Source organism: Pseudomonas sp. GW821-FHT09C09 (assembly GCF_059418105.1).
Genome location: NZ_JBWKPF010000003.1, coordinates 395446 through 451378, shown reverse-complemented (window position 1 = coordinate 451378; position 55933 = coordinate 395446). Strand labels below are relative to the sequence as shown.

Genomic DNA, 55933 nt, shown 5'->3' with positions numbered 1-55933 from the left:
GAGTTCGAACACTCCATCTCCGACCTTGAATACAACTGGTACCTGCACACCGTGTAAACGGTTGCCGTAAAAGAAAACGCCGCAGGCTTTAGAGCCTGCGGTTTTTTTTGCCTGGCATTTTCCGTTGAACATTGGCGCAACAAACAAGGATCAGTCCTACGGACCATTCCGATACGACCTACATAATGGCCCTGACCGCGCTCTCACACTCGGAAACGCCGCAATTTGGCCGGCTGACTTCCCTGAGTACTGAGAACCATGACACTGAAAAAACTGCTGTTAGGCGCGATGATCACGTTGATCATCGCCAGCGTGCACACCACGACCTGGGCGAGCCCGGGACATCTCCCCGCCTGGAGTTACACGGCGCCCACCGGTCCGGAAAACTGGGGCGATTTGCATGGGGAATATGCGCTTTGTACGTCAGGCAAAGTGCAGTCGCCTATTGATATCAGCGATGCCACCGTAACAGCGCTGACGCCACTGACCTTCTCCTATCAGCCAAGCGCCGCGACAGTCCTGAACAATGGCCACACAATCCAGCTCTCACCGACGGATGCAGGCAGTCTGACGCTGGCCTCCGGCAACTACGGCTTTGTGCAAATGCACTTCCACACCCCAAGTGAAGAATCCATTCAGGGCCGCACCTATCCAATGGACGCGCATCTGGTTCACCGCAACGCAGCAGGTGAACTCGCGGTGGTTGCGCTGTTGTTTGAAGAGGGCGCACACAATCCGGCGCTGGAAGTGATCCTGGCGGCCATGCCCAAGGTCGCAGGTGATGCCGTGAACCTGGAATCAATCGACATTGCAGCATTTCTGCCCGCATCGCATCACTACTACGCCTACATGGGATCTCTGACGACACCTCCATGTGCAGAAGGCGTGCGCTGGCAGGTGCTTTCCAGCGTGGTGCAACTCTCGTCAGCACAACTCAAGGCTTTCCAGGCTTTGTATCCGATGAATGCACGTCCGGTTCAGCCACTGAACGGCCGGAGCGTGCACGTCGGCAGCTAAACCGCAGTGGTGGGCGATCCGGGCAGCAGGCCTCGTACAGACAAGGCATCTGGCGCCTCGTACAATGCCCGCTGCCCTCGCAGGAGACTTTCATGACGCGTCCCGCCCCCGTCCGCAAACCCCGTGCCCGCAGTCAGGCGCGGATCGATTCGATACTCGACGCCGCGCGCACGCTGCTGGCCGCCGAGGGCGTGGCGAGCCTGTCGGTCTACAGCGTCGCCGAACGGGCGCAGATCCCGCCCTCCTCGGTCTACCACTTCTTCGCCAGCGTCCCGGCGTTGCTCGAAGGCCTGACGGCAGATGTCCACGCCGCCTTTCGCGCCTGCCTGCAAGCGCCGATCGATCACGACGCCCTGCGGGACTGGCGCGACCTGTCCCGGCTGGTCGAACAACGGATGCTGGAGATCTACGACGAAGACGCCGCCGCCCGGCAACTGATCCTCGCGCAACACGGCCTCACCGAAGTCACCCAGGCCGACCGTCAGCATGACCTCGAACTGGGCGACCTGATGCACAAGCTGTTCGATCATCACTTCGAACTGCCCAAGCTGCCGGATGACGTGGACGTGTTTGCGCTGGCAATGGAGCTGGGCGACCGCGTCTACGCCCGCTCGGTGCAGCAGTACGGGCAGATCACCCCGCGCATGGCCGAAGAAGGGATGCGGGTGTTCGATGCCTACATCGGGCTTTATCTGCCGCCCTACCTGCCCAAAAGAATTCTCTAGCGGCCTGATCGGCCTCTTCGCGAGCAAGCCCGCTCCCACATTTGGAATACCATCCCCTGTGGGAGCGGGCTTGCTCGCGAAGGCCGCACCGCCGGTTTCCAGTCAGACACAAAAAACCCCGAAGGGCTCACACCCTTCGGGGTTGTTTTTTACTCACAGGCTTACAACTTGGCGATGGACACCTCGGTGGATTTCACGAAGGCGATCACCTCGCTGCCGACCTCCAGTTCCAGCTCCTTGACCGAACGGGTGGTGATCACCGAAGTGACGATGCCGGAAGCGGTCTGCACGTCGATTTCCGACAGCACGTCACCGAGAACGATCTCCTTGATCGCGCCTTTGAACTGGTTGCGTACGTTGATGGCTTTGATAGTCATGGCATTGATTCCTGTCGTTTGCTTGAGTTATTGAGCCCAACGCAGTTGCGTAGGCAAGGGTGAAACGGGTTCCGGCGCCGGCGGTTCGCCGGGGAGGGACAACACACGGTTGAGTACTTCGGTTTCCAGCGCGGCCAGCCGATGGGAGCCACGGATCCGAGGACGCGGCAGCTCCACTTGCAGGTCGAGGCCGACCTCGCCGTCCTCGATCAGAATCACCCGGTCGGCAATCGCCACCGCTTCGCTGACGTCGTGGGTCACCAGCAACACGGTGAAACCATGCTGTTGCCAGAGACGTTCGATCAGTTGCTGCATCTCGATCCGGGTCAGGGCATCCAGTGCGCCCAGCGGCTCATCGAGCAACAGCAGACGCGGTTGATGGATCAAGGCCCGGGCCAGCGCCACACGCTGCTTCTGCCCGCCGGACAATGCCGCCGGCCACTCATTGGCGCGATCCGCCAGGCCGACGGCATCCAGCGCCTCCAGAGCTTGCGGACGCCAGTTGCCCTTGAGGCCAAGACCGACGTTGTCGATGATCTTTTTCCACGGCAGCAGCCGCGCTTCCTGGAACATCAGCCGGGTGTCTTCCCGGGCATCGCTGAGCGGCGCGGCACCCGCGAGCAGATCGCCGCCGGTGGGCTGATCGAGGCCGGCGAGGAGGCGCAGCAAAGTACTTTTGCCGCAACCGCTGCGCCCGACCACCGCGACGAATTGACCCGCCGGAATGTGCAGGTCGATGCCACGCAATACCTGCCGCGCGCCGAAGGTCTTCTGCAGGTTGCGCACCACCAGCGGAATCCCGCGCAGCAGGCGTGGAGGTTGTTGAGCCGTCATGCCGCACCTCCTTTCGCCACTTGATAGGCCGGATGCCAGCGCAACCACACACGTTCAAGTCCACGGGCCGCGAGGTCGGCCAGTTTGCCGAGCACCGCGTAAAGCAGAATCGCCAGCACCACCACGTCGGTCTGCAGGAACTCCCGGGCGTTCATCGCCAGATAACCGATGCCGGAGCTGGCGGAGATGGTTTCCGCCACGATCAGCGTCAGCCACATGAAGCCCAGCGCGAAGCGCACGCCGACCAGAATCGAAGGCAGCGCACCCGGCAGAATCACTTGCCAGAACAGGCTGAAACCGGACAGGCCATAACTGCGCGCCATCTCCACCAGCGCCGGGTCGACGTTACGGATGCCGTGATAAGTGTTGAGGTAGATCGGGAACAACGTGCCCAATGCCACCAGGAAAATCTTCGCCGACTCGTCGATGCCGAACCACAGGATCACCAGCGGAATCAGCGCCAGGTGCGGCACGTTACGGATCATCTGCACCGAGCTGTCGAGGAGGCGCTCGCCCCATTTCGACAGACCGGTGATGAAGCCCAGCGCCAGGCCGATGCTGCCACCGATGGTGAAGCCCAGCGCGGCGCGCCAGCCACTGATTGCCAGGTGCGTCCAGATTTCACCGCTGCGCACCAGGCTCACGCCGGCTTCGATCACCGCCACCGGTGCCGGCAGAATCCGCGTCGACAACCAGCCCGCCGACACCGACAACTGCCACACCGCCAGCAACAAAACCGGCAACGCCCAGGGCGCGAGACTGTGGATGAATTTCTTCATGGCGGCGCCTCAGCTCTGGGACGCGGCTTTGGGAAGAATGTCGTTGGCCACCATCTCGCCGAACGGGCTGACGTAACCCGCGCTTTTCGGCAGTTCCGGACGCTCGACGTCGAGGTGCGGGAACAGCAGCTCGGCCACGCGATACGACTCTTCGAGATGTGGATAACCGGAGAAGATGAAGGTATCGATGCCCAGCGCCGCGTACTCCTTCACGCGAGCGGCCACAGTCGGGCCGTCGCCAACCAGTGCCGTCCCGGCACCGCCGCGCACCAGACCGACGCCGGCCCAAAGGTTGGGGCTGACTTCGAGGTTATCGCGGCTGCCGCCGTGCAGCGCGGCCATGCGTTGCTGACCGACCGAATCGAACCGCGCCAGCGAAGCCTGTGCGCGTTTGATGGTGTCGTCGTCCAGATGCGAGATCAGGCGATCCGCCGCCTGCCAGGCTTCAGCGTTGGTTTCCCGCACGATCACATGCAAACGAATGCCGAAGCGTACGGTGCGGCCGAGCTTGGCCGCTTTGGCGCGAACCTGTTCGATCTTCTCGGCCACCGCTGCTGGCGGCTCGCCCCAGGTCAGGACCATTTCCACTTGTTCGGCGGCCAGATCCTGCGCGGCTTCCGACGAACCACCGAAGTACAGTGGCGGACGCGGTTGCTGGATCGGCGGGTAGAGCAATTTGGCGCCCTTCACGCTGATGTGCTCGCCGTCGTAATCCACGGTCTCGCCTTCCAGCACACGACGCCAGATCCGGGTGAATTCCACCGAGGCCTGATAGCGCGCTTCGTGATCAAGGAACAGACCATCGCCGGCCAACTCCTCCGGATCGCCGCCGGTCACCAGGTTGAACAGCGCACGACCGCCGGACAGTCGATCCAGCGTTGCCGCCTGACGCGCCGCCACCGTCGGGGAAATGATCCCGGGGCGCAGGGCGACCAGAAACTTCAGGCGCTGAGTCACCGGGATCAGCGATGCGGCCACCAGCCACGAGTCCTCGCAGGAGCGGCCGGTGGGAATCAGCACGCCGCCAAAGCCCAGGCGATCCGCTGCTTGCGCGACCTGTTGCAGATAGCCGTGGTCGACGGCGCGGGCGCCTTCGGCGGTGCCAAGGTAATGGCCGTCGCCGTGGGTAGGCAGGAACCAGAAGATGTTGAGGCTCATGGAGTGGTCTCCTTGGGGATTCGATTTACTGGGCTTGGGTGACCGAGCTTTGGGCCACAGCGGCCGGCGGGGTCCAGATCACGTCCTTGATGCTCAACGGCTTGGGAATCAGCTTCAGCTGGTAGAAGGTGTCGGCGATTTTCTGCTGTGCGGCGACCACTTCCGGGGTCAGGAACAGCGCGCCGTAGCCCTGGCGTTTCACCGAGGTCAGGGTGATGTCCGCCGGCAGGCCGAGCAGCGGCGCGACCTGTTGGGTCACGTCTTGCGGATTGGCCTTGGACCACTCACCGACGGCGCGCACTTCTTCCACGAGGGTCTTGATCACCTCGGGATTTTTCTGTGCGTAGGGTTTGGTTGCCAGGTAGAACTGGTGGTTGTCGACGATGCCTTTGCCGTCGCGCAGGGTGTGCGCTTGCAGCTGTTGCTCGGCGGCGGCCTGGTACGGGTCCCAGATGACCCAGGCGTCGACGCTGCCACGTTCGAACGCGGCACGGGCATCGGCCGGCGGCAGGAATACGGTTTGAATGTCGGTGTACTTGAGGCCGGCGTCTTCCAGCGCACGCACCAGCAGGTAGTGGACGTTGGAGCCTTTGTTCAGGGCGACTTTCTTGCCCTTGAGATCCGCCACCGATTTGATCGGCGAGTCTTTCGGCACAAGGATCGCTTCGCTGTTCGGTGCGGGCGGCTCGTAGGCCACGTAGAGCAGGTCGGCACCGGCCGCCTGAGCGAAGACCGGCGGGGTTTCGCCGGTGACGCCGAAGTCGATCGAGCCGACGTTCAGGCCTTCCAGCAGTTGCGGGCCGCCGGGGAATTCAGTCCATTGCACGTCGACGCCTTGGGCGGCGAGACGTTTTTCCAGGGTGCCCTTGGCCTTGAGCAGCACCAGAGTGCCGTACTTCTGATAACCGATCCTGAGCGTCTCGGCCTGAGCTTGAGTGATGGCGCCGAAGGTGACAGCCGCAGCAAACAGAGCGACCAGACCACGACGCAAAAATACAGTGCGCATAGCGCTCTCCTTTTTGCCGTTGGGTTTTGGCTGCACCTGCTTGCCCGTTGGCGGGCGAGTAAGGCCAGTACTTCAAGTTTCGATGTGGCTCAAATGCTCCAGCGAGCACTCAACAAACGTTCATTCAACAGCCCCGGCTCCAGCGGCTTCGGCCGGCGGGCCATGGCACTGACAAACTGGTCCAGCGCTTCATGCAGCCGCTGTTCCAGAGCCGGCGCCAGCTGCGCCTGGGCACTGCCTTCGCCGTAGGCGATCTGGCTGTCCTCGGCAAAAATCCCTTGCAGCATTTCCTGGGCCTTCAACGCCGACAGCACCGGTTTGAGGGCGTAATCGACCACCAGCATGTGGGCGATGCTGCCGCCGGTGGCCATCGGCAGGACAATCTTGTGGTTCAGTGCGCGTTCCGGCAGCAGATCCAGCAGGGTCTTCAGTGCGCCGGAGAACGACGCCTTGTAGACCGGCGTCGCGATCAGCAGGCCATCTGCGTTTTCAATCTGTTGCAGCAGGTCGAGCACCTTCGGGCTGTCGAAGCGGGCGTGGAGCAGGTCTTCGGCCGGGAAGTCCCGCACCTGATAACTCACCACTTCCACCCCTTGCTGCTGCAACCAGCGTTGCGAGCGCTCCAGCAACACCCCGGAACGGGAGCGTTGACTGGGACTGCCACCGAGTGAGACGACCAGCATTCAGACGATTCCTTGCGCGTTACCGGCGATTCGCGGGTTGCGATCTCGCTTCAATGAGAGTGACCTTATCAGCTGATTTATATATCCATAAATCATATTTATTCATTTGGTTATTCTTTATGGAGATATGCGTTTCACTTTTCTCCGGGCAAAAAAACAGGCCGTGAAAACGGCCTGAAACCCTGCATCGTGGTTTTTGCCGATCGCTCCTACGCAGAGCCTGGGAGCGATCCGAGAAAGGTTATTTGTTCGGCTGTGGCGTGAGGCGCAGGTACGGCTTCACCGCGCGGTAGCCTTTCGGAAAACGCTGTTTGATTTCGTCTTCATCCTTGAGCGACGGCACGATCACCACTTCGTCACCGTCCTGCCAGTTGGCCGGGGTGGCCACCTTGTAGTTATCGGTGAGTTGCAGCGAGTCGATTACCCGCAGGATCTCGTGGAAGTTGCGCCCGGTGCTCGCCGGGTAGGTGATGGTCAGGCGGATCTTCTTGTTCGGATCGATCACGAACAGCGAGCGCACGGTCAGCGTGTCGCTGGCGTTCGGGTGGATCAGGTCGTAGAGATCGGACACCTTGCGATCGGCATCGGCCAGGATCGGGAAATTGACGATGGTGTTCTGGGTTTCGTTGATGTCTTCGATCCACCTGTGGTGCGAATCCACCGGGTCGACCGACAGCGCGATGGCTTTCACGCCGCGTTTGGTGAACTCATCCTTGAGCTTGGCGGTGAAGCCCAGCTCCGTAGTGCACACCGGGGTGAAGTCCGCCGGATGGGAAAACAGCACGCCCCAGCTATTGCCCAGCCATTCGTGAAAACGAATCTTGCCGGCGCTGGAATCCTGTTCGAAATCGGGGGCGATATCGCCGAGTCTGAGGCTCATGGTGCTGCTCCTGATGAGTTGTTGGAGACCTCAACTGTAGCTCGGGATTTGCAATTCATAAAAAGAATAAATAACTAGATATCTAGATCATTTACGAATATTAAACTTCTGTTCACTGGACGCTCGCCGGCAACGCGCCGAACATCGGCCCCAAGGTTCGAGAAGGCCTTGAGTTGCTGTAAAGAGGGAAATGTCGGGAAAGGTCTACGGGGGTGGGCCTGACCCGAAAACACAAAAGCCCCGTCCGGCGCGATGCCGGACGGGGCTTTTTTACGTCGGTTGCTCGAGCGCTATTACAGCAGCGGGATCGAGTAGCTGACGATCAGGCGGTTTTCGTCCTGGGAACGGGTGTTCGCCAGGTCGGTGCGCCACATGGCGTTCTTCCAGGCAACGCCGAGGTTCTTCAGCGGGCCTTCCGGAATCACGTAACCAACGGTCAGGTCACGTTCCCACTCGGTTTTTTCGCCCAGCGGAGTGTCGATGTTATCGCCACGCAGGTAGATCACACCGGCGGTCAGGCCAGGTACGCCGACCTTGGCGAAGTCATAGGCGTAGCGAGCCTGCCAGGTACGCTCGCCGGCACGACCGAACTTCTGGATCTGCATGTCGGTGATGGTGCTGTTGGACGAACCGTCACCCTGGTTCAGCCAAGGGAAGTCGCTGTCGCCCTTGGTGTACTGGTAGCCGGCGCCGAAGGTGTGACCTTCAACCGAGTACAGTGCCAGGTAGCTGTACAGATCGTTGTCGACCTTGCCCTTGACGGTCTTGCCGCCGTAGTAGCCGCTGGTGAAGTACGCAGGCGTGTCACCGTTGTTGCCGTTGTCACGGCTGCGGTAGTAGCGCAGGTCGCTTTTCAGTACGCCCGGACCGATGGCCCAGTTGTGTACCAGACCCAGGAAGTTCTGCGAGTAGAACTCTTTCAGCTCGCCGTAGTAGTACGAGGCGGTCAGGTCCTTGGTCAGCTTGTAGTCAGCACCGGCGTAGTAGAACTTGTTGCTGAACACGCCCTTGTCGTAGTTCGAACCGGCGTTCGCACCAGCGATCGACAGGTTTTCGTCGTTGCTGGAGTTACGGCCCTTGGCGGATTCGATCTGACCGGCAGTCAGGGTCAGGTCCTTGATTTCGTTGGACTTCAGCTCGCCACCGGTGAAGGTTTGCGGCAGCAGACGACCATCGTTGTACTTGATGACCGGGTTGTTCGGCATCAGGGTACCGACCTTCAGCTCGGTCTGGGAGATCTTGACCTTACCGGTCAGGCCCAGGCTGGCGAAGTCATGCACGGCACGGTTGCCATCGCTCGGGAAAATGGTGCCGCCGGAAGCGGTACCCGTCGAGTTGCCGCTCTTGTCCGGGCTGGAATCCAGACGCAGGCCGTACAGACCGATGGCGTCAACGCCGAACTGGACGGTGCCCTGGGTGTAACCCGAGATGAAACGCAGATCGAAGCCTTGGCCCCACTCTTCGTTCTTGTTCGGACCAGTGCCATCACGGTTGTCGGTGTTGATGTAGAAGTTACGCAGCCCCAAGGTGGCCTTGCTGTCTTCGATGAAACCGGCTGCGCCTGCCTGCTGCGCAATAACCCCTACGGCCACGGCCAGGGCCAAGGTGGACTTGTTCATGTATCGCTCCTCTCGTTTCTAATTCTTGTGTTCCTGGTCCGGAGTCTGATGCCCCTGGATCCTAAGATGCGCGATTAGCGCCAGACCGTGACTGACAAGTCAATCGTAACCTTGTGTGTCTACGACCAAGGTCTAATCGCAGTTATTTGGTCCTTGCAGGGTAAAGACTTCCAGATAAACCCAAAAAGAATTTATTAATTCTTTTTAATACCGTTAAGGAATATGTCCAAATAGTGGCCATCTGTACCGGGATACAGCGTATCGGCGCCTAAGCTCATTCCTAAATGGTATTTATTAGCCTTTTTTTAGATCGTTTAGCTTTGGCGAAACCCCGATTCGTCAAACCCTATCGAAAAGGCGACGCCATCATGGCCAAACGTGCACTATCTAGTCAATTTGTTACAGTTTGTGTGTCAGCGCTGATTTCTTTTTCTGTCCATGCTTCCAGCCTCACTGTCGGCTACCAGACCGGCATCGATCCAAGCAAAGTCCCCCAGGCCGATGGCGTTTACGAGAAGACCATAGGCGAGAAAATCGACTGGCGCCGTTTCAATAGCGGTCCGGAAGTAGTGACAGCCATCGCCTCCGGTGACGTACAAATCGGCAACCTCGGTTCCAGTCCGCTGGCGGCCGCCGCTTCGCGTAATCTGCCGATTGTTGCCTTCATCGTTTCGGCACAGATCAATGCCGCCGAAGCCCTGGTGGTGCGCAACGGCAGTGGTATCGACAAACCAGATGATCTGATCGGCAAGACCATCGCCACACCCTTTGTCTCCACCTCCCACTACAGCCTGCTTGGTGCACTCAAGCACTGGGGCCTGGACACCTCGAAAGTCAAAGTGGTGAACCTGCAACCCGCAGAAATCGCGGCAGCCTGGAAACGCGGGGACATCGATGGCGCCTTTGTCTGGTCGCCGGCACTGGGTGAAATCCGCAAGACCGGCAAAACCCTGACCGACGCCGCCCAGGTAGGCCAGTGGGGCGCGCCGACCTTCGAAGTCTGGGTCGCGCGCAAGGACTTTGCCGAGAAACATCCGGAGGTCGTGGCCAAATTCGCCAAAGTGACGCTGGACTCGTTCGCCGACTACGCCGCCCATAAAGACAGCTGGACTGCCGACTCGGTACCGGTGCAGAAAATCGCCAAACTGACTGGTGCCAACGCCGCCGACGTCCCGGAATTGCTCGCGGGTTCGGCGTTCCCCGATGCCAAGGCGCAACAGACCACGGCGCTGCTGGACGGCGGCACGGCGAAGGCGATTGGCGAGACGGCAAAATTTTTGAAGGAACAAGGCAAGGTCGAAAGCGTCCTGCCCGATTACTCACCTTATGTCAGTGCGAAGTTTGTAGCTGAATAAAAGCATTGCCCCCACGCATCCCGTGGGGGCAATCGCACATCACAGGGACTTTTCGAAGATCTTCGAATTGCGCTGATAGTTATAGAGAGAAGCCCGGGCCGCCGGCAGGCGCTCGACGCTGCTCGGCTCGAAGCCGCGCTCGCGGAACCAGTGGGCGGTGCGAGTGGTGAGGACGAACAGAGTCTTCAGGCCCTGCGCCCGGGCCCGGGTCTCGATGCGCTCGAGCAATTCATCACCGCGACCGCCATGGCGGTACTCAGGATTCACCGCCAGGCACGCCAGTTCACCGGCATCCGAATCGGCAATCTGATACAGCGCCGCACAGGCGATGATCATCCCTTCGCGCTCGACCACGCTGAACTGCTCGATCTCGCGTTCCAGCACTTCACGAGAGCGACGCACCAGAATCCCCTGTTCTTCCAGCGGGCTGATCAGGTCGAGCAAGCCGCCGACGTCTTCAATCGCCGCCTCACGCACCAGTTCGAATTGCTCCTGGGCCACCAGCGTACCGCCACCGTCACGGGTGAACAGTTCGGTCAGCAGCGCGCCGTCCTCGGCATAACTGACGATATGACTGCGCGCCACACCGCCACGGCAAGCTTCGGCGGCGGCATCCAGCAGTTCTGCCTGATAGTTGCTGCCCAGACGCTGCAAATGCGCCGGCACCTGTTGCGGGCGCAGCTCGCGCACCAGTTTGCCGTTTTCGTCAATCAGACCGAGGTCGGCACCGAACAGCAGCAGTTTGTCGGCGCCCAGGTCGATGGCGGCGCGGGTGGCGACGTCTTCGCAGGCCAGGTTGAAGATCTCACCGGTCGGCGAGTAACCCAGCGGCGACAGCAACACGATGGAGCGCTCGTCGAGCAGACGGTTGATGCCCTTGCGGTCGACCCGGCGCACTTCACCGGTGTGGTGATAGTCGACACCTTCCAGCACGCCGATCGGCCGCGCAGTCACCAGGTTGCCGCTGGCCACGCGCAGGCGCGAGCCCTGCATCGGCGACGAGGCCATGTCCATCGACAGCCGCGCTTCGATGGCGATGCGCAGTTGACCGACCGCGTCGATCACGCACTCCAGCGTCGCGGCATCGGTGATGCGCATGCCGTGGTGGTAATGCGGGGTCAGGCCGCGCGCGGCGAGGCGGGTTTCGATCTGCGGACGTGAGCCATGCACCAGCACCAGTCGCACGCCAAGACTGTGCAGCAGCACGATGTCATGGACGATGTTGCCGAAATTCGGATGCTCCACGCCGTCGCCGGGCAGCATGACGACGAAGGTGCAGTCGCGGTGGGCATTGATATAAGGAGACGCGTGACGAAGCCAATTGACGTATTCGGGCATGAACCTGGGCCTGTAATAAATAGCAGCCGGAAAAAGGGCGAAACGGAAAACGCACAGCGGGCTGATGGTTATCGTCGGAACAGGCTTGGCGACACGCGCGCTCTCCTCATGAATACGGGTTGGCAGGACGGCAATTTATACAGCTTTGAGACAGTAATGTTCGATCAACTGCCGCAATAGATGCACGGTAGGCTGCAAACGTGACATTTCAAGGTACTCGTCCGGCTGATGGGCGCAGGCGATGTCGCCGGGGCCGAGCACGATGGTTTCGCAGCCAAGGCGCTGAAGATAAGGCGCTTCGGTGCCGAACGCTACCGCTTCGGCCGTATGGCCGGTGAGTTTTTCGGCGATTCGCACCAGCTCGGCGTCCTCGGACTGCTCGAACGGCGGTACCTCGGGAAACAGCGGCGCGTAATCGATCTTCACCTGATGCCGCTCGGCGACCGGGTTGAGCTTGCGCAGGATTTCGGTGCGCAAGACTTTGGGGTCCATCCCCGGTAACAGTCGCAGATCGAACTCCAGCGAACACTGACCACAGATGCGGTTGGGGTTGTCGCCACCATGGATGCAGCCGAAGTTCATGGTCGGCTGCGGCACGCTGAACTGCGGGTTGTTGAATTCGCGCTGCCACAGCAGGCGCAGGCCACGCAGTTCGCCGATGGCGTCGTGCATGGCTTCCAGAGCGCTGTGCCCCAGACGCGGATCCGACGAATGGCCGCTCTGCCCGAGGATATCGATGCGCTCCATCATGATGCCCTTGTGCATGCGGATCGGCTTGAGCCCGGTCGGCTCGCCGATCACCGCCGCCCGGCCCAGCGGCCGCCCCGCTTCGGCCAGCGCCCGGGCGCCGGACATCGAGCTTTCTTCATCACAGGTAGCGAGGATCAGCAGCGGTTGCTTGAACGGCTGGTCTAGCAGCGGTTGCACGGCTTCGATGATCAGCGCGAAAAAGCCCTTCATGTCGCAACTACCGAGGCCGACCCAGCGGCCGTCGACTTCGGTGAGTTTCAACGGATCGGTTTTCCACAGCGCATCGTCGTAGGGCACGGTGTCGCTATGCCCGGCCAGCACCAGCCCGCCGGGGCCGCTGCCGAAACTGGCGAGCAGGTTGAATTTGCCGGGGCTGACCTGCTGGATGTCGCAGCTGAAACCCAGATCGCCGAGCCAACCCGCGAGTAGATCGATCACCGCCCGGTTGGATTGATCCAGGTTCGGCTGGGTGCAGCTGACCGACGGCACGGCGATCAGTGCAGCGAACTGGTCTTGCATGGATGGCAAAGGCATCGCTGACTCCAACTCCCGGATTGAAGTCCATCATAGAACCATCCGGCGCCGAGAATAAACCGCCGCAAAGCGTAGGAAGGTTCAGTCCTGTACACTGCACGACCTTGGCAGCCACACATTCCCCCGGCTGCGCTCCCGATCCTGGATTTTCCGGCCATGCAGAAAGAAACCGAAATCAAACTCCGCGTCAGCCGCGAAACCCTCGCCGCCCTGCGCGAGCACCCTCTCCTGAAAAAACGCAACAAAAGTGGCTGGGAACGCCGTGAGTTGATGAATCAATACTTCGACACGCCCGAGCGTGACCTGGCCCGGGCCAAGGTTGCCCTGCGCCTGCGCAAGGACGGCGAAGAAGTGATTCAGACCCTCAAGACCCGTGGCCAGAGCGTTGCCGGCCTGTCCGAGCGTAACGAATACGACTGGCACCTGCCCAAGGCCAAGCTCGACGTGAAGAAACTCGACGGCGAATGCTGGCCCGAGTCCCTCGCCGAGCTGGACAAGAAAACCCTTAAGCCGATCTTCACCACCGACTTCGTCCGCGAGCGCGCCGAAATCGCTTGGGGCCGTGGCAAGACCAAAGTGGTCATCGAAGCCGCGCTGGACCTGGGTCACGTGGTGGTCGGCAAACAGAAAGAAGAAATCTGCGAGCTGGAACTGGAACTGCGCGAAGGCGAGCCTGCCGCGCTGCTGGAACTGGCCGCCGAACTGGCCGAAACCCTGGTCCTGATGCCGTGCGACATCAGCAAGGCCGAGCGCGGTTATCGCCTGTACGACGCCAACAGCTACTCGCTGAGTCTGCCGGCGCCGGCCATCACCGCCGAAACCCCGCTGGACGATGCCTTCGCCGCCCTGAGCTGGCACCTGCTCGGCAGCAGCCAGCGTCTGGCCGAACAGTATCGCTTCAACGGCCACTGGCGCCTGCTGCAGGACTGGGTCGAGAGCCTCGCGGAAATGCGCGCCCTGCTGAGCAGCCTCGGCCAGGCCGCGCCGCGTCAGTCGACCCACGACCTGCGCGTGGCGCTGGATGCATTGCTGGAAGACTGGCGCCCGCTGGTGCAGGTCGGCCTTGAAGACGAAGACGTGCGCAAAGCCGCGCCAGAGCAGTTCCTCGAGGAACTGGAAGATCCGCGTTGGGGCCTGTTCTCGCTGAACACGTCGCGCTGGTTGCTGGCCCGCACCTGGGCTGCCGACCGCAACACCCGTGGCAATCGCCAGGGTGCCGCGCAATTGCAGAGCTGGCTGCCGCGCCTGCTGGGCGAAGAAGCCACTTCCCTGCAATTGCAGCGTTATCAGCAGCAGCCGGAAGATCTGGCCGAGCAGCTGCCGCGCATCGAACGCATCCAGGTCTGGCTGCACCACGCGCGCAACGTGCTGGAAATCCCGGAAATGGATCGTCTGTACGGCGAGCTGAACAAACTGGCGCAACTGGCCAACGAGCCGACCATCACCGATGAGCTGCTCGATGCACGCAAGCATCAGGCGATTGCGGTTTACCAGAATCGCGCCTGGAAAATGCTGCTGCGCATGTAACACCCCTTTCGCGAGCAGGCTCGCTCCCACAGAGAAATGCGTTCCAACTGTGGGAGCTAGCCTGCTAGCGATGAGGCCAGCATATTCAGCGCAGTACCGGCAGGCTCGTCGTCGACTTGATCTCCGACAGCGCCACAATCGAGTTCACTTCCTGAATCCCCGGCACCAGCGACAGCTTCTCGAAGAAGAACCGCTCATATGCCTCGATATCTGCCGCGACGATCCGCAGCAGGAAATCCACCGCCCCCATCAGCACGTAACATTCCAGCACTTCCGGAAAGCCGCGAATCGCCTCGGTGAATTCTGTGAAGTTCGAACGACCGTGGGCGTTGAGTTTGATTTCGGCGAAGATCTGCGTGTTCAGGCCGATTTTCTTGCGATCGAGCAAGGTCACCTGGCCGCGAATGATCCCCTCCTCCTTCATCCGCTGAATCCGCCGCCAGCACGGCGATTGCGACAGGCCTACCTGTTCGGCGATCTGTGCGCTGGACAGGGAAGCGTCCTCTTGCAGCAGGGCGAGAATGCGTCGGTCGTAGCTGTCCAGTTCACTGTGCATAAATAATCCTCAAAAACAGCCAATACCGAATTGATCCACCCTATCAACCGGCCAATCGGCTCATCTTAGACAAGAAATGCCCGGCATCGAATGTAAAAATTTCTCCACTGATTCCGGAGACCTGCCATGCCGCACCTCGAAGCCGTCAACACCCCAGCGCCCCGTGCCGATGTGTGGAACGTCAGCAACGCCCATTGCCTTGCGCAGTACCAGATACTGGCCGAGGCCGAACCGGATCTGCTGGTGCGGGTGCTGAACCTGTTCGCCCTGCAGTTCCTCACCCCGGAACAGGTCAATGTCCAGCGTCTGGACGACCTGCTGTCCATCGACATCGTCATGGGTGGCCTGAGCTGGCACCGCGCCCAGGTGATCGCGGAAAAACTTCGTAACCTGATCAGCGTCTGCTCGGTGAATCTGCAGAACCCCGATGCGGCGTGGGATGCGCCGGCTCAGGCGGCTGGCTGACAAAAGCGGAAACGCCTTTGTCGGGTAGTGGCCCAACGGTCGGCGGGGCCACGACTATCCTTTGCGGACTGTCGTTCAAAAGGAGCCCGCATGTCCGTTCAACTCGCCACTCAGGACCGCTGGCTGGATCTCAATGATGTATTGCGTGAACTGGTCGCCCAGGGCTTCATCAGCCAGGACTCGGCCGAGCACGCGCTGAATGCCCGCCGTCGGCAGGCGACCCACGGGCAGGTACATCCGCTGGAATTCATCGCCGGCCAGCAAATGGACGACCTCAGCCGCCCGGGCAAGCACCTGGACCTGGAAAGCCTGACCCTGTGGCTGGCGCAGCAGGCCGGCCAGCCGTACCTGCGGATCGACCCGTTGAAGATCAACGTCGCCGCCGTCACGCCGCTGATGTCCTATGCCTTTGCCCAGCGCCACAAGATCATGGCGGTGTCGGTTGATCGCGATGCGGTGACCGTGGCCAGCGCCCAGCCTTACGTCAGGGGCTGGGAAGCCGATCTGACCCACGTGCTGAAACTGCCGGTCAAACGGGTGGTGGCCAACCCGGCGGACATCCAGCGCTTCAGTGTAGAGTTCTTTCGCCTCGCCAAATCGGTCAGCGGCGCCAGCAATGCCGACCAGCCGGGCAGCAACCTCGGCAACTTCGAACAACTGCTCAACCTTGGCGCCAGCGATCAGGAGCCGGACGCCAACGACGCGCACATCGTCAACATCGTCGACTGGCTGTTCCAGTACGCCTTCCAGCAGCGGGCCAGCGATATCCATATCGAGCCACGGCGCGAGCAAGGCACGGTGAGGTTTCGCATCGACGGCGTGCTGCACAACGTCTATCAGTTTCCGCCACAGGTGACGATGGCCATCGTCAGCCGCCTGAAAAGCCTCGGCCGGATGAACGTCGCCGAGAAGCGTAAACCCCAGGACGGCCGGGTCAAGACCAAGACCCCGGATGGCGGCGAGGTCGAGTTGCGCCTGTCGACCCTGCCCACCGCGTTCGGCGAAAAAATGGTGATGCGGATCTTCGACCCGGAAGTGCTGCTCAAGGATTTCGACCAGCTCGGTTTTTCCGCCGATGACCTGCGGCGCTGGCAGGACATGACCCGCCAGCCCAACGGCATCATTCTGGTGACCGGCCCGACCGGTTCGGGCAAGACCACCACGCTCTACACCACCCTGAAAAAGCTGGCGACCCCGGAGGTCAACCTCTGCACCATCGAGGACCCGATCGAGATGGTCGAGCCGGCCTTCAACCAGATGCAGGTGCAGCACAACATCGACCTGACCTTCGCCGCCGGCGTGCGGGCGCTGATGCGGCAGGACCCGGACATCATCATGATCGGCGAGATCCGCGACCTGGAAACGGCCGAAATGGCGATCCAGGCCGCATTGACCGGACACCTGGTGCTCTCGACCCTGCACACCAACGATGCACCGAGCGCCATCAGCCGTCTACTGGAACTCGGCGTGCCGCATTATTTGATCAAGGCCACGGTGCTCGGAGTCATGGCCCAGCGTCTGGTGCGCACACTGTGCCCGCACTGCAAGGCACCGCTGCCTGTCGCCGAAGAGGACTGGCAAACCCTGACCCGGCCGTGGCAGGCGCCGCTGCCGGGCAACGCGCAGCGGGCCATCGGCTGTCTGGAATGCCGCGACACCGGCTATCACGGCCGCGCCGGGGTCTACGAAATCATGCAACTGACCGACAGCCTCAAGGGGCTGATCAGCCCCGATACCGATCTGACGGCGCTCCGCCGCCAGGCCTTCAAGGAAGGCATGCGCAGCCTGCGGCTGTCCGGCGCGCAGAAAGTCGCGGCGGGGCTGACGACCATCGAGGAGGTGCTGCGGGTGACGCCGCAGAGCGAGCAGAAATAGCCCTTCACGGAACCGGATCGACGAAATGACGATCCAAGCCGTTATTCAACACCAGTGGAGTCATCCCTCATGCGTCTCAAACTTGCTGTCGCCACCCTTGCCCTGCTGTCTCTGCCCGTCGGTTCGGCAATGGCTGACAGCTTTTGGCGTAACGTCATTTCGTCCGGCGCCACCACCGGCTCGACGTACCTGACCTTCAAGGATCACAAGCTGATCGTCGCCGCCCAGGACGACGCCGGCAGTTTCGTTGCCAGCGATGGCGGCATCCGTGGCCCGTACCTGGAAGCCGCCATGCAGAAAGTCCGCGCCGACAACCCGGGCCTGCAGGCGACGGACATGGAACTGGCGAACGCGATCCTGGCGAAGAACGCGGTGGCTTCGGAATAAATCTGTCGCCCACAAAAATGCCGCTCACATGAGCGGCATTTTTTTGCCCGCCGATCAGCGGTAATCGTCCACCGGCACGCAGGCGCAGAACAGATTGCGGTCACCATAGACGTTGTCCACCCGGTTCACCGCTGGCCAGTACTTGTGCGCCTTGGTGTGCGCATCCGGGGTGATGCCCTGCTCAATGCTGTAGGGCCGTTCCCAGACACCGGTGATATCGGCCAGCGTATGCGGCGCCCGCTTGAGCGGATTGTCCTCGGCCGGCCAGTTGCCGTTCTGCACTTCGGTGATTTCCGCACGGATGCTCAACATGGCGCCGATGAAGCGGTCCAGTTCAGCCTTGGATTCACTCTCGGTCGGCTCGACCATCAAGGTACCCGGCACCGGGAACGACATGGTCGGCGCATGGAAGCCGTAATCCATCAGGCGCTTGGCGATGTCCTCCTCACTGATGCCGGTCTGCGCTTTCAGCGGCCGCAGATCCAGAATGCATTCATGGGCCACCCGATCATTGCGCCCGGTGTAGAGCACCGGGAAGGCGCCGGACAGATGCTGCGCCAGATAATTCGCCGCAAGGATCGCCACTTCGCTGGCGTCCGCCAGTTGCGGCCCCATCATCGCGATGTACATCCAGCTGATCGGCAAAATGCTCGCACTGCCCCAGGGCGCTGCGCTCACCGCGCCGTTCTGCGGCTGTGGGCCGTCGATCGGCACCACCGGGTGATTGGCGACGAACGGTGCCAGATGCGCGCGAATGCCGATCGGTCCCATGCCCGGCCCGCCTCCGCCGTGGGGGATGCAGAAAGTCTTGTGCAGGTTCATGTGCGAGACGTCGGCGCCGATGTCCGCCGGCCGCGCCAGCCCGACCTGGGCATTGAGGTTGGCACCGTCCATGTACACCTGGCCGCCGTGCTTGTGGATAACTTCGCAGATTTCGCTGATGCCCTCCTCGTACACACCGTGGGTCGACGGATACGTCGCCATCAGACACGACAACTTGTCTCCCGCCTCGGATGCCTTGGATTTCAGGTCATCCAGATCGACGTTGCCCGCCTCGTCGCACTCGACGATCACCACGCGCATCCCGGCCATTTGCGCCGAGGCCGGGTTGGTGCCGTGAGCCGAAGACGGGATCAGGCAGATGTCGCGCCCGCCCTGGTGGCGGCTTTCGTGGTATTTGCGGATCGCCAGCAACCCGGCGTATTCGCCCTGGGCCCCGGAGTTGGGCTGCATGCAGATCGCATCGAACCCGGTGATCGCGCACAACCAGCGTTCCAGCTCTTCGATCATCAGCGTGTAACCGACGGCCTGCTCCCGGGGCACGAACGGGTGCAGGTTGGCGAACTGCGGCCAGGTGATCGGGATCATCTCGCTGGTGGCGTTGAGTTTCATGGTGCAGGAGCCAAGCGGAATCATCGACTGGTTGAGCGCCAGATCCTTGTTCTCCAGTTGCTTGAGGTAGCGCAGCATCTCGGTTTCGCTGTGATGGGCGTTGAACACCGGGTGGCGCAGGTACGGCGAGCTGCGTTGCAGGTTGTCAGGAATCCCGGAAACCAAGGCTTCGGCGTCTAGTTCCTCGACGTTGAGCCCATGATCGACACCCAGCAGCACATCGAACAGTTTGCCGACGGTGCTCTCGTCACAGGTTTCATCGAGGCTCAGGCCCAGGTGGCCGCGACCGAGAATCCGCAGATTGATCTGCGCAGCCTGAGCGCTTTCGATGATCGCGGTCTGCGCGCCACCGACGTCCAGGGTCAACGTGTCGAAATAATGCTCGTTGATGCGTTTGATGCCATGCCGCTCGAGGCCGGCAGCGAGGATGCAGGTCAACCGATGGACTCGCTGGGCAATCCGCTTCAGCCCTTCCGGTCCGTGGTACACCGCGTAGCAACTGGCGATGTTGGCCAGCAGCACTTGAGCGGTGCAGATGTTCGAATTGGCCTTCTCCCGGCGAATGTGCTGCTCGCGGGTCTGCAGGGCCATGCGCAGCGCAACGTTACCCCGCGCGTCTTTCGAGACCCCGATGATGCGCCCGGGAATCGCCCGTTTGTATTCCTCGCGACTGGCGAAAAACGCCGCATGCGGCCCTCCGTAACCCATCGGTACGCCGAAACGCTGGGAAGAACCGAACACCACATCGGCGCCCAGTTCACCCGGCGGGGTCAGCATCAACAGACTCAGCAGATCGGCCGCGACACAGGCCAGTGCCTGTTGCGCATGCAGGTGATCGATCAACGGACGCAGGTCGCGGACCTCGCCGTGGGTGTCGGGATATTGCAGCAGAGCGCCGAATACCTGGTGCTGCTTCAAGTTATCCACAGCGTCGACGATCAGCTCGAAACCGAAGCCCTCGGCGCGGGTCTGCACCACCGAAATGGTTTGCGGATGACAGTTTTCATCGACGAAAAACAGATTGCTCTTCGACTTCGCCACACGCTTGGCCAGCGCCATGGCCTCGGCGGCCGCAGTCGCCTCATCGAGCAGCGAAGCGTTGGCCAGTTCCAGACCGGTGAGGTCGATGGTCAGTTGCTGGAAGTTGAGCAACGCTTCGAGCCGGCCCTGGGCGATTTCCGGTTGGTACGGTGTATAGGCTGTGTACCAGCCGGGATTTTCCAGCACGTTGCGCAGAATGACCGTCGGCGTGAGGGTGCCGTGGTAACCCATGCCGATCAGGCTGGTCCAGACCTGATTCTGCTCGGCGTACCCGCGCAGTTTCGTCAGCGCGGCCTGCTCGTCCAGCGCGGGCGGCAGGTCCAGTTCGCGGTTGAGACGGATGGCGGGCGGAACGGTCTGCTCGATCAGTTCGATCCGGCTGCCCAGGCCCAGGCTGTCGAGCATGGCCTGCTGCTCGGCGGCATCGGGGCCGAGGTGACGGCGCAGGAAGGCATGGGGGTCGCGTAACTGGCTCAAGGACGGCAACTGGGACATGACGGGCTCTCTCTTGGCTGGCGCTCGGCGTCAATGCAACACGGTCAAACCAGCATAGCAGTCGATACTGTCGTGGACGGCTTGGCGGCGGGTGGTCGAACGGGGCATGCTGTGGCACCTGTAACACGCGCCCAACCCTTGGATGATCGAATCCTCATGAGCCAACTGCCGTTTCTGCCGTTTTCCAAACCTGTCATCGACGAAGCCACCATCGCTGCCGTCGGCGATGTCCTGCGTTCCGGCTGGATCACCAGCGGGCCGAAGGTCCAGGCCTTCGAAGCGCAACTGTCGGAGTATTTCGGCGGTCGTCCGGTACGTACCTTCAACTCCGGCACCTGCACCATGGAGATTGCCCTGCGCATCGCCGGCATCGGACCGGGTGACGAAGTGATCACCACGCCGATCTCCTGGGTGGCCACAGCCAACGTGATTCTTGAAGTGGGCGCCACCCCTGTGTTCGCCGACATCGATCCGGTCACCCGCAACATCGACCTGGATAAACTGGAAGCGGCCATCACGCCGCGCACCAAAGCCGTCATCCCGGTCTACCTCGCCGGGCTGCCGGTGGACATGGAGCGCCTGTACGCCATCGCCAAAAAGCACAACCTGCGCATCGTCGAAGACGCCGCCCAGGCCCTGGGTTCGAGCTGGAACGGCCAGCGCATCGGCGCCACCGGTGACTTCGTGTCGTTCAGCTTCCAGGCCAACAAGAACGTGACCTGCTCCGAGGGTGGCTGCCTGGTGCTGAACACGCCCGAGGAAGCGCGTCTGGCGGAGAAATATCGCCTGCAGGGCGTCACCCGCACCGGCTTCGACGGCCTGGACGTCGATGTGCTGGGCGGCAAGTTCAACATGACCGACGTCGCAGCGACCATCGGCCTCGGCCAGTTCGCTCACATCGAAGCGCTGACGGCCCATCGCCAGGAACTGGCCCGCCACTACTTCAAATGCTTTGGCGACGACTTCGAAGCCACGTACGGCGCGCAACTGCCGCCGGCCGATTTCACCAACAGCAACTGGCACCTGTTCCAGCTGGTATTGCCGGAGCGCAAAGACGGCTTGCCGGCGCGGGCCACGTTCATGGAGCAGATTCAGGCGCTGGGGATCGGCATCGGTTATCACTATCCACCGATCCATTTGCTGAGCCTGTACCGCGAGCGCGGTTTCAAGGAAGGGATGTTGCCGGTTGCCGAACGGGTCGGCCGGTTGATCGTGTCGTTGCCGATGTTCACGACCATGACCAAAGCCGATGTCGAGCGCTCGGTGGCGGCGGTCAAAGCGGTATTGGGCAACGCCTGAGCCGTCCCCGATAAAAAGCTGCGCCCACAAAAAAGCCCCGACGGATCGGGGCTTTGCGGTGTTGCGTGACGCTTACTCGCCGATGGACTGCTTGTAGGCAGCGGCGTCGAGCAGCTTGTCCAGCTCGGACTTGTCGCTTGGCTTGAGCTTGAAGATCCACGAGCTGTACGGTTCTTCGTTCAGCAGCTCCGGCGAATCCGCCAGCTCTTCGTTGACCGCAATCACTTCACCGCCGACCGGGGAGTAGATGTCGGAAGCGGCTTTCACCGACTCGACAACACCTGCCGCATCACCGGCAGCAAACACCTTGCCGACTTCAGTCAGCTCGACAAACACCACGTCGCCCAGCGCTTGCTGTGCGTGATCGCTGATGCCCACGGTGACGGTGCCGTCGGCTTCAAGGCGCGCCCATTCATGACTTTCGGCAAAACGCAGGTCGGCGGGGATATTGCTCATGCTCGGTGTCCTCAAGAAATTGTCAGCGGTCGTGCCCGCCGGAAAAGGTTAGATCAAGGTTTTGCCGTGACGGACGAAGGTCGGTTTGACCACTCGCACCGGATACCACTTGCCACGGATTTCCACTTCGGCGCGGTCGGCAGTCGCCATCGGTACACGCGCCAGGGCAATCGACTTGCTAAGCGTAGGAGAGAAACTACCACTGGTGATCTCTCCTTCGCCAACATCAGCGATACGAACCACCTGATGCGCACGCAAAACCCCGCGTTCCTCGAGCACCAGACCCACCAGCTTGTGCTGCACGCCGGCGGTTTTTTCCGCTTCCAGCGCATCGCGACCGATGAAGCGGCGCGTGGCCGGTTCCCAGGCGATGCTCCAGGCCATGTTCGAGGCCAGCGGCGAAACGTCCTGATGGATGTCCTGTCCGTAGAGGTTCATCCCCGCCTCCACCCGCAAGGTGTCGCGGGCACCGAGCCCAATGGGAGAAATGCCGGCGCCCACCAGATCGTTGAAGAATCCGGGGGCCTGGTCGGCCGGCAGGGCAATTTCCAGACCATCCTCGCCAGTGTAGCCGGTGCGCGCAATGAACCAGTCGCCATCGACCTGGCCTTCGAATGGCTTGAGCATCTGGATCAGATTGGCGCGGGACTGGGTTACCAGTTCGGCAATCTTGTGCCGGGCATGGGGGCCTTGAATGGCGAGCATCGCCAGATCCGCGCGCTCTTGCAGCTGCACCTCGAAGCCGGTGAGATGAGCCTGCATCCAGGCCAGATCCTGATCGCGGGTCGAGGCGTTGACCACCAGTCGGTAACCGTCCTCGAGGCGATAGACGATCATGTCGTCGACGATGCCGCCGCGCTCGTTGAGCATCGTGCTGTACAACGCACGGCCGGGGCTGTGCAGGCGTTCGACGTCATTGGCCAGCAAATGCTGGAGCCAGGCCTTGGCCTGGTTACCGGCGACATCGATCACGGTCATGTGGGATACATCGAACACCCCGCAATCGCGACGCACCTCGTGGTGCTCCTCGACCTGCGAGCCGTAATGCAGTGGCATGTCCCAACCGCCAAAATCGACCATCTTCGCGCCGAGGGCGAGATGCAGGTCATACAGAGGCGTACGCTGTCCCATGGGTTTCTCCTTCCGGGCGTGGCGAAGGTGCGGAGCGCTGCTGCACGGTTTGAAAGCCCTGTAGAAGAAGGCTTTCAGCCGATTTCAGCGACAGGGTCTGTCAGACGGACCGCACCGAATGCCGCGCATTGTAGCCGCATGATTCATGACTCACTACTAAGTGTTTCGATGCGCCGAGCGGCGGATAAGTCCGATGACCGGCAACAAACCGACCAGCACCAGCGTCAGCGCCGGCAACGATGCCCTCGCCCATTCGCCTTCGCTGGTCATCTCGAAGATGCGCACCGCCAGCGTGTCCCAGCCAAACGGGCGCATCAGCAGGGTGGCGGGCATTTCCTTGAGCACGTCGACGAACACCAGCAGCGCGGCGCTGAGGGTGCCGGGCAGCAGCAACGGCAGATACACTTTGAAAAACAGTCGCGGCCCACTGACACCCAGGCTACGTGCCGCTTCAGGCAAAGAGGGCCGTATACGCGCCAGACTGCTTTCCAGCGGCCCGTAGGCCACCGCCACGAAGCGCACCAGATAAGCCATCAGCAACGCCGCCAGACTGCCCAGCAGCAACGGTTTGCCCGCACCGCCGAGCCAGCCTGAGAGCGGAATCACCAGTTCACGATCCAGATAACTGAACGCCAGCATGATCGACACCGCCAGTACCGAGCCCGGCAACGCGTAGCCGAGGTTGGCCAGACTGACGCCGGAACGGATCGCCGGGGTCGGTGCCAGGCGCCGGGCGAATGCCAGCAACATCGCCACGCTCACCGTGATCAGCGCCGCCATGCCGCCCAGATACAGGGTGTGCAGAATCAGCCCGGCGTAGCGCTCATCCAGATCGAAACGCCCGCGCTGCCAGAACCACACCACCAGTTGCAGCACCGGGATGACAAACGCACAGGCGAACACCAGACCGCACCAGCCGGTTGCCGCCCAGGCCTTGGGCCCGCGCAGGTGATACAGCGCCTTCACCCGCGGCCGCTCATTGCTCGCCCGATTGGCGCCGCGAGCGCGACGTTCGCCGTACAACACCAGCATCACCACCAGCAGCAACAGGCTCGCCAGTTGTGCGGCGCTCGACAGACTGAAGAAGCCATACCAGGTCTTGTATATCGCCGTGGTGAAGGTGTCGAAGTTGAACACCGACACTGCGCCGAAATCCGCCAGGGTTTCCATCAAGGCCAGCGCCACGCCAGCACCTATGGCTGGCCGCGCCATCGGCAATGCCACGCGCCAGAATGCCTGCCACGGCGACTGGCCGAGCACCCGCGCCGCTTCCATCAGGCCTTTGCCTTGAGCGAGAAACGCGGTGCGCGCCAGCAGGTAAACGTAGGGGTAGAACACCAGCACCAACACCAGAATCACCCCACCGGTGGAGCGCACTCGCGGCAGACGCAGGCCGGTTCCGAACCATTCGCGCAGCAAGCTTTGCACGGGACCGGCGAAGTCCAGCAGGCCGACGAACACGAACGCCAGTACGTACGCCGGGATCGCGAACGGCAGCATCAGTGCCCAGTCGAGCCAGCGCCGGCCGGGGAACTCGCAGAGGCTGGTGAGCCAGGCGAGACTCACACCAATCAGCGTCACACCGACACCTACGCCGAAGACCAGCGTCAGGGTGTTGCCCAGCAGGCGCGGCATCTGGGTTTCCCACAGGTGCGACCAGATCTGCTGGTCGATGGTCTGCCACGACAGCAGGAGGACACTGAGAGGGAGCAGCACCAACGCGGCGATGGCGAAGACGATGGGGTACCAGCGGCGCTGGGCGGGGTGGGCCAAGGAAAGACTCTCGTTGAATGATTGTGCCCACGCATGGCGTGGGCACTTATCGTGTGACGCTGCGCATCACGCTAGCTGCGATTCGACTCGCAGTCGTCAGTTCCAACCCGCCCGATCCATCATCCGGATCGCTTCAGCCTGTCGCTTGCCCGCTACCTCAACCGGCAGCGTATCAGCCAAAAACTGCCCCCACGCCGCCACTTCTTCCGAAGGCTTCACCGCCGGATTCGCCGGAAATTCCTGGTTCACGTCCGCGAAGATCTTCTGCGCCTCAGGCGTGGTCATCCACTCGACCAGTGCCTTGGCGGCTTCCGGGTGCGGCGCATGTCTGGTCAAACCGATGCCCGACAGGTTGACGTGCACACCGCGATCCGCCTGGTTCGGCCAGAACAGTTTCACCGGCAGATCCGGCTTCTGCTTGTGCAGGCGACCGTAGTAGTAGGTGTTGACGATGCCGACGTCGCACTGGCCGGCGTTGATCGCTTCGAGCACCGCGACGTCGTCGGAGAACACGTCGGTGGACAGGTTGTTGACCCAGCCCTTGAGGATCTTTTCGGTTTTCTCGGCGCCGTGGACTTCGATCATGGTGGCGGTCAGCGACTGGTTGTAGACCTTCTTCGCCGTGCGCAGGCACAGGCGACCTTCCCAGTTCTTGTCGGCCAGCGCTTCGTAGGTGGTCAGCTCACCCGGTTTCACGCGCTCGGTGGAGTAGGCGATGGTCCGCGCGCGCAGGCTCAGACCGGTCCAGGCGTGGCTGGACGAGCGATATTGCAGGGGAATGTTGGCGTCGATGATTTTCGAAGTGAACGGCTGGAGAATGCCCATCTGCTCGGCCTGCCAGAGGTTACCCGCATCGACGGTCAGCAGCAGGTCGGCGGTGGCGTTCTCGCCTTCGGCCTTGATCCGCTGCATCAGCGGCGCTTCCTTGTCGGTGATGAACTTGATCTTCACCCCGGTCTTGGCGGTGTAGGCATCGAACACCGGTTTGATCAGTTCATCGATACGCGACGAGTAGACCACCACCTCGTCGGCGGCCTGGGCGGCGGTGCTGCCGATCAGGGTCAGGGCCAGTGCGGTCAGAACACGCTTGGATGCCAACATGGGAGTGATCTCTCGGTCGGGAAAAGTGGTCCAAATGATAAGGACTCACATTTACCAGCTCAATCGATCACTTTCCCAAGGAGTTACCAGATGTTGCACGACGTTCTTCAGACCTTGGCCAGCGCCGGCAAGTCCCCGGTCAGCCCCAATGCTTCGCGTACGAACAGCGCTTTGGCTTCAGGCATCTGCTCGACGATTTTCAGCCCGGTGTTGCGCAACCAGCGCAGCGGCAGCGGATCGGCCTGGAACAACCGTTCGAAGCCCTCCATCGCCGCCATCAGCGCCAGGTTGTGCGGCATGCGTCGGCGCTCGTAGCGGCTCAGCACTTTCACGTCCGCCAGGCGTTCACCACGTTCGTGGGCTTGCAGCAGCACTTCGGCCAACACGGCGGCGTCGAGGAAACCAAGATTCACGCCCTGCCCCGCCAACGGGTGAATGGTGTGCGCCGCATCGCCGATCAACGCCAGGCCTTCGGCCACGTAGCGCTTGGCGTGGCGTTGACGCAGCGGCACGCACAGCCGCGGGTCGGCGCTGATGACGTCGCCGAGGCAACCTTCGAAGGCACGCTCCAGTTCACGGCAGAAATCCGCTTCATCCAGCGCCATCAACCGTTCTGCTTCGCTCGGCGTGGTCGACCAGACGATCGAGCACCAGTCCTGCTGACCGTCACGCTCCAGCGGCAGAAACGCCAGCGGCCCGTGATCGGTGAAACGTTGCCACGCGGTCATGCGGTGCGGTTTGCTGCTGCGCACGCTGGTGACGATGGCGTGATGCAGATAATCCCATTCGCGAGTGGCGACGCCGGTCAGACGACGTACGGCGGAGTTGGCACCATCCGCCGCAATCACCAGCGGCGCGCGCAGGGTGCGGCCGTCGGCCAGGGTCAGCAGCCAGTCGTCACCGGAGCGGCGCATCTGCTCCAGCCGCGCATTGGCCAGCAGGCCCAGATCGCAATCGTGCAAACGGTCGAGCAAGGCATCCTGCACCACGCGGTTTTCGACAATGTGGCCGAGCACTTCGGCGTGCACGCTGCTGGCCGAAAAGTGGATCTGCCCGGTGCCGCTGCCGTCCCAGACATGCATGTCGGTGTAAGGGCTGCTGCGTCGGTTGACGATGCCGTCCCACACGCCGAGGCGATCGAGGATCCGCTGGCTGGCCGCCGACAACGCACTGACTCGCGGCTCGAACGGTGCATCGCCATTGAAGGGTTTGACGCTCAGCGGGCTGCCGTCGAGCAGCATGACTTCCAGCCCGCTGTCCTGCAACGCCAGCGCCAGGGCGCTGCCGACCATTCCGGCTCCGACAATCAGCACATCTGCGCGCATTTCCATGCTTTAAGCCTGTCTCGCTTGCGGCTTGAGCCGCACGTAAAGGGTTTTACCGACCCGCGCCACCAGGTTGCCGGCGCCGTCATGAATGTCGACCTGCAACTGCGGCAGGTATTTCTCGCCACTGGCGGTCTGCCGACGGATCTCGTCGAGCAGGGTGTCGTCGATGTTGAACCGGGCGAACACCAGGCCTTTGCCCGGCGCAATGAAATCAATGTCGGCAGCCTTGTCCCAGACGATGTACTTCGACCCGAGGTTCTCCATGAGCATCAACATGAAAAACGGATCGACCATCGAATACAGACTGCCGCCGAACTGGGTGCCGACGTAATTGCGGTTGTACCAGCCCAGGCCCATCGAGACCTGGATGTCACGAAAGTCATCGCTGATGTGCTTCACCCGGACCCCGGCGCCGAAGTACGGCGGGTAGAACGTCATGATCCAGCGCATCAGCCGCGCCTTGCCAAACTGTTTGATCAGCCACTCACGCATCCGGCCGCGTCCCCAGCCCCATGGCCTGACGGGCGAACCAGCGTTTGGCCGGCGGCAGCAGATCGAGGCCGAGCAGGCCAATGTTGCGCCCCAGCGACACCAGCGGCTGAGTGCTGCCGAACAGGCGCGTGACCTGATCGGAGAAACCTACGGTGAGGTCCTGATCGAGGCGCTGACGCTCGCGATAGGCCTGCAGCGTGGCGAAATCCCCCAACGGTTTGTCGCTGGCCAGCAGCGCAGCGGCCAAGGCATCGGCATCACGCAGGGACAGATTGAAACCCTGTCCGGCAATCGGGTGCAGACTATGGGCGGCGTTGCCGAGCACGGCCAGATGCGAACGCACCTGCTCTTCGGCCTCCACCAGCGACAGCGGATACAGATGCCGCGCGCCGACCTGTTTCAAAGTACCGAGGCGATAGCCGAACACACCTTGCAGCTCGCTGAGGAAATCACGATCACTCAGCTCCGCCAGACGTTGCGCGTCCATCCCCAGACGGGTCCAGACCAGCGCGCAGCGGTTTTCCGGCAGCGGCAGCAGCGCCATCGGGCCTTCGTCGGTAAAGCGCTCGAAAGCCATGCCGTTGTGCGCTTCGCTCGGGGTGATGTTGGCGATCAGCGCGCTCTGGTTGTACGGGCGCTTGCGCACATTGATGCCCAGTTGTTCGCGCAGACCCGAACGGCCGCCATCGGCGAGCACCGCCAGATCGCATTCGACCGTGGTCTCATCGTTGAGGGTCAGGCGATAGCCGTCCGGCAGCGGCTCCATGCGGGTGACTTCCGCCGGGCAGCGCCAACTGATCACGTCTTTGTCGAGGTGTTGCCACAGGCTATGACCGAGCCAGGCGTTTTCCACCACATAGCCGAGCGCCGGAACGCCCTCTTCCATCGCCGACAGTCGGGCAGTGGAGAAACGTCCACGGTCGGACACATGAATCTGCTTGATCGGCTCGGCGCGGCGGGAGATTTCCTGCCACACGCCCAGCCGCTGATAAATCTGCCGCGAGCCAAAGGACAGCGCCGACGAACGTGCGTCGTAGCTCGGCTGCCAGCTGTCGCCGGGGGCGAACGGTTCGATCAGCACGATCTTCCAGCCCCGGGCCTTGGCTCCGGCCTGCAAGGCCAACGCCAGACTGGCGCCGACCAGGCCGCCACCGATGATTGCCAGATTGACCCGACTCATGCCGCGCAGGTCCGTGCTTGCGCCATCAGGGCTTCGATCTCGGCGACGGTTTTCGGCACACCGCCGGTCAGGATTTCACAACCGCTCTTGGTCACTACCACGTCGTCCTCGATGCGCACGCCAATGCCGCGCCATTTCTTCGCTACGTTCTGATTGTCCGGGGCGATGTAGATGCCCGGCTCCACGGTCAGCGCCATGCCGACTTCCAGCACCCGCCATTCGCCGCCGACCCTGTACTCGCCGACGTCATGCACATCCATGCCCAGCCAGTGGCCGGCGCGGTGCATGTAAAACGCCTTGTAGGCCTCGGAGGCGATCAACTCGTCCACCTCGCCCTGCAACAACCCCAGCTGCACCAGCCCGGCGGTGATCACCCGAACCGTGGCTTCGTGCGCCTGGTTCCAGTGCTTGTTCGGGGCGATTTCGGCGAACGCGGCTTCCTGCGAGGCCAAGACCAATTCGTAGATCGCTTTTTGCTCGGCGGAAAACCTGCCGTTGACTGGCCACGTCCGCGTGATGTCGCTGGCGTAGCAGTCGATTTCGCAACCGGCGTCGATCAGCACCAGGTCACCGTCCTTGAGCAACGCGTCATTCTGCTGGTAATGCAGGATGCAGCTGTTGCGCCCGGCAGCGACGATCGAACCATAGGCCGGCATCTTCGCCCCGCCCTTGCGGAACTCGTAATCCAGCTCGGCTTCGAGGCTGTATTCGTAGAGGCCGGCACGGCTGGCCTGCATCGCGCGGATGTGAGCCTGGGCGGAAATCCGCGCCGCTTCGCGCATCACCTTCACCTCTGCCGCCGATTTATACAGACGCATGTCGTGCAGCAGGTGATCCAGGGCAACGAATTCGTTCGGCGGCTGGGCGCCGAGGTGCGCCTTGGAGCGGATCACGTTGATCCAGTCCATCAGATGACGGTCGAATTCCGGGTTGCTGCCCATGGCCGAATACACCCGGTCGCGACCTTCGATCAGGCCCGGCAGGATGTCGTCGATGTCGGTGATGGGGAACGCGTCGTCGGCGCCAAAGTCGCGAATCGCGCCTTCCTGGCCGGCGCGCAGGCCGTCCCAGAGTTCGCGCTCGGCATTGCGTTCACGGCAGAACAGCACGTATTCGCCGTGTTCGCGACCGGGCATCAGGACGATGACTGCCTGCGGCTCGGGGAAACCGCTCAGGTACTGGAAGTCGCTGTCCTGGCGGTAGACGTGCTCGACGTCACGGTTGCGAATGGCAACCGCAGCAGCGGGCAGGATGGCGATGCTGTTGGGTTCCATCTGCGCCATGAGTGCCTTGCGGCGACGGGCGTATTCCGCTTTCGGGATATGGATCATGGGCAGATGGCTTTCCCTGGCACGCGATCAGTGCAGCGACGGCTTGGCGGCTGGCGGCACGTCGGCTTTCTTGGTTTCGGAGAACAGCAGCAGCGGCGCTACACGCAGGTACTCCATGACTTCCATGTAGTCGCTTTCGCCGTCTTCGGATTCTTCCAGGGCATCTTGCACCTGGGAGATCGCTGCCAGATCCTGCAACACCTCGGTGGCCTCGGTGCTCAGCATGCTGCTGTCGCGGCAGTTCAGGCCGAAACCGGTGAGGAAGCCCTGGCACCATTCGCCCAGTGCGGCAGCGCGATCGGCCAGCGGCACGTCATCGGTCGGCAACAGCAGCACGACGGTCACGTCGTCGCCGGTGAGCTCGCCCTTGACCATTTCCTGCAGGCCGATGAGCGCGTTGCGAACGTTGTCCTGCGGCTCGCTTTCGAGCAGCTCGGCGGCGTCGATCAGCCATTCTTCGGCATTGAAGCCGGCACCGGCGCAGCTGCGGCCGAGCAGCAGGCCATGCAGTTCGGCAGGCGAGACGTTGTGACCGCTGGCAGTCAGCAGGGTGGCGAAGGCTTGGTACGGGGAATTCTGAATGGGCATGGGCAGCTAGGCGCCAGACGGCGCTATGTCTAGAATGAAGGCCTTGTATCCTACATCGACAGACTCGCCAAGACCATTAAAGGCTGTCCCCCAGCCAAACCCATCAGACCGAATCAGTGGACACAATGGAAGACACCGACCTGCAAGCGCTGATGGCCAGACTCGAACTGCTGATTACTCGGGTCGAGCAACTAAAGAGTCAAAACGCACTCTTACTAGCTCAGGAAAAGACCTGGCGCGAGGAACGCGCGCACCTCATTGAAAAAAACGAAATCGCCCGGCGTAAGGTCGAGTCGATGATTTCGCGCCTCAAGGCCCTGGAGCAAGACTCATGAGTTCAAGCAATAGCGTTACCGTGCAGATCCTCGACAAAGAATATTCGATCATCTGTCCCCAGGAAGAACGCAGCAATCTGGTCAGTGCCGCGCGTTACCTGGACGGCAAGATGCGCGAGATCCGCAGCAGCGGCAAAGTCATCGGCGCCGACCGCATCGCCGTCATGGCCGCGTTGAACATCACCCACGATCTCTTGCACAAAGAAGAGCGCCCGGACATCCAGGCCAGCGGCTCGACCCGTGAACAGGTGCGTGACTTGCTCGATCGTGTCGATCTGGTGCTGGCCGACGATCCGGACATCAGCAAGGGCTGATTCGCCAGGCCGCTTGAGGTATACTCGCCGCACTCCCTGGGGTGCTTGCCAGTTGACGATGTCCCTGAGCCGATTTGCACTACCCTGGGGGTTGCACGTTGGGCTGGTGTGCATGTCCGCCAGACGGAAAGCCTTAAAGCCTACTGCATCCTCCACCTTGAACTCTCGGGTTCAAGGGCTAAGTCGACAGCGGCTCATCCGGGGAGCCTGATTCGAATCCGATGCCGGTGCATGCCGGCATCGGATTTTTTATGCGTACGTTTTCGTCCCCACCCTGCCGAAGCCGACCATGACCGAACCCGCGCTGCTGCCCCGTCCCCAACTGCGCCGCCTGCTGCGCAAGGCCCGCCGCTCCCTGACGCCAAGTCAGCAACGTAAGGCCGCCGAAGGTCTGTACAAACAACTGGCGCAAGACCCGCACTTTCGCCGGGCGAAACACATTTCCCTGTACCTGCCCACCGACGGCGAGATCGACCCGCGCCTGTTGCTGCGCGCCGCCCAGCGCCGCGGCAAGAAAACCTACCTGCCGGTATTGAGTGCCTGGCCGCGGACCAAAATGGTCTTTCAGCAGATCCGCCCCGGCGAAAAGCTGCGGCCCAACCGTTTCCGTATTCTCGAGCCTCGGGTCAATGTCGCCCGTCAGCGCAAGATCTGGGCACTGGATCTGGTGTTGTTGCCATTGGTAGGGTTTGACGATGTCGGCGGACGCCTGGGGATGGGTGGCGGATTCTACGACCGCAGCCTCGCGTACCTGGCTCGCCGCCAGAGCTGGCGCAAACCGACGCTGCTGGGGCTGGCCCACGAATGTCAGAAAGTCGAACGACTGGCGCAGGCCAGCTGGGATGTACCGTTGCAGGGAACGGTGACCGACAAGGCGTGGTATTTCGCAGGGTAGACGCCGCGAGGGAATCAGCGGCGTCGGGAAGACGGGATCAGCGTTTGAACGCTGTCGACTGCTGTACTTGTTGCGCCACTTCAATCGGAGCATCGGCCTTGTTGGCCCACAGACTTTGCGCATAACCGGTGGTCACGACGCCAAGGCCGAACAAAATCACCAAAGTCCACAGCAAATCCGGTTTGCGTTTCATCGATTGCCCCCCTCAAGGCACATCATCACGATGACAGCAGCGGTTTCCATTCGTAGGCCGTGCAGCAGCGTCAAGCTTTAAAGGCCGGCATTTTGCGACAACGTGAACCTCTGCGCAAATGCTGGCGTCAACCGACTGTCGGTTTGTCATAAAATTGCCCGACAACCTGCCCAATGACCGTTTCAGGAGCAACCACCATGGCCTACTGGCTGATGAAATCCGAGCCCGACGAACTCTCGATCAAGGGTCTGGAAAAACTCGGCAAAGCGCGCTGGGACGGGGTGCGCAACTACCAGGCGCGCAACTTCCTGCGGGCCATGGCGGTGGGGGATGAGTTCTTTTTCTATCACTCCAGCTGCCCTGAGCCGGGAATTGCCGGAATCGGTAGGATCATCGAAGCCGCGTACCCGGATCCCACCGCACTGGAACCGGAGAGCCATTACTTCGACCCCAAAGCCACGCCGGAGAAAAACGCCTGGAGTGCGATCGATGTCGCCCATGTCGAGACGTTTGCCCGGGTGTTGAAGCTGGATTATCTGAAGCAGCAGACCGCGCTGGCCGAGATGCCACTGGTGCAGAAGGGTTCGCGACTGTCGGTGATGCCGGTGACGGCCGAGCAATGGGCGGCGGTTATCGCGTTGCGTTGACAGCGTCTTCGCAGGAGCCGGAAGCCGACTCCTGCGGGTCCAGCCTTACTGAATGATCAGGTTGTTGAACAACAGATCTTCAACCACCGGTTTGCCGGTCTCGTCATTCATCACTTGCTGGGTCTGCTTCAAGGCTTCCTGACGCAGCTTTTCCTTGCCTTCGATGCTGCCCATCGCATCGGTGGTCTGCTGGGTGAACAGCGCCACCAGTTGATTGCGGATCAGCGGCTCGTTGGCCTTGACCAGTTTGGTCGCCTCGTCACCGGTCACCCGCAACGCCACGTCGGCCTTGTAGACCTTGAGCTTCGGCGTGCCGTCCAGCCCGTAGTTGCCCACGAACGGCGGGCTCAGGGTGATGTAGTTGACCTTCGGCGCCTCGCCTTCTTTGGCTTCTTCGGCCAGCGCTGCCACAGGCAGAGACAGGGCCAGCAACAACATGATCCACGCTTTCACAATTCGCTCCTTATCCGGTTTGCGGCCTAGCATAACGACCCGCCGCGCAAGCACAAGCTTATGGCGGACTATCAGGGCCGGGCATGCTCGTTGACCCGTTGACTGCCACACCTACACTTATCGGCCATCACTCCCAAAGGAATAGCCCTGATGAAAGCCGTGCTGTGCAAAGCCTTCGGCCCTGCCGAATCGCTGGTGCTGGAAGACGTCGCCAGTCCTGTCGCGAAGAAGAATGAAATCCTGCTGGACGTGCACGCCGCCGGGGTCAACTTCCCGGACACGCTGATCATCGAGGGCAAGTACCAGTTCAAGCCGCCCTTCCCGTTCTCGCCGGGTGGTGAAGCAGCCGGGGTGGTCAGCGACGTGGGGGAAAAAGTCAGCCACTTGAAAGTCGGCGACCGCGTCATGGCCCTGACTGGCTGGGGCAGCTTCGCCGAGCAGGTCGCGGTGCCGGGCTATAACGTGCTGCCGATCCCGCCGTCGATGGACTTCAACACCGCCGCCGCATTCAGCATGACTTACGGCACTTCGATGCACGCCCTCAAACAGCGCGGCAACCTGCAACCGGGGGAAACTCTGTTGGTGCTCGGTGCCTCCGGCGGCGTCGGGCTCGCAGCCGTCGAAATCGGCAAAGCCATGGGCGCCCGGGTAATCGCCGCCGCCAGCAGCGCCGAAAAACTCGCCGTGGCCAAGGCCGCTGGCGCCGACGAGCTGATCAACTACAGCGAAACCAGCCTCAAGGACGAGATCAAACGCCTGACCGACGGCCAGGGTGCCGACGTGATCTACGACCCGGTCGGCGGCGACCTGTTCGACCAGGCCATCCGCGCCATCGCCTGGAATGGCCGCCTGCTGGTGGTCGGTTTTGCCAGCGGACGCATTCCCGAACTGCCGGTCAACCTCGCCCTGCTCAAGGGTGCAGCGGTGCTCGGCGTGTTCTGGGGCTCCTTCGCGCAGCGCCAGCCGCAGGACAACGCAGCGAACTTCCAGCAACTGTTCGGCTGGTTCGCTGAAGGCAAGCTGAAACCGCTGGTGTCGCAGGTCTATCCGCTGAGTGAGGCGGCACAGGCGATCAATGATCTTGGACAGCGCAAGGCTGTGGGCAAGGTTGTGGTGCAGGTGCGCTGAAGCACGTCATTTGTTGCCGGGAGAATCCACAGCATCACCCGGCAACAAGTGCTCGAGAACCTTCCGGCTATCAGCCTGGATAATCCGGCCCTTGTCATCGAAGCGCAGCACGAGCATCCAGTCGTACACCTCGTCCGGCCATTTTTTCTGGCCCATCAGGGCCGTGCTGTCGCCACCGAACGCACTGATCAGCTTGTTGATGCGCCCGTGGTGCCAGGCGATCAGGATGACCGGCGCCTGATTGCTCTTGCGCAACAGCTTGACCAGCTCATGTACGTCGCCGTTGATGTAGGGCTGCTCGATAGACAGATTCAGGCGCTCGGCCAGCGGCGTCAGGGTCAAACGTGAGCGGGAGCTCTCGGGAGTGTCGCCGGCGGCGATCAGCCGTTCCGGGGTCAGCGTCTGGCCATCGAGCTTCAATGGATTGAAATAGTCGGCATAGGCGCGGGCCCGCTCTTCGCCCCGGGCATTGAGCACCGAGCCTTCAGTCGGCTTCTCCGCATGGCGGATGATCAGCACCGTGGCATTGCGCAACCCGGACTGGGCAGGGTGATCGGCGTAAATCAATCCCAGCACCGCAACGGCGATAACCGCCGCCGCCAATAATCGGCGCATGAGCATGCGAACCTTCAAAGCCATCATTCATCTCAGCTGATCAGTCGATCGACGGATCGCGAGTCTATGCCAGCCCATGTTCATAAGTGGTGAAAACGCCCTGTTCTTACAGCAGAGCGACAGGTTCGTAAAAGAACGCGCGACTTCCAACATTTTCCGCTGTTTTGCCGATGCGAACCGGTGCTATTTTCGGTAACGAAACTGTAACATTCGCATCCGCAGTCAAAACAAGAAATCTGGAGCTCTTGAATGTTTGCTTTCTTTCGACCTGCCGCACATCAGGCTCCATTGCCTGAAGAAAAAATAGACAGTACCTACCGACGCCTGCGCTGGCAGATCTTCGCCGGTATCTTCTTTGGCTACGCGGGTTACTACCTGCTGCGCAAGAACTTCTCCCTGGCCATGCCGTACCTGATCGACGAGGGTTACACCCGCGGCGAACTGGGTCTGGCGATGTCGGCCATCGCAATCGCCTACGGTTTGTCCAAGTTCCTCATGGGCCTGGTCTCCGACCGTTCCAACCCGCGCTACTTCCTGCCGTTCGGCCTGCTGGTTTCGGCGGGGGTGATGTTCATTTTCGGTTTCGCACCTTGGGCAACGTCCAGCGTGACCATGATGTTCATCCTGCTGTTCATCAACGGCTGGGCCCAGGGCATGGGCTGGCCGCCGAGCGGACGGACCATGGTGCACTGGTGGTCGCAGAAGGAGCGCGGCGGCGTGGTGTCCGTGTGGAACGTGGCGCACAACGTTGGCGGCGGCCTGATCGGCCCGCTGTTCCTGATCGGCATGGGCCTGTTCAACGACTGGCACGCAGCATTCTATGTACCGGCGGCGGTAGCCCTGGCGGTGGCGGCATTTGCCTTCATCACCATGCGTGACACCCCCCAATCGGTCGGCCTGCCGCCGATCGAGAAGTACAAGAACGACTACCCGGAAGGCTACGACGCCAGCCACGAAGACGAATTCAGCGCCAAGGAAATCTTCGTCAAGTACGTGCTGCGCAACAAAATGCTCTGGTACATCGCCATGGCCAACGTCTTTGTCTACCTGCTGCGCTACGGCGTACTGGACTGGGCGCCGACCTACCTCAAGGAAGCCAAGCACTTCGACGTCGACAAGACTTCGTGGGCGTACTTCTTCTATGAGTGGGCGGGCATTCCGGGCACGCTGCTGTGCGGCTGGATGTCGGACAAGATCTTCCGTGGCAACCGTGGCCTGACCGGCATGGTGTTCATGGCCCTGGTGACCGTGGCGACGCTGGTTTACTGGCTGAACCCGGCCGGCAACCCGACCGTCGACATGATCGCGTTGTTCTCCATCGGCTTCCTGATCTACGGCCCGGTGATGCTGATCGGCCTGCAAGCGCTGGAGCTGGCACCGAAGAAAGCCGCCGGTACTGCGGCGGGCTTCACCGGCCTGTTCGGTTATCTGGGTGGTTCGGTCGCGGCCAGTGCCGCCATGGGCTACACCGTGGACCACTTCGGTTGGGATGGCGGTTTCGTGCTGCTGGTGGGCGCTTGCCTGCTGTCGATGGCCTTCCTGGCCCCGACCCTGTGGCACAAGCAAGTCGCCAGTCAGAGCCGCGAAGCAGTCGCCTGATCGGCTTTTGACTTGCAGCGCTTGAGCCGCGCCTCCAGATTCCGGTCTGGCATGGCGTGGCTGCGCAGGGCGTGAGCGGTCTGCTCGACATAATCGCGAGTGGTGCCGTAACGCCCGCAAGCGCTTTCGAACACCTGGCTCAGCACATGATCCGGCAGATTGCCGGCATAGCTGGGCAGGTGTCGCTCCAATACAAATCCCAAAGCCTGAACCTGGCTGCCATCTTCGAGACGGCAGTTGAGCCAGTGTGGCCGATAGGACGGGAACGGCATCTCGCGTTTCCACAGCGCATACAGCGCACTGTCGAGATTGTCTTCCGGCAACCGGTAGGCAAAGCCGCTGCACGAACCGCCGCGATCCAGACCGAACACCAGCCCCGGCATTTCCGGCGTACCGCGATGTTCGTGGGACCACAGGTATAAGCCGCGATGGTAGCCATGTACTCGCCCACGCACCCGTTCCACCGCCGAACACTCCGGCCGCCAGATCAGCGAACCATACGCGAACAGCCACACCGGCCCGCCCTTGTGGCGTGCCATGGTCGATTGCATGGACGCGAGAAGTTGTTCGTGAGTCAGCTGCGGACCCAGATCGAGCCGCGGAGGGTAAGCCAGATTCAGAAAAGCAGATTCTATGGCTGTCATGACGGAAGTGTTCGGCCCCGCAAGTATTACAAGATGTAAGCACAATTCGCCTGATAGAACATATAGCAGTAACTGTAAAACGAAAAGTGCTAAAGGATGTATGACACCTTTGATAGCGCTAATTCGGGGTTATCCGCGAGGGCTATCTTGTTTGATATAGCCTAATACCATTGCGCAGATATCTTAAATACCCGAATGAAATATCGTTAAGCCCTCTCTTCGTTCAGGATTCGTTCATGAAGTCCCGGGATTTTTCCTACTAAAATTTCGGACTTCCCATATTTACCGTCGCTGATCGCCTGCGTAAAACGGCTTTCCTCTGGCGCAAGCCAACCCGTTCAACCGAGGCTGCACGATGAACACAACCAGGCTTTTGGCCGCACTTTTATTGATTCAGACCGGTCAGGCACTGGCCACGGATGACTCCCAGGAAGACAAAGGTTTCTGGTACGCACAAACCAGTGTCTACACCAAACATTACTCACCCGACCCCGAGCACAATAATCATCAGGACTTGATCGGCATTGAACGCAATCAGGCTTCCGGCTGGGTATTTGGCGGAGCAACTTTCCGTAACTCGTTCAGCCAGCGCTCCAATTACGCCTATGCCGGCAAACGCTTCGAGAGCGCCGATTATCCGGTGTACGTGAAACTCACGGGCGGGTTGTTGCAGGGCTATCGGGGTGACTACAAGGACAAGATCCCGCTCAATCACTTCGGCGTTGCGCCGGTGATCATTCCGTCGATCGGCACCCACTATGGCCCGCTGGGCGCCGAGCTGGTGTTTCTCGGCGCCAACGCGGCCATGGTGACGACGGGCGTACGCTTCTAAAGCGACTCAGGCAGACTCAAGAGCACGACTCAATTCGCGCGGCTCAAGAGCGCGGCGCATACGCAAACACGTCGGCGCGCATCTGGTGGGCATCCATCCCGGCTTCCACCAGCGCATCCAGAGTGCCGTAGACCATCGCCGGCGAACCACTGGCGTAGACATGCAGGGATTTCAGATCCGGGAAGTCCTCGCACACCGCCTCATGCAACATCCCGCAGCGCCCTTCCCAGCCGCATTGATCGCTGACGACCTTGTGCAGGAACAGGTTGGGCAGCTTCAGCCATTCGTCCCAATGCTCGATTTCATAGAAATCTTCCGGACGACGCACGCCCCAGTACAAATGCACCGGATGCTTGAAGCCGTTGGCCCGGCAATGTTCGATCAGGCTGTGGATCTGACCCATGCCGGTGCCGGCGGCGATCAGCACCAGCGGCCCGTCCGGCAATTCCGCGAGATGGGTGTCGCCGAACGGCAGTTCGACCCGCACCATGGAATTGCGCTGCAGTTGCTCGATCAGACTCAGGGCACTGGCTTCGCGCGCCAGTACGTGGATTTCCAGATCTCGACCGCCGTGGGGCGCCGAGGCCATGGAAAAGGCTGATTTCTCGCCGCTCTCGCGCTCGATCATCAGGTACTGACCGGCGTGATAACGCGGCGGCTTGCCGGCCGGCGCCCGCAGGCGCACGCGCCAGGTGTCGCCACCGACGTCCCGGCATTCGATGACCTGACACGACAGGCTGCGCACCGGCAGTTCTCCCAGCGCAAGCACGCCATCCCACAGCAGGATGCAGTCTTCCAGCGGCTGCGCTATGCAAGTGTAGAACTCGCCGTGGTCATGCACCTTGCCGGCCTGTTCGACCCGGCCTTCCACCAGCAGCGCTGCGCATACATGACAATTGCCGTTGCGGCAGCTTTGCGGGCATTCGTAGCCCAGGCGCCGCGCACCATCGAGAATCCGCTCTCCGGGCCGTATCTCGAGCACCGCTCCGGAGGGCTGCAGGGTTACACGCATCAATCTATTCCTAACTGATTCCAGATGGCATCGATCCGTTGGGTGACAGCGTCATCCTTGACGATGACGCGGCCCCATTCGCGAGTGGTTTCGCCCGGCCACTTGTGGGTGGCATCCAAGCCCATCTTCGAGCCGAGGCCCGACACCGGTGAAGCGAAGTCGAGGTAGTCGATCGGCGTGTTGTCGATCATCACCGTGTCGCGCTTGGGGTCCATGCGCGTGGTGATGGCCCAGATCACGTCGTTCCAGTCCCGCGCGTTGATATCGTCGTCGGTGACGATAACGAACTTGGTGTACATGAACTGTCGCAAAAACGACCAGACACCCAGCATCACGCGCTTGGCGTGGCCCGGATACGACTTCTTCATCGTCACCACGGCCATGCGGTACGAGCAGCCTTCCGGCGGCAGGTAGAAGTCGGTGATCTCCGGGAACTGCTTCTGCAGGATCGGCACGAACACTTCGTTCAGCGCCACGCCGAGAATCGCCGGCTCATCCGGCGGACGGCCGGTGTAGGTGCTGTGGTAGATCGGCTTGATCCGGTGGGTGATGCGCTCGACGGTGAACACCGGGAAGCTGTCGACTTCGTTGTAGTAGCCGGTGTGGTCGCCGTACGGGCCTTCGTCGGCCATCTCACCCGGATGGATCACACCTTCAAGGATGATTTCAGCGGTGGCCGGCACTTGCAGGTCGTTGCCGCGGCACTTCACCAGCTCTGTGCGGCTGTCGCGCAGCAGACCGGCGAAGGCGTATTCGGAGAGGCTGTCCGGCACCGGGGTGACGGCGCCGAGAATAGTCGCCGGATCCGCGCCAAGGGCCACGGACACCGGGAATGGCTGGCCCGGGTGTTTCTCGCACCACTCACGGAAATCCAGCGCACCGCCACGGTGGCTAAGCCAACGCATGATGACCTTGTTGCGGCCGATCACTTGCTGACGGTAGATGCCGAGGTTCTGCCGGTCCTTGTTCGGGCCTTTGGTGACGGTCAGGCCCCAGGTGATCAGCGGCGCCACGTCGCCCGGCCAGCAGGTCTGCACCGGCAGCATCGCCAGATCGACGTCATCGCCTTCGATGACCACTTCCTGGCACGGCGCGTCTTTGACGACTTTCGGCGCCATCGCAATGATCTTGCGGAAGATCGGCAGCTTCGACCACGCGTCCTTCAAGCCCTTCGGCGGCTCCGGTTCCTTGAGGAACGCCAGCAGCTTGCCGATCTCGCGCAGTTCGCTGACGGACTCGGCGCCCATGCCCATGGCGACCCGCTCGGGGGTGCCGAACAGGTTGCCGAGCACCGGAATGTCATAGCCGGTGGGTTTCTCGAACAGCAGCGCCGGGCCCTTGGCCCGCAGTGTGCGGTCGCACACCTCGGTCATTTCCAGCACCGGCGAGACGGGAATCTGGATGCGTTTCAACTCTCCGCGCTGCTCAAGCTGCTGCACGAAATCCCGAAGATCCTTGAATTTCATTGACGATGGCACCCTCAAAATAGGCGTACATCCTACCTGCTATGCCGGTCGCTGGCAGCCCGTCACTGCTTACTTGGCTGCATTCACCTGGCCGTTACCCGGATTTTTGCCGGCCTGCAGGCTGACAAACAGCGGTTCGAGGATCGGCGCCACGAATCGCGCGCCGACTTCCGACAGGTGATTGTCATCCTTGTACAGCGAATAGCCGTCGAGCTCGGCGCGACACAGACCGTTTTCATCGCAAAGCCGTGGCGCCGGATCGATCACCCGCACCATCGGATCCTGCGCCAGTTGGGCGAACAAGCGGCTGATGAATGCCTGACGCTTGTCATGTTCGCCGATGGTCAGGCCAACGCCATCCACCGGGTGGCCCAGCATTGCAAGGCGTGTCAGGCGATACGGCGGGCTGAACGCCTGCAATGGCACCTCCTTCACCAGCCAGACCCGATGCCCGCCCTCACGCAATTGAGCAAGCTGCGCGCGCAGACCATCGGCCAGACGTTGTTCAGCGACGGCACGGTCGTATTTGCCATCCGGCTTTCTGAGCACGTGGTCGAGATCGCCTTTGGCGTCGCCATACAGATAGAGGCTCCAACGTGCGACCAGCACCACATCGCTGATACGTTGCGCGCTCAACCGCTGCTCGACACGCCGATTGAAATGCGTGCAGGCCGCATCGGTTTCCAGCCCTTCGACCGGAATACAACCGGCAGAGCTGGCGAGGATCACACTGACGCCATGGGCTTGCGCACCGTCCTCCAGCACTGGAATGAATGCCGTAGCGTGGCTGTCGCCCCAGACCATCGCCTGGGCTGGCAGGTTTTCCACACCGTAATGGCAGAACAGTTTGTCGTCCGGTGCCTTGTCATCGGTCAGGCACGCCATCAGCTCCGGCCGCCACTCGCGGCCCTTGGCATATTGAAGCGCCTGTTCGGACAGACGCGACGGCAAGCCATCGGTCCAGCGCAGGGCTTGCCCGGCCAGTCCGAGCACCAGGATGCCGCAGAAACCGGCCAGCAGAACCTGTCGACGCCCGGCCAGCAGGCGACGCTCGCGGAACGGTGTTTCAACGAACTTCCATGACAGATAACCCAGCACCAGCGTCAGCAGGATCAACCCTGCGATGTCCGGCACACCCGGCTCCTCGACGCTGGCATAACTGGAAAACACAAACACCGGCCAGTGCCACAAGTACCAGGAATAGGAAATCAGGCCGAGGCCGACCATCACCCGACTGCTCAAGAATTGACCGATCAGCGTCTCTCGATGACCGTTGGCGAGGATCAGCGCCACCACGCCCAGCACCGGCAGCAGCGCGGCGACACCGGGAAATGGCGTGCGTTTGTCGTACCCGAAGACGGCCAGCAGGATCAGCGCCATACCCAGCAGGCTCAGCCACTGCGCAGCCATCGGTTTGAGACGCCATGAATGCCGGGGCGCGACGGCAAGCATCGCACCGGCCAGCAACTCCCACGCCCGCATCGGCAACAGGAAGAACGCCTTCTCCGGATAATGCTGGACCGCCCACACACTCAGCCCGAACGACAGCAGCAATACGCCGAACAGTGCCAGCCGCCAGTGTTTCAGTCGGCTCGACAACAGCGTCAGCAACAGCGGGAAAAGGATGTAGAACTGCTCTTCCACCGCCAGCGACCAGGTGTGCAGCAGCGGCTTGAGATCCGACGCGACGTCGAAATAGCCGTCCTGACGCATGAACAGAATGTTCGAGACGAAGGTCACCTGGTAACGCACCGAGCGCCCGAGTTCCTCGTAGTCCTTGGGCGCCAGCAGGAACCAGCCCACCGCCAGCACCGCGACGATCATCGCAAACAGCGCCGGCAGGATCCGCCGGGCACGCCGGGCCCAGAACTCGACGAAGCTGAAACGCCCAGCCTGGCGCTGGTTCCAGATGATCGAGGTGATCAGGTAGCCGGAAATCACAAAAAACACGTCCACACCGACAAATCCGCCGGTGAATCCCGGGACGCCAAAGTGGAACAGCACCACGGCAATCACTGCGACTGCGCGCAAGCCGTCGATATCCCTTCGATAAGCGAGAGTGCTCATAAATCCTTGATGCCAATCAGATGGTTGTTTTTTGTACAGCCTCGGGGGCTGATTGTTGTTTTGCCAACACACTGACCTTACCAGATCGCGAACCTCCCATAGCCAGGACAAAAAACAGGCAAAAAAAAGGCGTCCCCTGGGGACGCCTTTTTCCGGACTCTACCGACGATGTTACTTGCGCTTCATCGAAAGGAAGAATTCGTCGTTGGTCTTGGTCGTTTTCAGCTTGTCGACCAGGAACTCGATGGCCGCCACTTCGTCCATCGGATGCAGCAGCTTGCGCAGGATCCACATACGCTGCAGTTCGTCGTCGGCGGTCAGCAACTCTTCACGGCGAGTGCCGGACTTGTTGATATTGATGGCCGGGAATACACGTTTCTCGGCGATGCGACGGTCCAGAGGCAGTTCCATGTTGCCGGTACCCTTGAACTCTTCGTAGATCACTTCGTCCATCTTCGAGCCGGTTTCAACCAGCGCGGTGGCGATAATGGTCAGCGAGCCGCCTTCTTCGATGTTACGCGCAGCACCGAAGAAACGCTTCGGCTTCTCCAGGGCGTGGGCATCGACACCACCGGTCAGCACCTTGCCGGAGCTCGGGATCACGGTGTTGTAGGCACGGGCCAGACGGGTGATGGAGTCGAGCAGGATCACCACGTCCTTCTTGTGTTCGACCAGGCGCTTGGCCTTCTCGATCACCATTTCAGCAACCTGCACGTGACGGGTCGGCGGCTCGTCGAAGGTCGAGGCAACCACTTCGCCGCGCACGGTGCGCTGCATTTCGGTCACTTCTTCCGGACGTTCGTCGATCAACAGCACGATCAGGTGAACTTCAGGGTTGTTACGGGCGATGTTCGCTGCAATGTTCTGCAGCATGATCGTTTTACCGGCTTTCGGCGGAGCAACGATCAGACCACGCTGGCCTTTGCCGATCGGGGCGCACAGGTCGATCACTCGACCGGTCAGGTCTTCGGTGGAACCGTTACCGGCTTCCATCTTCATGCGCACGTTCGGGAACAGCGGGGTCAGGTTCTCGAAGAGAATCTTGTTCTTCGCGTTCTCAGGACGATCGAAGTTGATCGTGTCGACCTTGAGCAGGGCGAAATAACGCTCGCCTTCCTTCGGCGGCCGGATCTTGCCAACGATGGTGTCACCGGTGCGCAGGTTGAAACGGCGGATCTGGCTCGGCGAGACGTAGATGTCGTCAGGGCCGGCGAGGTAGGAAGCGTCAGCGGAGCGCAGGAAGCCGAAGCCGTCCTGGAGAATCTCCAGCACGCCATCACCGGAGATTTCCTCACCGCTTTTAGCGTGCTTTTTCAGCAGGGAGAAAATCACGTCCTGCTTGCGCGAACGGGCCATATTTTCTATGCCCATCTGTTCGGCCAATTCGAGCAGTTCGGTAATCGGCTTTTGCTTGAGTTCAGTCAGATTCATATAGGAATGACGTAATCATTTATGGAGGGGGGGAAATTAAGCTTTTGGCTTAATGAGGCCGCGCCGCGGAGAAGGCGACAGGATCGCGTACTTGTTCGAAAAGGAGTGCGTCGGCGACGGCTAGCAGGGGGCAGTGGAGAAACCAGTGCGGGGCCGAATGTATCACCTGAGTTTCGGAGCGTCTAGCCCTGAATACGCAAAAAGCCCCGCGATTTGCGGGGCTTTTTGAGGACGGTCTTTACCGCGACGCTTAGATGTTGGCGTCGAGGAAAGCAGCCAGTTGCGACTTCGACAGAGCGCCGACCTTGGTCGCTTCCACGTTGCCGTTCTTGAACAGCATCAGGGTCGGGATACCACGTACGCCGTGCTTGGCCGGGGTTTCCTGGTTCTCGTCGATGTTCAGTTTGGCAACGGTCAGCTTGCCTTTGTAAGTCTCTGCAATCTCGTCCAGAACCGGAGCGATCATTTTGCAAGGGCCGCACCATTCAGCCCAGTAGTCGACCAGGACAGCGCCTTCGGCCTTGAGTACGTCGGCTTCGAAGCTAGCGTCGCTAACGTGTTTGATCAGATCGCTGCTCATGGAATTCTCCAGGTTGTAAGCAAAAAAACGTGGCCCATCATAGCCGCCCTTCCCTTGTTCAGGAAGCCGCAGATGATTGAGTCTTGCTATGGCACTCGATGAGTTTGGGTATAGCTCAAGTCACGCGCCGGCGGGGGCGATGAAGGAAATTCCGGTGCGTAGCGCCGCGTTGCGCACGTGCTCCTGCATGGCTTTCTGCGCTGCAGCGGAGGCCCGGCGCGCCAGCGCGCGGAGGATCTTGCGGTGTTCCTGCCAGGTTTCCATGGCCCGTTCGGCGCGGATGAACGGTAGCTTCTGGCTCTCCAGAAAAATGTCGGCGCTGGCGGTGAGGATGCTCAGCATCGCCTGATTGCCGCTGGCCCGCAGGATCCGCTGGTGGAATTCGAAGTCCAGTTTCACCGCCGCCTCGAAGTCGCCAGCGCGCAACTGTTCGCGCATGGCGGCGACGTTGTCTTCCAGCTCGTCCAGATCGAACGTGCTCAGCGTCACCGCCGCCAACCCGGCCGCAAAACCTTCCAGCGCATAGCGCAACTGGAAGATCTCCAGCGGCGAGGCCTGGGCTGCGAACGGCCAGGCCGGCGTGCCCTCCCCGCGCGACAACTCCACCGGCGACTGCACGAACACGCCCTTGCCCGGCTGGATGCTGACGACGCCCAGCGCACTCAAGGACGACAACGCTTCGCGCAACGACGCCCGGCTGACACCCAGCTGCACCGCCAGATCCCGTTGCGAGGGCAGCGCATCGCCGGGGCCGAAGCCCTGCTCGGTGATCAGTTTACGGATCGCTTGCAGCGCCACTTCGGGTACGGCGCGGGAGATCGAGTTCATGGTTTTCCAGACGGACCAGGCCAAGGTGCGGCCAGTTGTAAAGCTATTCGAGGCATCAGGCAAGTCGTGCCCCAGCGGGGTTCGACGGCGCGCATCGATGCGCTATCGCAGTGCGAAACCCGACCTGACTGTTCAGACCAGTAAGACCGAACAAACCCGCTAAACCCGTGGCTTTGCGGGGCCAGACCGCTGGTTTGGCACGGCCCGTGCTCTGTCCGATCGCAGATTTCACTTCCCGCCGATCCGGAGATTGTCCATGACGAAGCGTTACAGCGCCCTCCTCGCCGCCCTGTTTGCCGGTCTGATGCTGAGCCAGGCCCCCGCCCATGCCGACGGTCTGGACGACGTGGTCAAACGCGGCACCCTGAAAGTCGCCGTGCCTCAGGACTTCCCGCCCTTCGGCTCGGTCGGCCCGGACATGAAGCCGCGCGGCCTCGATATCGATACCGCGAAACTGCTGGCCGAGCAGCTCAAGGTCAAACTCGAACTGACCCCGGTCAACAGCACCAACCGCATCCCGTTCCTCACCACCGGCAAGGTCGATCTGGTGATTTCCAGCCTCGGCAAAAACCCCGAACGCGAGAAGGTCATCGATTTCTCCCGCGCCTACGCGCCGTTCTACCTCGCCGTGTTCGGCCCGCCGGATGCAGCCGTCAGCACCCTGGACGACCTCAAGGGCAAGACCATCAGCGTCACCCGGGGCGCCATCGAAGACATCGAGCTGACCAAGGTCGCTCCTGAAGGCGTGACCATCAAGCGCTTCGAAGACAACAACTCGACCATCGCCGCCTACCTCGCAGGCCAGGTCGACCTGATCGCCAGCGGCAACGTGGTGATGGTCGCAATCAGCGAAAAGAGCCCGAAGCGCGTGCCGGCGCTGAAGGTGAAGCTCAAGGATTCGCCGGTCTACGTCGGCGTGAACAAGAACGAGCCGGCGCTGCTGGGCAAGGTCAACGAAATCCTGGCCAGCGCCAAGGCTGACGGCGCGCTGGAAAAGAACGCGCAGACCTGGCTCAAAGAGCCGCTGCCGGCCGACCTCTGACCGGCGACGCGGGAGACTTTCATGGCCTATCAGTTCGATTTTTTGCCGGTGGTGGAAAACACCGACCTGCTGTTGCGCGGGGCGCTGTTCACCCTTGAGCTGACGGCCATTGGCGCGCTGTTTGGCGTAGGCGTGGGCATCGTCGGGGCGCTGGTACGGGCGTGGAATATCCGCCCGTTCTCGGCGATTTTCGGCGTGTATGTGGAGCTGATCCGCAACACGCCGTTCCTGGTGCAACTGTTCTTCATCTTCTTCGGCCTGCCGTCCCTCGGCGTGCAGATTTCCGAGTGGCAGGCCGCAGTGCTGGCGATGGTGATCAATCTCGGCGCGTACTCGACCGAGATCATCCGCGCCGGCATCCAGGCGATTCCGCGCGGGCAACTGGAAGCAGCGGCCGCGCTGGCGATGAGCCGTTTCGAAGCGTTCCGCCACGTGGTGCTGCTACCGGCACTGGGCAAGGTCTGGCCGGCCCTGAGCAGCCAGATCATCATCGTCATGCTCGGCTCAGCGGTGTGTTCGCAGATTGCCACCGAGGAGTTGAGCTTCGCCGCCAACTTCATTCAGTCGCGCAACTTCCGCGCCTTTGAAACCTACGCCCTGACCACCCTCATTTATCTGTGCATGGCGCTGCTGATTCGTCAGCTGCTGAACTGGCTCGGCCGGCGCTACCTGTCGAAAAGCAGCGCAAGGAGCAGCCGATGAGCGACTTCACGTTCTGGGACATCCTGCGCAACCTGCTCACCGGCCTGCAGTGGACGCTGGCGCTGTCATTGGTGGCGTTCATCGGCGGCGGGATCGTCGGGTTGCTGATCCTGATCATGCGCATCTCGAAAAACCCGCTACCCAGCAGCATCGCCCGCACCTGGATCGAACTGTTCCAGGGCACGCCGCTGTTGATGCAGCTGTTTCTGGTGTTTTTCGGCGTGGCGCTGGCCGGGGTCGAGATTTCGCCGTGGATGGCGGCGGCGATTGCTCTGACGCTGTTTACCAGCGCCTATCTGGCGGAGATCTGGCGCGGTTGCGTCGAGGCGATTCCCAATGGCCAGTGGGAGGCTTCGTCGAGCCTGGCGCTCAATCCGCTGGAGCAACTGCGCTACGTGATCCTGCCGCAAGCGCTGCGCATCGCCGTGGCGCCGACCGTGGGCTTCTCGGTGCAGGTGGTCAAAGGCACCGCCGTGACCTCGATCATCGGCTTCACCGAATTGACCAAGACCGGCGGCATGCTCGCCAACGCCACCTTCGAACCGTTCATGGTCTACGGCCTCGTTGCCGCCGGCTACTTCCTGCTCTGCTACCCCCTGTCCCTCAGTGCGCGCTACCTGGAAAGGAGACTGCATGCCTCTGCTTAGAATTTCCGCCCTGCATAAATACTACGGCGATCACCACGTACTCAAAGGCATCGACCTGAGCGTCGAGGAAGGTCAGGTGGTGGCGATCATCGGCCGCAGCGGCTCGGGCAAATCCACCCTGCTGCGCACCCTCAATGGCCTTGAGTCGATCAACGACGGCGTGATCGAAGTCGACGGCGAATACCTCGACGCCGCCCGCGCCGACCTGCGCAGCCTGCGGCAGAAAGTCGGGATGGTATTTCAGCAGTTCAACCTGTTCCCGCACCTGACGGTGGGCGAAAACGTGATGCTCGCGCCGCAAGTGGTGCAGAAAGTGCCCAAGGCCAGGGCGCAAGAACTGGCGCGGCAGATGCTGGAGCGCGTCGGCCTGGGTGAAAAATTCGATGCGTTCCCGGATCGGCTTTCCGGGGGCCAGCAACAGCGCGTGGCGATTGCCCGGGCGCTGGCAATGTCGCCCAAGGTGCTGCTGTGCGACGAGATCACCTCGGCGCTGGACCCGGAACTGGTCAACGAAGTGCTCAGCGTGGTCCGCCAGCTCGCGAAGGAAGGCATGACCCTGATCATGGTCACCCACGAAATGCGCTTCGCCCGGGAGGTCGGGGACAAACTGGTGTTCATGCATCAGGGCAAGGTGCATGAGGTGGGCGACCCGAAGGTGCTGTTTGCCGATCCGCAGACGCCGGAGCTGGCGAACTTCATCGGAACCGCAGAAGCCACAGGCTGAAAGCAGGCCATCAGTGCGCTAAATCAAGGGTTTGAACCATGCGCGTTGGCGGCAGCCTTTGATCGTGGCACGATGTCAGGGTTATCGACCGAGACCCCCAGACCATGCCGCAATCCCAAGCCAAGAATCTGTCCCTGATCGCCGCGATCGACCTGGGCTCCAACAGCTTCCACATGGTCGTGGCCAAGGCCCAGAACGGCGAAATCCGTATTCTCGAACGTCTCGGGGAGAAGGTTCAGCTGGCCGCCGGCATCGACGATGAGCGCCATCTCAACGAAGAATCCATGCAGCGCGGGCTCGATTGCCTGAAGCGTTTTGCCCAACTGATCAACGGTATGCCTCTGGGCGCCGTGCGGATCGTCGGCACCAACGCCCTGCGCGAAGCGCGCAACCGCCTGGAGTTCATCCACCGCGCCGAAGAAATTCTCGGCCACCCGGTGGAAGTCATCTCCGGCCGTGAAGAGGCGCGCCTGATCTACCTCGGCGTGTCCCACACCCTCGCCGATACCCCGGGCAAACGCCTGGTCGCCGACATCGGCGGCGGCAGTACCGAATTCATCATCGGCCAGCGCTTCGAACCGTTGTTGCGTGAAAGCCTGCAAATGGGCTGCGTGAGTTTCACCCAGCGCTATTTCAAGGACGGCAAGATCACCCCGGCCCGCTACGCCCAGGCCTACACGGCGGCGCGGCTGGAAATCATGAGCATCGAACACGCCCTGCATCGCCTGACCTGGGATGAAGCCATCGGCTCCTCGGGCACCATCCGTGCCATCGGCCTGGCACTGAAGGCCGGCGGACACGGCACCGGCGAAGTGAACGCCGAAGGCCTGGCGTGGCTCAAGCGTCGCCTGTTCAAACTCGGCGACGTCGACAAGATCGACTTCGAAGGCATCAAGCCTGACCGTCGTGCGATCTTCCCGGCCGGTCTGGCGATCCTCGAAGCGATCTTCGACGCCCTCGAACTGCAACGCATGGATCACTGCGAAGGTGCGCTGCGTGAAGGTGTGCTCTACGACCTGCTCGGCCGCCATCATCACGAAGACGTGCGCGAACGCACCCTGACCTCGCTGATGGAGCGCTACCACGTCGACCTGGAACAGGCCGCACGGGTCGAACGCAAAGCCCTGCACGCCTTCGACCAGGTGGCCGTGGACTGGCAGCTGGACGACGGCATCTGGCGCGAACTGCTGGGCTGGGCGGCGAAAGTGCACGAAGTCGGGCTCGACATCGCTCACTACCACTACCACAAGCATGGCGCCTACCTGATCGAGCACTCGGACCTCGCCGGGTTCTCCCGCGAAGACCAGCAAATGCTCGCCTTGCTGGTGCGCGGCCACCGCCGCAACATTCCCAAGGACAAGTTCGCCGAGTTCGGCGAGGACGGCGACAAGCTGATCCGCCTGTGTGTGCTGCTGCGCTTCGCGATCCTGTTCCACCACATTCGCGGCACCCAGACCATGCCGCAGGTCGCGTTGCACGCCAATGGCGACAACCTCGACGTGGAATTCCCGGAGAACTGGCTGGATGAAAACCAGCTGACCCAGGCGGATTTCGCGCTTGAGGCCGAGTGGCTGACGCGGGTGGGCGTTGTCCTGACCGTGCACTGAGTCAAAGGCAGGCACAAAAAAGGCGATCCGGATGGATCGCCTTTTTTTATTGCCTTGAGACCTGCGGTCAGCTGCTCACCGGCAGAATCGGGCTGCCCAACCGCTCCAGCAGCGTCGCCTGCGCACTGCGCGGGTTCTGGTTGCCGGTCGGCGTGTTGCGGATGTAGCGGCCGTCCGACTGCAGGCTCCAGCTGTGGGTGTTGTCGGTCAGGTACAGCTCCAGCTCTTTCTTGACCCGGGTCAGCAGCTTCTTGCCTTCCACCGGGAAGCAAGTCTCGACGCGCTTGTCGAGGTTGCGCTCCATCCAGTCGGCGCTGGAGAGGAACATCTGCTCCTCGCCACCGTTGAGGAAGTAGAACACCCGGGTGTGTTCAAGGAAGCGACCGATGATCGAGCGCACGTGAATGTTGTGCGAAACCCCGGCGATGCCTGGACGCAGGCAGCACATGCCGCGCACCACCAGGTCGATGCGCACGCCGGACTGGCTGGCCTTGTACAGCGCGCGGATGATCTTCGGATCGGTCAGCGAGTTGAACTTGGCGATGATGTGCGCCGGTTTGCCGTCGAGCGCGAATTGCGTCTCGCGGGTGATCATGTCGAGCATGCCCTTCTTCAGGGTGAACGGCGCGTGCAGCAGCTTCTTCATGCGCAGCGTCTTGCCCATGCCGATCAACTGGCTGAACAGTTTGCCGACGTCTTCGCACAAGGCGTCGTCGGAGGTCAGCAGGCTGTAGTCGGTGTACAGACGGGCGTTGCCGGCGTGGTAGTTACCGGTGCCGAGGTGCGCGTAACGCACGATCTCGCCGGCCTCGCGACGCAGGATCAGCATCATCTTGGCGTGGGTCTTGAAGCCGACCACGCCGTAGATCACCACCGCACCGGCCGCCTGCAGTCGGCTGGCCAGTTGCAGGTTGGATTCTTCGTCGAAGCGCGCCCGCAGCTCGATGACCGCCGTCACTTCCTTGCCGTTACGCGCGGCGTCCACCAGCGCATCGACGATTTCCGAGTTGGCGCCGGAGCGGTACAGGGTCTGGCGCACGGCCAGAACGTGCGGGTCTTTCGCGGCCTGACGCAGCAGGTCGACCACCGGGGTGAACGACTCGAACGGGTGCAGCAGCAGGATGTCCTGTTTGCTGACGACGCTGAAAATGTTCTCGCTGTTCTGCAGCAGTTTCGGGATCTGCGGGGTGAACGGCGTGTATTGCAGCTCCGGATGACTGTCCAGACCGGTGATGCTGAACAGACGCGTCAGGTTGACCGGGCCGTTGACCTGATACAGCTCGGTCTCGCTCAGGTTGAACTGCTTGAGCAGGTAGTCCGACAGGTGTTTCGGGCAGGTGTCGGCGACTTCCAGACGCACGGCGTCACCGTAACGACGGGAGAACAACTCGCCACGCAGGGCGCGGGCCAGGTCTTCGACGTCTTCGGAGTCGAGCGCAAGGTCGGCGTTCCGGGTCAGGCGGAACTGGTAGCAGCCCTTTACCTTCATGCCCTGGAACAGGTCATCGGCGTGAGCGTGGATCATTGACGACAGGAACACATAGTTGTCGCCAGGGCCGCCGACTTCTTCCGGCACCTTGATGATCCGCGGCAGCAGACGCGGCGCCGGGATGATCGCCAGACCGGAGTCGCGACCAAAGGCGTCGATGCCTTCGAGCTCGACGATGAAGTTCAGGCTCTTGTTCACCAGCAACGGAAACGGGTGCGTCGGGTCGAGGCCGATCGGGGTGATGATCGGCGCGATCTCGTCGCGGAAGTAACGGCGCACCCAGGTCTTGAGCTTGGTGGTCCAGTAACGGCGACGGATGAAGCGCACCTGATGCTTTTCCAGCTCCGGCAGCAGGATGTCGTTGAGGATCGCGTACTGGCGGTCTACGTGACCGTGCACCAGCTCGCTGATGCGGGCCAGGGCCTGATGCGGTTGCAGGCCGTCGGCGCCGGCCTGTTCACGGGCGAAGGTGATCTGCTTCTTGAGGCCGGCGACGCGGATCTCGAAGAATTCGTCGAGGTTGCTGGAGAAGATCAGCAGGAACTTCAGCCGCTCCAGCAACGGGTAGGACTCGTCCAGCGCCTGTTCCAGCACGCGGATGTTGAACTGCAGTTGCGACAATTCCCGGTGGATATACAGGCTGCTGTCATCCAGGCCGGGAATCGCGATCGCCGGGGCCGCCGCAGCGGGCTCTGCCGCCTGCGCGGGTGGCGCAGGCTCCAGTTCCGGCGGGGTTTCGGTAATCTGCTCGACCACGGGTTGAGCTTCTTTTACGGCAACTTCAGTGAGTCCTTCGGTATTCATCGAATGTTCCTGGGAGGGCTATTTCTGCTCTCGTAACAATTGAGCGGCACGGACAGCAAAGTAAGTCAGGATGCCATCAGCGCCGGCACGTTTAAAGGCGGTCAGGGATTCGAGGATCACGCCTTCGCTCAACCAGCCATTCTGGATCGCCGCCATGTGCATGGCGTATTCGCCGCTAACCTGATAGACGAACGTCGGCACTTTGAAGGCATCTTTTACCCGGAACAAAATATCCAGGTAAGGCATGCCGGGTTTGACCATGACCATGTCCGCGCCTTCAGACAAGTCCGCGCCCACTTCGTGCAACGCTTCGTCGCTATTGGCCGGGTCCATCTGGTAGGAAGCCTTGTTCGCCTTGCCCAGGTTCGCGGCCGAACCTACGGCATCGCGGAACGGGCCGTAATAGGCACTGGCGTACTTGGCCGAGTAGGCCATGATCCGCACGTTGACGTGACCGGCCAGCTCCAGCGCCTCGCGAATCGCCTGGATGCGACCGTCCATCATGTCCGACGGGGCCACCACCTGGGCGCCGGCGGCGGCATGGGACAAGGCCTGCTTGACCAGCGCATCGACGGTGATGTCGTTCTGTACGTAGCCTTCTTCGTCGAGAATGCCGTCCTGACCGTGAGTGGTGAACGGATCGAGGGCGACATCGGTGATCACCCCCAGCTCCGGGAAGCGGTCACGCAGAGCGCGGGTGGCGCGCTGGGCGATACCTTCGGGATTCCAGGCTTCGGCGGCATCGAGGGATTTGAGTTCAGGTGGCGTGACCGGAAACAGCGCCAGCGCCGGAATCCCCAGCTCGACCCATTTCGCCGCTTCTTCAAGCAGCAGGTCGATGGTCAGGCGCTCGACACCGGGCATCGAAGCCACGGCTTCGCGACGGTTTTCACCGTCGAGCACGAACACCGGCAGGATCAGGTCATCGACCGTCAGCACGTTCTCACGCACCAGCCGCCGGGAAAAATCATCACGGCGATTGCGACGCAGGCGGGTGGCGGGGAACAGGCGGTTGGCTGGGGTAAAGCTCACGGCAGACTCCTGAGCCCGCGCAGACGGGCGAGTGTGGCAGTTATAAGCGGCCATTATGACGGTCGTATTACAGTTATGTGCACCCCTGTGACATGTAGCCGCAATCCATTGTCGTTGTAGGAAATGTTAACGTCGAGACACATTTCGACACTTTCCTGAATGTGTCCGAAGGGTTAGGCTGCGCGTTCATTTCGCCAGCACCCAGACAATGCTCCAACAATTTCTGCATGACTTCGGCTACTTTGCCCTGTTTCTCGGCACGTTCTTCGAAGGCGAAACCATCCTGGTGCTCGCGGGCTTCCTCGCGTTCCGTGGTTACATGGACATCAACCTGGTGGTGGTCGTGGCGTTCTTCGGCAGCTATGCCGGCGATCAGCTGTGGTACTTCCTGGGCCGCAAGCACGGGCGCAAGTTGCTGGCGCGCAAACCGCGCTGGCAAATGATGGGCGACCGCGCGCTGGAGCATATCCGCAAGCACCCGGACATCTGGGTCCTGAGCTTCCGCTTCGTTTACGGCCTGCGCACGGTGATGCCGGTGGCGATCGGCCTGTCGGGCTACCCGCCGGGACGCTATCTGCTGTTGAACGGCATTGGTGCGGCGATCTGGGCCGCCGCCCTGGCCGCGGCCGCGTACCACTTCGGTGCGGTGCTCGAAGGCATGCTGGGCAGCATCAAGAAATATGAGTTGTGGGTACTCGGCGCGCTGCTGGTGCTGGGCGTCGGCCTGTGGCTGCGCCGCCGGTTCAAGAATGCCCGGCTGGCCAAGAAGGTCTACGAGGACGAGCAGGCCGAGCAACTGGCCAAGGCTGAACGGCATAAAGCCGAACAGGCCAAATCCGCCGAACCTAAGACGCCAGCCGAGTAAACCGCTGGCGGCAGTAATACAGCCCGATGCCACTGAGCAGGCTATAACCGAGCAGGCCGGCCCAGACCTCGGGGCTGGCCGGCCATAGCCCGACCTGCGGCGCCAGCCACACCAGCGGCAGATTCGCCGCCAGCCGCAGCAACTCCAGCCTCAACGCCCACGGGCGATTCTCCAGGGCCACGCCCAACACGAACAAACCGAACGCCACCGCGCCCCAGCCCAGTACCAGAGCGCCGGTCGACAGGCTACGCTCCAGATTCATCAGGTAACTGCCCAGCGCCACATACACGCCGAATTGCAGCAGCACGTACCACTGCTGTCGGACGCCCAGCGGCACTTCGAATTTGCGGAACCGGCTCAGGTCCGGCTTGTGCATCGGGTACTTCGCCGCCACGTCCGCCGGGCGCCATCCGGTGCGCATGAACCAGATCCGCAGCTTGTCCCGTTTGCTCCCTGCACGCCGCGCGTCATCCCACAGCTGCGCGTAAAACTGCACGTTGGCCCACAACG

Annotated in this window: 56 protein-coding genes and 1 other RNA gene (2 of these 57 running past the window's edge); 23 read left to right on the top strand and 34 right to left on the bottom strand. The window is 61.7% G+C overall.

The window, feature by feature from the left end:
• The 3 genes from AC07NR_RS11810 to AC07NR_RS11800 all read left to right on the top strand — a co-directional run.
• Nucleotides 1-57: the 3' portion of a glutamine synthetase family protein gene (locus AC07NR_RS11810; protein ID WP_085581012.1), read on the top strand. The gene continues 1320 nt to the left of window position 1, outside the view; only the last 57 of its 1377 coding nucleotides appear in the window; its start codon lies beyond the left edge, outside the window; it ends in the stop codon at nt 55-57.
• A gap of 201 nt (nt 58-258) precedes the next feature.
• Nucleotides 259-1017 (top strand): carbonic anhydrase, encoded by a 759-nt coding sequence (locus tag AC07NR_RS11805; protein ID WP_423204506.1) that lies wholly within the window; start codon nt 259-261, stop codon nt 1015-1017.
• Between the two features lie 92 nt (nt 1018-1109).
• Nucleotides 1110-1742, top strand: coding sequence for a TetR/AcrR family transcriptional regulator (locus AC07NR_RS11800; protein ID WP_495078616.1), 633 nt, complete (start codon nt 1110-1112; stop codon nt 1740-1742).
• A 161-nt stretch (nt 1743-1903) separates the two neighbouring features.
• Here the strand turns inward: AC07NR_RS11800 and AC07NR_RS11795 are convergent, their stop codons facing one another.
• The 8 genes from AC07NR_RS11795 to AC07NR_RS11760 form a co-directional block, all read right to left on the bottom strand.
• Nucleotides 1904-2119, bottom strand: coding sequence for a TOBE domain-containing protein (locus AC07NR_RS11795; RefSeq protein ID WP_007953520.1), 216 nt, complete (start codon nt 2117-2119; stop codon nt 1904-1906).
• Nucleotides 2120-2146: 27 nt separating this feature from the next.
• Nucleotides 2147-2953 carry an aliphatic sulfonates ABC transporter ATP-binding protein gene (gene ssuB, locus AC07NR_RS11790; protein WP_495078615.1) on the bottom strand — a complete coding sequence of 269 codons (807 nt, stop codon included), beginning with the start codon at nt 2951-2953 and terminating at the stop codon, nt 2147-2149.
• Nucleotides 2950-3732 carry an aliphatic sulfonate ABC transporter permease SsuC gene (ssuC, locus tag AC07NR_RS11785; RefSeq protein WP_248739888.1) on the bottom strand — a complete coding sequence of 261 codons (783 nt, stop codon included), beginning with the start codon at nt 3730-3732 and terminating at the stop codon, nt 2950-2952. Before ssuC ends, ssuB begins: the two co-directional genes overlap by 4 nt.
• A gap of 9 nt (nt 3733-3741) precedes the next feature.
• Nucleotides 3742-4890, bottom strand: coding sequence for an FMNH2-dependent alkanesulfonate monooxygenase (ssuD, locus tag AC07NR_RS11780; RefSeq protein ID WP_102619651.1), 1149 nt, complete (start codon nt 4888-4890; stop codon nt 3742-3744).
• Nucleotides 4891-4915: 25 nt separating this feature from the next.
• The gene (locus tag AC07NR_RS11775) at nt 4916-5896 is read right to left on the bottom strand and encodes a sulfonate ABC transporter substrate-binding protein (RefSeq protein ID WP_085708989.1); all 981 of its coding nucleotides are present in this window, start codon (nt 5894-5896) and stop codon (nt 4916-4918) included.
• Nucleotides 5897-5985: 89 nt separating this feature from the next.
• Entirely contained in the window at nt 5986-6579 is a 594-nt protein-coding gene (gene ssuE / locus AC07NR_RS11770; protein WP_273896118.1) for an NADPH-dependent FMN reductase, read from the bottom strand.
• 241 nt (nt 6580-6820) lie between these two features.
• On the bottom strand, nt 6821-7459 hold the full coding sequence (locus AC07NR_RS11765) for a peroxiredoxin (RefSeq protein WP_495078614.1): 639 nt from the start codon (nt 7457-7459) through the stop codon (nt 6821-6823).
• Between the two features lie 293 nt (nt 7460-7752).
• On the bottom strand, nt 7753-9078 hold the full coding sequence (locus tag AC07NR_RS11760; protein ID WP_134828448.1) for an OprD family porin: 1326 nt from the start codon (nt 9076-9078) through the stop codon (nt 7753-7755).
• 365 nt (nt 9079-9443) lie between these two features.
• Between AC07NR_RS11760 and tauA the strand changes: the two genes are divergently transcribed.
• Complete coding sequence (gene tauA / locus AC07NR_RS11755; protein WP_134828671.1) at nt 9444-10433, top strand: taurine ABC transporter substrate-binding protein; 990 nt, start codon at nt 9444-9446, stop codon at nt 10431-10433.
• A 39-nt stretch (nt 10434-10472) separates the two neighbouring features.
• On the opposite strand, the gene argA is transcribed toward tauA, so the two are convergent.
• Both argA and argE read right to left on the bottom strand, forming a co-directional pair.
• On the bottom strand, nt 10473-11771 hold the full coding sequence (argA, locus tag AC07NR_RS11750) for an amino-acid N-acetyltransferase (protein WP_007951778.1): 1299 nt from the start codon (nt 11769-11771) through the stop codon (nt 10473-10475).
• Between the two features lie 135 nt (nt 11772-11906).
• On the bottom strand, nt 11907-13055 hold the full coding sequence (argE, locus tag AC07NR_RS11745) for an acetylornithine deacetylase (RefSeq protein WP_495078613.1): 1149 nt from the start codon (nt 13053-13055) through the stop codon (nt 11907-11909).
• Nucleotides 13056-13211: 156 nt separating this feature from the next.
• Here argE and AC07NR_RS11740 point away from each other — a divergent pair, with 156 nt between their 5' ends.
• Nucleotides 13212-14582, top strand: coding sequence for a CYTH domain-containing protein (locus AC07NR_RS11740; RefSeq protein WP_248739884.1), 1371 nt, complete (start codon nt 13212-13214; stop codon nt 14580-14582).
• A gap of 85 nt (nt 14583-14667) precedes the next feature.
• Here AC07NR_RS11740 and AC07NR_RS11735 read toward each other — a convergent pair whose 3' ends face one another.
• Nucleotides 14668-15138 carry an Lrp/AsnC family transcriptional regulator gene (locus AC07NR_RS11735; protein ID WP_007951785.1) on the bottom strand — a complete coding sequence of 157 codons (471 nt, stop codon included), beginning with the start codon at nt 15136-15138 and terminating at the stop codon, nt 14668-14670.
• Nucleotides 15139-15264: 126 nt separating this feature from the next.
• Here AC07NR_RS11735 and AC07NR_RS11730 point away from each other — a divergent pair, with 126 nt between their 5' ends.
• The 3 genes from AC07NR_RS11730 (at nt 15265) to AC07NR_RS11720 (ending at nt 17865) form a co-directional block, all read left to right on the top strand.
• Nucleotides 15265-15603, top strand: a complete 339-nt coding sequence (locus AC07NR_RS11730) for an ACT-like domain-containing protein (RefSeq protein ID WP_085708982.1) — start codon at nt 15265-15267, stop codon at nt 15601-15603.
• A gap of 90 nt (nt 15604-15693) precedes the next feature.
• The gene (tfpB, locus tag AC07NR_RS11725; RefSeq protein WP_495078612.1) at nt 15694-17478 is read left to right on the top strand and encodes a type IV pilus assembly ATPase TfpB; all 1785 of its coding nucleotides are present in this window, start codon (nt 15694-15696) and stop codon (nt 17476-17478) included.
• 69 nt (nt 17479-17547) lie between these two features.
• On the top strand, nt 17548-17865 hold the full coding sequence (locus tag AC07NR_RS11720; protein ID WP_007951791.1) for a DUF2388 domain-containing protein: 318 nt from the start codon (nt 17548-17550) through the stop codon (nt 17863-17865).
• 54 nt (nt 17866-17919) lie between these two features.
• Here the strand turns inward: AC07NR_RS11720 and gcvP are convergent, their stop codons facing one another.
• Nucleotides 17920-20793, bottom strand: a complete 2874-nt coding sequence (gcvP, locus tag AC07NR_RS11715; RefSeq protein WP_305834396.1) for an aminomethyl-transferring glycine dehydrogenase — start codon at nt 20791-20793, stop codon at nt 17920-17922.
• A gap of 156 nt (nt 20794-20949) precedes the next feature.
• Between gcvP and AC07NR_RS11710 the strand changes: the two genes are divergently transcribed.
• Nucleotides 20950-22092 (top strand): DegT/DnrJ/EryC1/StrS family aminotransferase, encoded by a 1143-nt coding sequence (locus AC07NR_RS11710; protein WP_248739881.1) that lies wholly within the window; start codon nt 20950-20952, stop codon nt 22090-22092.
• Between the two features lie 72 nt (nt 22093-22164).
• Here AC07NR_RS11710 and gcvH read toward each other — a convergent pair whose 3' ends face one another.
• The 9 genes from gcvH to AC07NR_RS11665 all read right to left on the bottom strand — a co-directional run bounded on the left by gcvH (nt 22165) and on the right by AC07NR_RS11665 (nt 31472).
• The gene (gene gcvH, locus AC07NR_RS11705; RefSeq protein ID WP_085708978.1) at nt 22165-22548 is read right to left on the bottom strand and encodes a glycine cleavage system protein GcvH; all 384 of its coding nucleotides are present in this window, start codon (nt 22546-22548) and stop codon (nt 22165-22167) included.
• 48 nt (nt 22549-22596) lie between these two features.
• Nucleotides 22597-23679, bottom strand: coding sequence for a glycine cleavage system aminomethyltransferase GcvT (gene gcvT / locus AC07NR_RS11700; protein WP_248739880.1), 1083 nt, complete (start codon nt 23677-23679; stop codon nt 22597-22599).
• A 156-nt stretch (nt 23680-23835) separates the two neighbouring features.
• Nucleotides 23836-25452: an ABC transporter permease gene (locus tag AC07NR_RS11695; protein WP_423204510.1), complete on the bottom strand. Its 1617-nt coding sequence runs from the start codon at nt 25450-25452 to the stop codon at nt 23836-23838.
• Nucleotides 25453-25548: 96 nt separating this feature from the next.
• Nucleotides 25549-26553 (bottom strand): extracellular solute-binding protein, encoded by a 1005-nt coding sequence (locus tag AC07NR_RS11690; protein ID WP_495078611.1) that lies wholly within the window; start codon nt 26551-26553, stop codon nt 25549-25551.
• A gap of 107 nt (nt 26554-26660) precedes the next feature.
• Complete coding sequence (locus AC07NR_RS11685) at nt 26661-27878, bottom strand: 2-octaprenyl-3-methyl-6-methoxy-1,4-benzoquinol hydroxylase (protein ID WP_495078758.1); 1218 nt, start codon at nt 27876-27878, stop codon at nt 26661-26663.
• Between the two features lie 9 nt (nt 27879-27887).
• Nucleotides 27888-28373, bottom strand: a complete 486-nt coding sequence (locus AC07NR_RS11680) for a DUF4442 domain-containing protein (RefSeq protein WP_495078610.1) — start codon at nt 28371-28373, stop codon at nt 27888-27890.
• Nucleotides 28366-29553 carry a 2-octaprenyl-6-methoxyphenyl hydroxylase gene (gene ubiH / locus AC07NR_RS11675; protein ID WP_114886219.1) on the bottom strand — a complete coding sequence of 396 codons (1188 nt, stop codon included), beginning with the start codon at nt 29551-29553 and terminating at the stop codon, nt 28366-28368. Before ubiH ends, AC07NR_RS11680 begins: the two co-directional genes overlap by 8 nt.
• Nucleotides 29550-30884: a Xaa-Pro aminopeptidase gene (gene pepP / locus AC07NR_RS11670; RefSeq protein ID WP_495078609.1), complete on the bottom strand. Its 1335-nt coding sequence runs from the start codon at nt 30882-30884 to the stop codon at nt 29550-29552. The genes ubiH and pepP overlap by 4 nt, the downstream gene beginning before the upstream one ends.
• Before the next feature lie 27 nt (nt 30885-30911).
• Nucleotides 30912-31472, bottom strand: a complete 561-nt coding sequence (locus AC07NR_RS11665; RefSeq protein ID WP_085708970.1) for a YecA/YgfB family protein — start codon at nt 31470-31472, stop codon at nt 30912-30914.
• A gap of 125 nt (nt 31473-31597) precedes the next feature.
• Here AC07NR_RS11665 and AC07NR_RS11660 point away from each other — a divergent pair, with 125 nt between their 5' ends.
• The 4 genes from AC07NR_RS11660 to AC07NR_RS11645 all read left to right on the top strand — a co-directional run bounded on the left by AC07NR_RS11660 (nt 31598) and on the right by AC07NR_RS11645 (nt 33016).
• Entirely contained in the window at nt 31598-31807 is a 210-nt protein-coding gene (locus AC07NR_RS11660) for a TIGR02449 family protein (RefSeq protein ID WP_007940359.1), read from the top strand.
• Entirely contained in the window at nt 31804-32121 is a 318-nt protein-coding gene (locus AC07NR_RS11655) for a cell division protein ZapA (protein WP_007967943.1), read from the top strand. Before AC07NR_RS11660 ends, AC07NR_RS11655 begins: the two co-directional genes overlap by 4 nt.
• Nucleotides 32122-32151: 30 nt before the next feature.
• Nucleotides 32152-32330, top strand: a non-coding RNA gene (gene ssrS, locus AC07NR_RS11650) — 6S RNA.
• Between the two features lie 80 nt (nt 32331-32410).
• Nucleotides 32411-33016: a 5-formyltetrahydrofolate cyclo-ligase gene (locus AC07NR_RS11645; RefSeq protein WP_495078608.1), complete on the top strand. Its 606-nt coding sequence runs from the start codon at nt 32411-32413 to the stop codon at nt 33014-33016.
• Between the two features lie 37 nt (nt 33017-33053).
• On the opposite strand, the gene AC07NR_RS11640 is transcribed toward AC07NR_RS11645, so the two are convergent.
• Nucleotides 33054-33209, bottom strand: coding sequence for a hypothetical protein (locus tag AC07NR_RS11640; RefSeq protein ID WP_007911192.1), 156 nt, complete (start codon nt 33207-33209; stop codon nt 33054-33056).
• Between the two features lie 197 nt (nt 33210-33406).
• On the opposite strand from AC07NR_RS11640, the gene AC07NR_RS11635 reads away from it, so the two are divergent.
• A complete protein-coding gene (locus AC07NR_RS11635; RefSeq protein ID WP_265812930.1) occupies nt 33407-33856 on the top strand; it encodes an EVE domain-containing protein in 450 nt (149 codons plus the stop codon).
• A gap of 45 nt (nt 33857-33901) precedes the next feature.
• Here the strand turns inward: AC07NR_RS11635 and AC07NR_RS11630 are convergent, their stop codons facing one another.
• Nucleotides 33902-34309: a flagellar basal body-associated protein FliL gene (locus AC07NR_RS11630; protein ID WP_065259922.1), complete on the bottom strand. Its 408-nt coding sequence runs from the start codon at nt 34307-34309 to the stop codon at nt 33902-33904.
• Between the two features lie 150 nt (nt 34310-34459).
• Here AC07NR_RS11630 and AC07NR_RS11625 point away from each other — a divergent pair, with 150 nt between their 5' ends.
• Nucleotides 34460-35437 (top strand): NADPH:quinone oxidoreductase family protein, encoded by a 978-nt coding sequence (locus tag AC07NR_RS11625; protein ID WP_423204513.1) that lies wholly within the window; start codon nt 34460-34462, stop codon nt 35435-35437.
• Between the two features lie 6 nt (nt 35438-35443).
• Here the strand turns inward: AC07NR_RS11625 and AC07NR_RS11620 are convergent, their stop codons facing one another.
• Nucleotides 35444-36076, bottom strand: coding sequence for a flagellar basal body-associated protein FliL (locus AC07NR_RS11620; protein ID WP_423204514.1), 633 nt, complete (start codon nt 36074-36076; stop codon nt 35444-35446).
• Between the two features lie 225 nt (nt 36077-36301).
• On the opposite strand from AC07NR_RS11620, the gene glpT reads away from it, so the two are divergent.
• Nucleotides 36302-37651 (top strand): glycerol-3-phosphate transporter, encoded by a 1350-nt coding sequence (gene glpT, locus AC07NR_RS11615; protein WP_248742350.1) that lies wholly within the window; start codon nt 36302-36304, stop codon nt 37649-37651.
• Here glpT and AC07NR_RS11610 read toward each other — a convergent pair.
• On the bottom strand, nt 37627-38295 hold the full coding sequence (locus AC07NR_RS11610) for a gamma-glutamylcyclotransferase (protein WP_085708964.1): 669 nt from the start codon (nt 38293-38295) through the stop codon (nt 37627-37629). The two genes, glpT and AC07NR_RS11610, sit on opposite strands and share 25 nt — an antisense overlap.
• A gap of 355 nt (nt 38296-38650) precedes the next feature.
• Between AC07NR_RS11610 and AC07NR_RS11605 the strand changes: the two genes are divergently transcribed.
• A complete protein-coding gene (locus AC07NR_RS11605; RefSeq protein WP_495078607.1) occupies nt 38651-39127 on the top strand; it encodes a sn-glycerol-3-phosphate transporter in 477 nt (158 codons plus the stop codon).
• Nucleotides 39128-39170: 43 nt separating this feature from the next.
• On the opposite strand, the gene AC07NR_RS11600 is transcribed toward AC07NR_RS11605, so the two are convergent.
• The 6 genes from AC07NR_RS11600 to AC07NR_RS11575 form a co-directional block, all read right to left on the bottom strand.
• A complete protein-coding gene (locus AC07NR_RS11600) occupies nt 39171-40139 on the bottom strand; it encodes a CDP-6-deoxy-delta-3,4-glucoseen reductase (RefSeq protein ID WP_085708962.1) in 969 nt (322 codons plus the stop codon).
• The gene (ubiD, locus tag AC07NR_RS11595) at nt 40139-41605 is read right to left on the bottom strand and encodes a 4-hydroxy-3-polyprenylbenzoate decarboxylase (RefSeq protein WP_007951823.1); all 1467 of its coding nucleotides are present in this window, start codon (nt 41603-41605) and stop codon (nt 40139-40141) included. The genes AC07NR_RS11600 and ubiD overlap by 1 nt, the downstream gene beginning before the upstream one ends.
• Before the next feature lie 69 nt (nt 41606-41674).
• A complete protein-coding gene (locus AC07NR_RS11590; RefSeq protein WP_248739873.1) occupies nt 41675-43672 on the bottom strand; it encodes an acyltransferase family protein in 1998 nt (665 codons plus the stop codon).
• A 171-nt stretch (nt 43673-43843) separates the two neighbouring features.
• Nucleotides 43844-45103 (bottom strand): transcription termination factor Rho, encoded by a 1260-nt coding sequence (gene rho, locus AC07NR_RS11585; protein ID WP_007951825.1) that lies wholly within the window; start codon nt 45101-45103, stop codon nt 43844-43846.
• 250 nt (nt 45104-45353) lie between these two features.
• Complete coding sequence (trxA, locus tag AC07NR_RS11580) at nt 45354-45683, bottom strand: thioredoxin TrxA (protein ID WP_003206727.1); 330 nt, start codon at nt 45681-45683, stop codon at nt 45354-45356.
• 120 nt (nt 45684-45803) lie between these two features.
• Entirely contained in the window at nt 45804-46511 is a 708-nt protein-coding gene (locus AC07NR_RS11575) for a FadR/GntR family transcriptional regulator (protein ID WP_495078606.1), read from the bottom strand.
• A 256-nt stretch (nt 46512-46767) separates the two neighbouring features.
• Here AC07NR_RS11575 and AC07NR_RS11570 point away from each other — a divergent pair, with 256 nt between their 5' ends.
• The 5 genes from AC07NR_RS11570 to ppx all read left to right on the top strand — a co-directional run bounded on the left by AC07NR_RS11570 (nt 46768) and on the right by ppx (nt 51233).
• Entirely contained in the window at nt 46768-47553 is a 786-nt protein-coding gene (locus AC07NR_RS11570) for a transporter substrate-binding domain-containing protein (RefSeq protein WP_114886232.1), read from the top strand.
• A 21-nt stretch (nt 47554-47574) separates the two neighbouring features.
• Nucleotides 47575-48255 carry an amino acid ABC transporter permease gene (locus AC07NR_RS11565; protein WP_495078605.1) on the top strand — a complete coding sequence of 227 codons (681 nt, stop codon included), beginning with the start codon at nt 47575-47577 and terminating at the stop codon, nt 48253-48255.
• Nucleotides 48252-48902 (top strand): amino acid ABC transporter permease, encoded by a 651-nt coding sequence (locus tag AC07NR_RS11560; RefSeq protein WP_085606037.1) that lies wholly within the window; start codon nt 48252-48254, stop codon nt 48900-48902. The genes AC07NR_RS11565 and AC07NR_RS11560 overlap by 4 nt, the downstream gene beginning before the upstream one ends.
• Entirely contained in the window at nt 48889-49626 is a 738-nt protein-coding gene (locus tag AC07NR_RS11555; RefSeq protein WP_248739869.1) for an amino acid ABC transporter ATP-binding protein, read from the top strand. The genes AC07NR_RS11560 and AC07NR_RS11555 overlap by 14 nt, the downstream gene beginning before the upstream one ends.
• A 104-nt stretch (nt 49627-49730) precedes the next feature.
• A complete protein-coding gene (gene ppx / locus AC07NR_RS11550; RefSeq protein WP_134828472.1) occupies nt 49731-51233 on the top strand; it encodes an exopolyphosphatase in 1503 nt (500 codons plus the stop codon).
• 67 nt (nt 51234-51300) lie between these two features.
• On the opposite strand, the gene ppk1 is transcribed toward ppx, so the two are convergent.
• Together ppk1 and hemB are read right to left on the bottom strand one after the other, a co-directional pair.
• Nucleotides 51301-53526 carry a polyphosphate kinase 1 gene (ppk1, locus tag AC07NR_RS11545; protein ID WP_085708954.1) on the bottom strand — a complete coding sequence of 742 codons (2226 nt, stop codon included), beginning with the start codon at nt 53524-53526 and terminating at the stop codon, nt 51301-51303.
• A gap of 18 nt (nt 53527-53544) precedes the next feature.
• Nucleotides 53545-54558 (bottom strand): porphobilinogen synthase, encoded by a 1014-nt coding sequence (hemB, locus tag AC07NR_RS11540; protein WP_007951836.1) that lies wholly within the window; start codon nt 54556-54558, stop codon nt 53545-53547.
• Nucleotides 54559-54766: 208 nt separating this feature from the next.
• On the opposite strand from hemB, the gene AC07NR_RS11535 reads away from it, so the two are divergent.
• A complete protein-coding gene (locus AC07NR_RS11535; RefSeq protein WP_085708953.1) occupies nt 54767-55423 on the top strand; it encodes a DedA family protein in 657 nt (218 codons plus the stop codon).
• Here the strand turns inward: AC07NR_RS11535 and AC07NR_RS11530 are convergent.
• Nucleotides 55404-55933, bottom strand: the end of a protein-coding gene (locus tag AC07NR_RS11530; protein ID WP_495078604.1) for a sterol desaturase family protein. It continues 706 nt past the right edge of the window; only the last 530 of its 1236 coding nucleotides appear in the window; its start codon lies beyond the right edge, outside the window; it ends in the stop codon at nt 55404-55406. The genes AC07NR_RS11535 and AC07NR_RS11530 overlap by 20 nt on opposite strands.

Bases quoted from the DNA above. Each gene is read 5' to 3' on its own strand.
- AC07NR_RS11680 (WP_495078610.1), bottom strand. From the start codon at position 28,373: ATGCGTGAGTGGCTGATCAAACAGTTTGGCAAGGCGCGGCTGATGCGC.
- AC07NR_RS11640 (WP_007911192.1), bottom strand. From the start codon at position 33,209: ATGAAACGCAAACCGGATTTGCTGTGGACTTTGGTGATTTTGTTCGGC.
- AC07NR_RS11730 (WP_085708982.1), top strand. From the start codon at position 15,265: ATGCCGCACCTCGAAGCCGTCAACACCCCAGCGCCCCGTGCCGATGTG.
- ubiH (WP_114886219.1), bottom strand. From the start codon at position 29,553: ATGAGTCGGGTCAATCTGGCAATCATCGGTGGCGGCCTGGTCGGCGCC.
- AC07NR_RS11610 (WP_085708964.1), bottom strand. From the start codon at position 38,295: ATGACAGCCATAGAATCTGCTTTTCTGAATCTGGCTTACCCTCCGCGG.
- AC07NR_RS11660 (WP_007940359.1), top strand. From the start codon at position 31,598: ATGGAAGACACCGACCTGCAAGCGCTGATGGCCAGACTCGAACTGCTG.
- AC07NR_RS11620 (WP_423204514.1), bottom strand. From the start codon at position 36,076: ATGGCTTTGAAGGTTCGCATGCTCATGCGCCGATTATTGGCGGCGGCG.
- ssuE (WP_273896118.1), bottom strand. From the start codon at position 6,579: ATGCTGGTCGTCTCACTCGGTGGCAGTCCCAGTCAACGCTCCCGTTCC.
- AC07NR_RS11535 (WP_085708953.1), top strand. From the start codon at position 54,767: ATGCTCCAACAATTTCTGCATGACTTCGGCTACTTTGCCCTGTTTCTC.
- ssuD (WP_102619651.1), bottom strand. From the start codon at position 4,890: ATGAGCCTCAACATCTTCTGGTTCCTGCCTACCCACGGCGACGGCCAT.
- AC07NR_RS11690 (WP_495078611.1), bottom strand. From the start codon at position 26,553: ATGTTGGCATCCAAGCGTGTTCTGACCGCACTGGCCCTGACCCTGATC.
- AC07NR_RS11625 (WP_423204513.1), top strand. From the start codon at position 34,460: ATGAAAGCCGTGCTGTGCAAAGCCTTCGGCCCTGCCGAATCGCTGGTG.
- argE (WP_495078613.1), bottom strand. From the start codon at position 13,055: ATGCCTTTGCCATCCATGCAAGACCAGTTCGCTGCACTGATCGCCGTG.
- ssuC (WP_248739888.1), bottom strand. From the start codon at position 3,732: ATGAAGAAATTCATCCACAGTCTCGCGCCCTGGGCGTTGCCGGTTTTG.
- AC07NR_RS11555 (WP_248739869.1), top strand. From the start codon at position 48,889: ATGCCTCTGCTTAGAATTTCCGCCCTGCATAAATACTACGGCGATCAC.
- glpT (WP_248742350.1), top strand. From the start codon at position 36,302: ATGTTTGCTTTCTTTCGACCTGCCGCACATCAGGCTCCATTGCCTGAA.
- AC07NR_RS11665 (WP_085708970.1), bottom strand. From the start codon at position 31,472: ATGCCCATTCAGAATTCCCCGTACCAAGCCTTCGCCACCCTGCTGACT.
- AC07NR_RS11720 (WP_007951791.1), top strand. From the start codon at position 17,548: ATGCGTCTCAAACTTGCTGTCGCCACCCTTGCCCTGCTGTCTCTGCCC.
- AC07NR_RS11655 (WP_007967943.1), top strand. From the start codon at position 31,804: ATGAGTTCAAGCAATAGCGTTACCGTGCAGATCCTCGACAAAGAATAT.
- tfpB (WP_495078612.1), top strand. From the start codon at position 15,694: ATGTCCGTTCAACTCGCCACTCAGGACCGCTGGCTGGATCTCAATGAT.
- AC07NR_RS11805 (WP_423204506.1), top strand. From the start codon at position 259: ATGACACTGAAAAAACTGCTGTTAGGCGCGATGATCACGTTGATCATC.
- gcvP (WP_305834396.1), bottom strand. From the start codon at position 20,793: ATGTCCCAGTTGCCGTCCTTGAGCCAGTTACGCGACCCCCATGCCTTC.
- AC07NR_RS11605 (WP_495078607.1), top strand. From the start codon at position 38,651: ATGAACACAACCAGGCTTTTGGCCGCACTTTTATTGATTCAGACCGGT.
- ppx (WP_134828472.1), top strand. From the start codon at position 49,731: ATGCCGCAATCCCAAGCCAAGAATCTGTCCCTGATCGCCGCGATCGAC.
- AC07NR_RS11575 (WP_495078606.1), bottom strand. From the start codon at position 46,511: ATGAACTCGATCTCCCGCGCCGTACCCGAAGTGGCGCTGCAAGCGATC.
- AC07NR_RS11765 (WP_495078614.1), bottom strand. From the start codon at position 7,459: ATGAGCCTCAGACTCGGCGATATCGCCCCCGATTTCGAACAGGATTCC.
- ssuB (WP_495078615.1), bottom strand. From the start codon at position 2,953: ATGACGGCTCAACAACCTCCACGCCTGCTGCGCGGGATTCCGCTGGTG.
- AC07NR_RS11560 (WP_085606037.1), top strand. From the start codon at position 48,252: ATGAGCGACTTCACGTTCTGGGACATCCTGCGCAACCTGCTCACCGGC.
- ppk1 (WP_085708954.1), bottom strand. From the start codon at position 53,526: ATGAATACCGAAGGACTCACTGAAGTTGCCGTAAAAGAAGCTCAACCC.
- AC07NR_RS11590 (WP_248739873.1), bottom strand. From the start codon at position 43,672: ATGAGCACTCTCGCTTATCGAAGGGATATCGACGGCTTGCGCGCAGTC.
- AC07NR_RS11685 (WP_495078758.1), bottom strand. From the start codon at position 27,878: ATGCGCGCAGATGTGCTGATTGTCGGAGCCGGAATGGTCGGCAGCGCC.
- AC07NR_RS11760 (WP_134828448.1), bottom strand. From the start codon at position 9,078: ATGAACAAGTCCACCTTGGCCCTGGCCGTGGCCGTAGGGGTTATTGCG.
- AC07NR_RS11795 (WP_007953520.1), bottom strand. From the start codon at position 2,119: ATGACTATCAAAGCCATCAACGTACGCAACCAGTTCAAAGGCGCGATC.
- AC07NR_RS11800 (WP_495078616.1), top strand. From the start codon at position 1,110: ATGACGCGTCCCGCCCCCGTCCGCAAACCCCGTGCCCGCAGTCAGGCG.
- AC07NR_RS11635 (WP_265812930.1), top strand. From the start codon at position 33,407: ATGGCCTACTGGCTGATGAAATCCGAGCCCGACGAACTCTCGATCAAG.
- AC07NR_RS11570 (WP_114886232.1), top strand. From the start codon at position 46,768: ATGACGAAGCGTTACAGCGCCCTCCTCGCCGCCCTGTTTGCCGGTCTG.
- trxA (WP_003206727.1), bottom strand. From the start codon at position 45,683: ATGAGCAGCGATCTGATCAAACACGTTAGCGACGCTAGCTTCGAAGCC.
- AC07NR_RS11645 (WP_495078608.1), top strand. From the start codon at position 32,411: ATGACCGAACCCGCGCTGCTGCCCCGTCCCCAACTGCGCCGCCTGCTG.
- AC07NR_RS11735 (WP_007951785.1), bottom strand. From the start codon at position 15,138: ATGCACAGTGAACTGGACAGCTACGACCGACGCATTCTCGCCCTGCTG.
- ubiD (WP_007951823.1), bottom strand. From the start codon at position 41,605: ATGAAATTCAAGGATCTTCGGGATTTCGTGCAGCAGCTTGAGCAGCGC.
- AC07NR_RS11740 (WP_248739884.1), top strand. From the start codon at position 13,212: ATGCAGAAAGAAACCGAAATCAAACTCCGCGTCAGCCGCGAAACCCTC.
- gcvT (WP_248739880.1), bottom strand. From the start codon at position 23,679: ATGGGACAGCGTACGCCTCTGTATGACCTGCATCTCGCCCTCGGCGCG.
- AC07NR_RS11775 (WP_085708989.1), bottom strand. From the start codon at position 5,896: ATGCGCACTGTATTTTTGCGTCGTGGTCTGGTCGCTCTGTTTGCTGCG.
- AC07NR_RS11600 (WP_085708962.1), bottom strand. From the start codon at position 40,139: ATGCGTGTAACCCTGCAGCCCTCCGGAGCGGTGCTCGAGATACGGCCC.
- rho (WP_007951825.1), bottom strand. From the start codon at position 45,103: ATGAATCTGACTGAACTCAAGCAAAAGCCGATTACCGAACTGCTCGAA.
- argA (WP_007951778.1), bottom strand. From the start codon at position 11,771: ATGCCCGAATACGTCAATTGGCTTCGTCACGCGTCTCCTTATATCAAT.
- AC07NR_RS11565 (WP_495078605.1), top strand. From the start codon at position 47,575: ATGGCCTATCAGTTCGATTTTTTGCCGGTGGTGGAAAACACCGACCTG.
- gcvH (WP_085708978.1), bottom strand. From the start codon at position 22,548: ATGAGCAATATCCCCGCCGACCTGCGTTTTGCCGAAAGTCATGAATGG.
- AC07NR_RS11710 (WP_248739881.1), top strand. From the start codon at position 20,950: ATGAGCCAACTGCCGTTTCTGCCGTTTTCCAAACCTGTCATCGACGAA.
- pepP (WP_495078609.1), bottom strand. From the start codon at position 30,884: ATGATCCATATCCCGAAAGCGGAATACGCCCGTCGCCGCAAGGCACTC.